This window comes from Desulfurispirillum indicum S5 (assembly GCF_000177635.2).
Classification (GTDB): Bacteria; Chrysiogenota; Chrysiogenetes; order Chrysiogenales; family Chrysiogenaceae; genus Desulfurispirillum; species Desulfurispirillum indicum.
Window position 1 is genome coordinate 1,651,372 of record NC_014836.1, and the last position, 57,671, is coordinate 1,709,042.

53 protein-coding genes and 1 riboswitch (2 of these 54 only partly in view) are annotated in these 57,671 nt (G+C 55.5%); of the genes, 14 read left to right on the forward strand and 39 right to left on the reverse strand.

Annotation, left to right across the window (positions count from 1 at the left end; all coding sequences use genetic code 11):
* Together SELIN_RS07815 and sppA are read right to left on the reverse strand one after the other, a co-directional pair.
* A protein-coding gene (locus SELIN_RS07815; protein WP_013506125.1) for an Rne/Rng family ribonuclease crosses the window boundary here: on the reverse strand, positions 1 to 1,237 show its 5' portion. Its footprint begins 269 nt before the window's first position; only the first 1,237 of its 1,506 coding nucleotides appear in the window; it begins with the start codon at positions 1,235 to 1,237; its stop codon lies beyond the left edge, outside the window.
* Positions 1,238 to 1,259: 22 nt separating this feature from the next.
* Positions 1,260 to 2,240 (reverse strand): signal peptide peptidase SppA, encoded by a 981-nt coding sequence (gene sppA / locus SELIN_RS07820; RefSeq protein ID WP_013506126.1) that lies wholly within the window; start codon positions 2,238 to 2,240, stop codon positions 1,260 to 1,262.
* A gap of 945 nt (positions 2,241 to 3,185) precedes the next feature.
* A riboswitch (TPP riboswitch) is annotated at positions 3,186 to 3,280 on the forward strand.
* Positions 3,281 to 3,342: 62 nt separating this feature from the next.
* Here sppA and thiC point away from each other — a divergent pair.
* The 5 genes from thiC (at position 3,343) to SELIN_RS13980 (ending at position 7,827) form a co-directional block, all read left to right on the forward strand.
* Entirely contained in the window at positions 3,343 to 4,656 is a 1,314-nt protein-coding gene (gene thiC / locus SELIN_RS07830) for a phosphomethylpyrimidine synthase ThiC (RefSeq protein ID WP_049871114.1), read from the forward strand.
* 11 nt (positions 4,657 to 4,667) lie between these two features.
* Entirely contained in the window at positions 4,668 to 4,865 is a 198-nt protein-coding gene (thiS, locus tag SELIN_RS07835) for a sulfur carrier protein ThiS (RefSeq protein WP_013506129.1), read from the forward strand.
* Positions 4,866 to 5,345: 480 nt separating this feature from the next.
* Positions 5,346 to 6,122, forward strand: a complete 777-nt coding sequence (locus SELIN_RS07840; protein ID WP_013506130.1) for a thiazole synthase — start codon at positions 5,346 to 5,348, stop codon at positions 6,120 to 6,122.
* 2 nt (positions 6,123 to 6,124) lie between these two features.
* Positions 6,125 to 7,231: a 2-iminoacetate synthase ThiH gene (gene thiH, locus SELIN_RS07845; protein ID WP_013506131.1), complete on the forward strand. Its 1,107-nt coding sequence runs from the start codon at positions 6,125 to 6,127 to the stop codon at positions 7,229 to 7,231.
* Between the two features lie 125 nt (positions 7,232 to 7,356).
* Positions 7,357 to 7,827: a MarR family winged helix-turn-helix transcriptional regulator gene (locus SELIN_RS13980; RefSeq protein WP_013506132.1), complete on the forward strand. Its 471-nt coding sequence runs from the start codon at positions 7,357 to 7,359 to the stop codon at positions 7,825 to 7,827.
* Positions 7,828 to 7,847: 20 nt separating this feature from the next.
* Here the strand turns inward: SELIN_RS13980 and SELIN_RS07855 are convergent, their stop codons facing one another.
* The 17 genes from SELIN_RS07855 to SELIN_RS07935 all read right to left on the reverse strand — a co-directional run bounded on the left by SELIN_RS07855 (position 7,848) and on the right by SELIN_RS07935 (position 24,988).
* The gene (locus tag SELIN_RS07855) at positions 7,848 to 8,399 is read right to left on the reverse strand and encodes an epoxyqueuosine reductase QueH (protein ID WP_013506133.1); all 552 of its coding nucleotides are present in this window, start codon (positions 8,397 to 8,399) and stop codon (positions 7,848 to 7,850) included.
* The gene (locus tag SELIN_RS07860) at positions 8,392 to 9,651 is read right to left on the reverse strand and encodes an alpha/beta hydrolase (protein WP_013506134.1); all 1,260 of its coding nucleotides are present in this window, start codon (positions 9,649 to 9,651) and stop codon (positions 8,392 to 8,394) included. The genes SELIN_RS07855 and SELIN_RS07860 overlap by 8 nt, the downstream gene beginning before the upstream one ends.
* Positions 9,648 to 10,046, reverse strand: a complete 399-nt coding sequence (msrB, locus tag SELIN_RS07865; protein WP_013506135.1) for a peptide-methionine (R)-S-oxide reductase MsrB — start codon at positions 10,044 to 10,046, stop codon at positions 9,648 to 9,650. The genes SELIN_RS07860 and msrB overlap by 4 nt, the downstream gene beginning before the upstream one ends.
* Positions 10,047 to 10,103: 57 nt before the next feature.
* Positions 10,104 to 11,237 (reverse strand): carboxynorspermidine decarboxylase, encoded by a 1,134-nt coding sequence (gene nspC / locus SELIN_RS07870; protein ID WP_013506136.1) that lies wholly within the window; start codon positions 11,235 to 11,237, stop codon positions 10,104 to 10,106.
* Positions 11,237 to 12,415 (reverse strand): saccharopine dehydrogenase family protein, encoded by a 1,179-nt coding sequence (locus tag SELIN_RS07875; RefSeq protein ID WP_013506137.1) that lies wholly within the window; start codon positions 12,413 to 12,415, stop codon positions 11,237 to 11,239. Before SELIN_RS07875 ends, nspC begins: the two co-directional genes overlap by 1 nt.
* Positions 12,412 to 12,912, reverse strand: coding sequence for a signal peptidase II (gene lspA / locus SELIN_RS07880; protein ID WP_013506138.1), 501 nt, complete (start codon positions 12,910 to 12,912; stop codon positions 12,412 to 12,414). The genes SELIN_RS07875 and lspA overlap by 4 nt, the downstream gene beginning before the upstream one ends.
* Entirely contained in the window at positions 12,909 to 15,686 is a 2,778-nt protein-coding gene (gene ileS, locus SELIN_RS07885) for an isoleucine--tRNA ligase (protein WP_013506139.1), read from the reverse strand. Before ileS ends, lspA begins: the two co-directional genes overlap by 4 nt.
* An 81-nt stretch (positions 15,687 to 15,767) precedes the next feature.
* Positions 15,768 to 16,346, reverse strand: a complete 579-nt coding sequence (locus tag SELIN_RS07890) for a DUF445 domain-containing protein (protein WP_226509079.1) — start codon at positions 16,344 to 16,346, stop codon at positions 15,768 to 15,770.
* Positions 16,347 to 16,494: 148 nt separating this feature from the next.
* On the reverse strand, positions 16,495 to 17,082 hold the full coding sequence (gene pyrE, locus SELIN_RS07895; protein WP_013506141.1) for an orotate phosphoribosyltransferase: 588 nt from the start codon (positions 17,080 to 17,082) through the stop codon (positions 16,495 to 16,497).
* Complete coding sequence (locus tag SELIN_RS07900) at positions 17,069 to 17,371, reverse strand: FtsB family cell division protein (RefSeq protein ID WP_013506142.1); 303 nt, start codon at positions 17,369 to 17,371, stop codon at positions 17,069 to 17,071. The genes pyrE and SELIN_RS07900 overlap by 14 nt, the downstream gene beginning before the upstream one ends.
* Before the next feature lie 4 nt (positions 17,372 to 17,375).
* Positions 17,376 to 18,761, reverse strand: a complete 1,386-nt coding sequence (locus SELIN_RS07905; protein WP_013506143.1) for a phosphohexomutase domain-containing protein — start codon at positions 18,759 to 18,761, stop codon at positions 17,376 to 17,378.
* Positions 18,758 to 19,657 (reverse strand): dihydroorotate dehydrogenase, encoded by a 900-nt coding sequence (locus tag SELIN_RS07910; RefSeq protein WP_013506144.1) that lies wholly within the window; start codon positions 19,655 to 19,657, stop codon positions 18,758 to 18,760. The genes SELIN_RS07905 and SELIN_RS07910 overlap by 4 nt, the downstream gene beginning before the upstream one ends.
* Positions 19,654 to 20,403 carry a pseudouridine synthase gene (locus SELIN_RS07915; RefSeq protein WP_041726759.1) on the reverse strand — a complete coding sequence of 250 codons (750 nt, stop codon included), beginning with the start codon at positions 20,401 to 20,403 and terminating at the stop codon, positions 19,654 to 19,656. Before SELIN_RS07915 ends, SELIN_RS07910 begins: the two co-directional genes overlap by 4 nt.
* 49 nt (positions 20,404 to 20,452) lie before the next feature.
* A complete protein-coding gene (locus SELIN_RS07920) occupies positions 20,453 to 21,202 on the reverse strand; it encodes an energy transducer TonB (protein WP_013506146.1) in 750 nt (249 codons plus the stop codon).
* A 50-nt stretch (positions 21,203 to 21,252) separates the two neighbouring features.
* Positions 21,253 to 21,642 carry an ExbD/TolR family protein gene (locus SELIN_RS07925; protein ID WP_013506147.1) on the reverse strand — a complete coding sequence of 130 codons (390 nt, stop codon included), beginning with the start codon at positions 21,640 to 21,642 and terminating at the stop codon, positions 21,253 to 21,255.
* Entirely contained in the window at positions 21,639 to 22,238 is a 600-nt protein-coding gene (locus SELIN_RS07930) for a MotA/TolQ/ExbB proton channel family protein (protein ID WP_013506148.1), read from the reverse strand. Before SELIN_RS07930 ends, SELIN_RS07925 begins: the two co-directional genes overlap by 4 nt.
* Positions 22,235 to 24,988 (reverse strand): tetratricopeptide repeat protein, encoded by a 2,754-nt coding sequence (locus tag SELIN_RS07935; protein ID WP_013506149.1) that lies wholly within the window; start codon positions 24,986 to 24,988, stop codon positions 22,235 to 22,237. The genes SELIN_RS07930 and SELIN_RS07935 overlap by 4 nt, the downstream gene beginning before the upstream one ends.
* Positions 24,989 to 25,083: 95 nt before the next feature.
* Between SELIN_RS07935 and map the strand changes: the two genes are divergently transcribed.
* Positions 25,084 to 25,863 carry a type I methionyl aminopeptidase gene (gene map, locus SELIN_RS07940; RefSeq protein WP_013506150.1) on the forward strand — a complete coding sequence of 260 codons (780 nt, stop codon included), beginning with the start codon at positions 25,084 to 25,086 and terminating at the stop codon, positions 25,861 to 25,863.
* 81 nt (positions 25,864 to 25,944) lie between these two features.
* Here map and SELIN_RS07945 read toward each other — a convergent pair whose 3' ends face one another.
* The 11 genes from SELIN_RS07945 to fumC all read right to left on the reverse strand — a co-directional run bounded on the left by SELIN_RS07945 (position 25,945) and on the right by fumC (position 38,185).
* The gene (locus tag SELIN_RS07945) at positions 25,945 to 26,403 is read right to left on the reverse strand and encodes an EVE domain-containing protein (protein ID WP_013506151.1); all 459 of its coding nucleotides are present in this window, start codon (positions 26,401 to 26,403) and stop codon (positions 25,945 to 25,947) included.
* Positions 26,403 to 26,858, reverse strand: coding sequence for an HIT domain-containing protein (locus SELIN_RS07950; protein WP_013506152.1), 456 nt, complete (start codon positions 26,856 to 26,858; stop codon positions 26,403 to 26,405). The genes SELIN_RS07945 and SELIN_RS07950 overlap by 1 nt, the downstream gene beginning before the upstream one ends.
* 78 nt (positions 26,859 to 26,936) lie before the next feature.
* Positions 26,937 to 28,709, reverse strand: a complete 1,773-nt coding sequence (locus SELIN_RS07955; protein ID WP_198007070.1) for a PAS domain-containing sensor histidine kinase — start codon at positions 28,707 to 28,709, stop codon at positions 26,937 to 26,939.
* 11 nt (positions 28,710 to 28,720) lie between these two features.
* A complete protein-coding gene (locus tag SELIN_RS07960) occupies positions 28,721 to 29,095 on the reverse strand; it encodes a response regulator transcription factor (protein WP_013506154.1) in 375 nt (124 codons plus the stop codon).
* A gap of 138 nt (positions 29,096 to 29,233) precedes the next feature.
* Entirely contained in the window at positions 29,234 to 32,227 is a 2,994-nt protein-coding gene (locus tag SELIN_RS13985) for a PAS domain S-box protein (protein WP_013506155.1), read from the reverse strand.
* Positions 32,228 to 32,345: 118 nt separating this feature from the next.
* Positions 32,346 to 32,768, reverse strand: coding sequence for a response regulator (locus SELIN_RS07970; RefSeq protein ID WP_226507628.1), 423 nt, complete (start codon positions 32,766 to 32,768; stop codon positions 32,346 to 32,348).
* A 119-nt stretch (positions 32,769 to 32,887) separates the two neighbouring features.
* The gene (locus tag SELIN_RS07975; RefSeq protein WP_013506157.1) at positions 32,888 to 34,636 is read right to left on the reverse strand and encodes a histidine kinase; all 1,749 of its coding nucleotides are present in this window, start codon (positions 34,634 to 34,636) and stop codon (positions 32,888 to 32,890) included.
* Positions 34,637 to 34,654: 18 nt separating this feature from the next.
* Entirely contained in the window at positions 34,655 to 35,617 is a 963-nt protein-coding gene (locus tag SELIN_RS07980; protein ID WP_013506158.1) for a glutathione S-transferase family protein, read from the reverse strand.
* Positions 35,618 to 35,630: 13 nt separating this feature from the next.
* Positions 35,631 to 35,894 (reverse strand): hypothetical protein, encoded by a 264-nt coding sequence (locus SELIN_RS07985; protein WP_013506159.1) that lies wholly within the window; start codon positions 35,892 to 35,894, stop codon positions 35,631 to 35,633.
* Positions 35,895 to 35,945: 51 nt separating this feature from the next.
* A complete protein-coding gene (locus SELIN_RS07990; RefSeq protein WP_013506160.1) occupies positions 35,946 to 36,797 on the reverse strand; it encodes a deoxyribonuclease IV in 852 nt (283 codons plus the stop codon).
* The gene (gene fumC / locus SELIN_RS07995) at positions 36,797 to 38,185 is read right to left on the reverse strand and encodes a class II fumarate hydratase (RefSeq protein WP_013506161.1); all 1,389 of its coding nucleotides are present in this window, start codon (positions 38,183 to 38,185) and stop codon (positions 36,797 to 36,799) included. Before fumC ends, SELIN_RS07990 begins: the two co-directional genes overlap by 1 nt.
* 80 nt (positions 38,186 to 38,265) lie before the next feature.
* Between fumC and radA the strand changes: the two genes are divergently transcribed.
* A complete protein-coding gene (radA, locus tag SELIN_RS08000) occupies positions 38,266 to 39,627 on the forward strand; it encodes a DNA repair protein RadA (protein WP_013506162.1) in 1,362 nt (453 codons plus the stop codon).
* On the opposite strand, the gene SELIN_RS08005 is transcribed toward radA, so the two are convergent.
* From SELIN_RS08005 to SELIN_RS08020, 4 genes are all read right to left on the reverse strand, one after another.
* Entirely contained in the window at positions 39,612 to 39,863 is a 252-nt protein-coding gene (locus SELIN_RS08005; protein WP_013506163.1) for a hypothetical protein, read from the reverse strand. The two genes, radA and SELIN_RS08005, sit on opposite strands and share 16 nt — an antisense overlap.
* Before the next feature lie 435 nt (positions 39,864 to 40,298).
* On the reverse strand, positions 40,299 to 40,952 hold the full coding sequence (locus tag SELIN_RS08010) for a formate dehydrogenase subunit gamma (RefSeq protein ID WP_013506164.1): 654 nt from the start codon (positions 40,950 to 40,952) through the stop codon (positions 40,299 to 40,301).
* Complete coding sequence (locus SELIN_RS08015) at positions 40,945 to 41,994, reverse strand: 4Fe-4S dicluster domain-containing protein (protein ID WP_013506165.1); 1,050 nt, start codon at positions 41,992 to 41,994, stop codon at positions 40,945 to 40,947. Before SELIN_RS08015 ends, SELIN_RS08010 begins: the two co-directional genes overlap by 8 nt.
* Positions 41,995 to 42,065: 71 nt before the next feature.
* On the reverse strand, positions 42,066 to 42,836 hold the full coding sequence (locus tag SELIN_RS08020; protein ID WP_013506166.1) for a hypothetical protein: 771 nt from the start codon (positions 42,834 to 42,836) through the stop codon (positions 42,066 to 42,068).
* A gap of 171 nt (positions 42,837 to 43,007) precedes the next feature.
* Here SELIN_RS08020 and SELIN_RS08025 point away from each other — a divergent pair, with 171 nt between their 5' ends.
* Positions 43,008 to 45,557, forward strand: a complete 2,550-nt coding sequence (locus SELIN_RS08025) for a flagellin N-terminal helical domain-containing protein (RefSeq protein WP_013506167.1) — start codon at positions 43,008 to 43,010, stop codon at positions 45,555 to 45,557.
* A 544-nt stretch (positions 45,558 to 46,101) separates the two neighbouring features.
* Here SELIN_RS08025 and SELIN_RS14695 read toward each other — a convergent pair.
* Both SELIN_RS14695 and SELIN_RS08040 read right to left on the reverse strand, forming a co-directional pair.
* Positions 46,102 to 46,937, reverse strand: a protein-coding gene (locus SELIN_RS14695; protein ID WP_156788048.1) for an IS5 family transposase whose coding sequence is annotated in 2 segments (ribosomal slippage) — positions 46,102 to 46,664 and positions 46,664 to 46,937 — 837 coding nt in all. Because the reading frame shifts where the segments join, the coding sequence is not laid out codon by codon here.
* Positions 46,938 to 47,960: 1,023 nt separating this feature from the next.
* Positions 47,961 to 49,586 carry a Na/Pi cotransporter family protein gene (locus SELIN_RS08040; protein WP_198007071.1) on the reverse strand — a complete coding sequence of 542 codons (1,626 nt, stop codon included), beginning with the start codon at positions 49,584 to 49,586 and terminating at the stop codon, positions 47,961 to 47,963.
* Between the two features lie 126 nt (positions 49,587 to 49,712).
* On the opposite strand from SELIN_RS08040, the gene SELIN_RS08045 reads away from it, so the two are divergent.
* Together SELIN_RS08045 and SELIN_RS13990 are read left to right on the forward strand one after the other, a co-directional pair.
* Positions 49,713 to 51,572, forward strand: coding sequence for an ATP-binding protein (locus SELIN_RS08045; RefSeq protein ID WP_013506169.1), 1,860 nt, complete (start codon positions 49,713 to 49,715; stop codon positions 51,570 to 51,572).
* A gap of 29 nt (positions 51,573 to 51,601) precedes the next feature.
* Positions 51,602 to 53,230, forward strand: coding sequence for an EAL domain-containing protein (locus SELIN_RS13990; protein WP_013506170.1), 1,629 nt, complete (start codon positions 51,602 to 51,604; stop codon positions 53,228 to 53,230).
* A gap of 4 nt (positions 53,231 to 53,234) precedes the next feature.
* On the opposite strand, the gene SELIN_RS08055 is transcribed toward SELIN_RS13990, so the two are convergent.
* Positions 53,235 to 53,447: a hypothetical protein gene (locus tag SELIN_RS08055; RefSeq protein ID WP_013506171.1), complete on the reverse strand. Its 213-nt coding sequence runs from the start codon at positions 53,445 to 53,447 to the stop codon at positions 53,235 to 53,237.
* 230 nt (positions 53,448 to 53,677) lie between these two features.
* Between SELIN_RS08055 and SELIN_RS15245 the strand changes: the two genes are divergently transcribed.
* The 3 genes from SELIN_RS15245 (at position 53,678) to SELIN_RS08070 (ending at position 55,946) form a co-directional block, all read left to right on the forward strand.
* Positions 53,678 to 54,133: a hypothetical protein gene (locus tag SELIN_RS15245; protein ID WP_198007072.1), complete on the forward strand. Its 456-nt coding sequence runs from the start codon at positions 53,678 to 53,680 to the stop codon at positions 54,131 to 54,133.
* A gap of 420 nt (positions 54,134 to 54,553) precedes the next feature.
* Positions 54,554 to 55,291 carry a class I SAM-dependent methyltransferase gene (locus tag SELIN_RS08065; RefSeq protein ID WP_013506173.1) on the forward strand — a complete coding sequence of 246 codons (738 nt, stop codon included), beginning with the start codon at positions 54,554 to 54,556 and terminating at the stop codon, positions 55,289 to 55,291.
* Between the two features lie 61 nt (positions 55,292 to 55,352).
* A complete protein-coding gene (locus SELIN_RS08070) occupies positions 55,353 to 55,946 on the forward strand; it encodes a hypothetical protein (RefSeq protein ID WP_049871116.1) in 594 nt (197 codons plus the stop codon).
* A gap of 114 nt (positions 55,947 to 56,060) precedes the next feature.
* Here the strand turns inward: SELIN_RS08070 and SELIN_RS14700 are convergent, their stop codons facing one another.
* Complete coding sequence (locus tag SELIN_RS14700) at positions 56,061 to 56,462, reverse strand: VOC family protein (RefSeq protein WP_013506174.1); 402 nt, start codon at positions 56,460 to 56,462, stop codon at positions 56,061 to 56,063.
* A gap of 353 nt (positions 56,463 to 56,815) precedes the next feature.
* Between SELIN_RS14700 and SELIN_RS08080 the strand changes: the two genes are divergently transcribed.
* Complete coding sequence (locus SELIN_RS08080) at positions 56,816 to 57,262, forward strand: universal stress protein (protein WP_013506175.1); 447 nt, start codon at positions 56,816 to 56,818, stop codon at positions 57,260 to 57,262.
* A 30-nt stretch (positions 57,263 to 57,292) separates the two neighbouring features.
* Here SELIN_RS08080 and SELIN_RS08085 read toward each other — a convergent pair whose 3' ends face one another.
* On the reverse strand, positions 57,293 to 57,671 hold the 3' portion of the coding sequence (locus tag SELIN_RS08085; protein WP_013506176.1) for a DUF502 domain-containing protein. Its footprint extends 266 nt past the window's final position; only the last 379 of its 645 coding nucleotides appear in the window; its start codon lies off the right edge, out of view — the gene reads right to left on this strand; its stop codon occupies positions 57,293 to 57,295.

The window sequence follows — 57,671 nt, forward strand, 5'->3', positions numbered from 1 at the left end:
GCACGCGCCCGATGCTGTCACGCACCCGCTTGCGGGTCATCTCCACCAGTCCCAGTTCGCTGACAGGTAATACGTTGGTTTTGGCCCGATCTTTCTTCAGGTTCACCTCGAGGGCCTGCAAAAGCTTCAGGCGGTTCTCCTCTTCCTCCATATCGATGAAGTCGATGATGATGATCCCACCGATATTGCGCAGTCTGAGCTGGTAGCAGATTTCGCGGGCGGCCTCCAGGTTGGTCTGCAAAATAGTGTCTTCCAGATTCTTCTTCCCCACATAGCGCCCGGTATTCACATCGATGGCCGTCAGGGCCTCAGCCTGGTCGATGACAATATAGCCACCCGACTTCAGCCAGACCTTCTTGTTACTGAGCTTGTTCAACTCCACTTCGATATTAAAGGCGTCGAAAAGAGGCTCTTTGCCATGGTACAGCTCAATGCGATCAAAGAGGTGGGGCAGCAGTCGCGATGCGAACTCGCGACAGCGCAGGTACTCCGCTTCATCATCAATGTAGAGCGTCGCGACTTCCCGCGTGAACAGGTCACGCATGGTCTTCAGGATCAGATCAAGATCCTGATAGAGGAGTGCCGGGGCCTTCACCTCCCCGGCCTTCTTCATGATCACATCCCACAGGTTGGTCAGAAAACTCTGGTCACTGGCAAAATCCTCTTTTTGACGGTTCTCGGCAACAGTGCGCGCAATCAGCCCCATGCCCGCCGGTTTGAGATCATTAAGGATGCTGCGCAGACGGTGCCGTTCCTGTTCCGAAGCAATGCGACGTGATATGCCGATATGGTCGATGGTGGGCATCAGCACCAGGTGTCTGCCGGGAAGGGTGATGTAGCTGGTGATACGCGCGCCCTTGGTGGAAATGGGCTCCTTGGAAACCTGCACTATCAGCTCATCGCCAAGGCGCAGGATTTCGTCAATGGGAGGATATTCCGCGCTGCGGGCTTTTTCGCCGTTGGCATCGCCATCTTCAAGATCCGGCAGTGCGGCATCAACACCCAGCTGCTCGCGTCCAAGATCAGCGACATAGAGAAAGGCTGCCTTTTCCAGACCGATATCCACAAAAGCCGCCTGCATTCCGGGCAGTACCTTTGAGACGACCCCCTTGTAAATATTCCCCACAATGCCGCCTTCGCGCTTGCGTTCGATGAGAATTTCACTCAATTCACCATTTTCCATATAGGCGACGCGGGATTCATAACTGCGATGATTGATAAAGATAGTTGTTGACATGTATGTGGCAGATCCTTCCTGATTATTCGTACTGGGGAGCCCAGAGATAGTAAAAACCGCTCTTCAGGGATGCCATGTGGCCCACAAAGCCAAAATCGACCAGAGCTGGGCCCGGAGCACTGTTCGTCATGGTGTTATAGACATTGTCATTTGCGTAGGCACTCCGGCGATAAACAACCACCCTGGCATCGGGGCTGGCACCGGAAATTTCTGCAGCCCGTGTGAGCACGCGGGGAAAGTGCAGAACCTCGTCTATCAGACCCACTTCAAGGGCCTGGCTGGCAGTATAGATTCTTGCGCTCGCGACATCGGCCATGTGTTCCGCCGAAAGCCTGCGGCGCTGCTGCACCAGTTCAAGAAAGAAGCCATTGACATCATCAACCATCTGCTGAATCAGCTCCTGCTCTGCAGGCAGCTCAGGGCGGAAGGGACTGCCCATATCCTTCAGGGAGCCAGACCTGGTAACCTGCGCCTCAAGCCCAAGTTTCTCCATGAGCCCATGCACCTTCGGACGGATGAAGATCGTGCCCACCGATCCCGTGATGGTTGCAGGGTGAGCCGTAATAAGATCTGAAGCCAGGCTGATGTAATAACCGCCTGAAGTTGCCATTCCCATCAGACTTACCACCACCGGAGTGCCCGTTTCAAGACGGAAACGCTCAATTTCATGATAGAGGATATCACTGTCAACGGTCGTCCCCCCAGGAGTGTCCACGGTCAGGATAACCGCCCGGATTAAAGGATCACGACGCGCCATATCCAGGTGGGCAACCACCTCCTGCACCAGACTGGGCTTGGTGGTCAACATTCCCTCCCGGGGAGTACTGGAAATAAAACCCTGGATGGGGATGACCAGAATCTTATCCTGGTGAGTCCCCTGCAGCACCTGCTCCTCCAGAGGATCGGAGTAGCGGGGGAAGAGGGTGATATTGGCAGGAGCACAGCCTGCAAGGAGAAGGGCGCAGGCCACATACAGTGAGAAAATCAAGTGTGATATCTTCATAGGTGTTCCTCTTGTTTCTGGCATAATATTTTCATAAGAATTCACTCAAGTTTCGCATCTTGTCGTCTTAGGCTAAGGCACTATTATTCTGACATTTATCGCGCGGAAACTGTATTGATTCTGAATGCTTGACTTATCTGGTCTTCCACTTTTCGCCTCTGGATATTGTCCTTTTTGACCGCGCAAAAAGGACACAAAACGCGCCCCCCGAACGCCCGTTTTTCCGGCTCGCCTGCTCGCCTGTTCTGGAGATCCGACAGACACTGCCTCCCTGCAGTGCTGCCGGACCACTCACCTCCTGTGAGTGTCCCTTCGGGTCTTGCCAGCCAGGCTTCACACTCACCGGACGGGCTCAGGGGGGAACGGCCTGCTTCTGTCTCTCCCCCGTGTGCTAGCCCAGCCAGGACGCGCCGACTGGAACGCTATGGACCCGCAGGGTTGACGCCACGAGGGCGGCAACCGCAAACCAAAAGCCACGGAGGGCGGTTGTTTGCGGTCCCCAGTTCCAGGCAAGCGGGCGGCTGAAAAGGACAGCACTGGGGGCCGCTTTTGCGCCACTTTGGGCGGGTCCAAAGTGGCAAAGAAACTCATAGACAAGGCGAGGGCAATGTCAAGAAACGCAGTCTGTGCAGAACCATTTTGGCCATCCCAGTATGGTATCCAGGTCGGCGCCGACAACCTGCCGCTTCGGGGTGCGAAACTTCAGTTTGAAGTTTTCGAATACAAGAAAGACAATTCCCTCTCGCAGATCCGCTGGGAACGCAGGGAAGACGACAGCCAGATACACTGTCCCCATGGTGTATTCGCCGCGTTCCCCGCGTCCCGTGTGAGCGCAGTGAACGGGCGAGAGACCGATTTCACTCTTCTTGATTTGTATTCATTCGCGTGTATTCGCGGTCAAATTTCCCCTTGAAATTATCGGAATTACTGCCATACTTGCAATACATTTTCCGTTGGGGGCGCTTCCGTAAGGAGGCTGAGAAGAACCCCATGAACCTGATCCAGGTAATGCTGGCGAAGGGAAACGGGTGCCGTGTTCACGACATACAACCGTTTCCCCTTCGTCGGGAAACGGTTTTTTATTTTCCACAAAGGAGCAAGCATGAATGTAACCCAGATGCACCGGGCCCGCAAAGGCGAAATCACCGAGGCCATGCAGACGGTAGCGGCCAGCGAACAGCTCGAACCGGAGTTCGTGCGCAGCGAAGTGGCCCGTGGCCGCATGGTCATCACCGCCAACATTAACCACAAGAACCTTGTCCCCATGGGCATCGGCATCAACGCCCGCTGTAAGGTCAACGCCAACATCGGCAACAGCAAGCTCTCCAGCGGCTGCCGTGAAGAGCTGGAAAAGCTGCACATGGCCATCAGGTATGGCGCCGACACGGTCATGGACCTTTCCACAGGCGAGGATATCAACCGCATCCGTACCGCCATCATTGAAAACTCTCCCGTGCCCATCGGCACCGTACCCATGTACCAGGCGGTGGAGGAAGTGGAGGATCCCCTTGATCTGAGTGCCCGCAAAATCCTCGATGTCATAGAAGAGCAGGCCCGCCAGGGCGTGGACTACATGACTGTGCACTGCGGCATTCTGCGCCGCCACATTCCCATGGCCATTGGCCGCACCACAGGCATTGTCAGCCGTGGTGGCAGCCTGATGGCTCAGTGGATGCAGAAGCACCAGAAGGAAAACCCCATCTTCGACCACTACGATGAGCTGCTGGAAATCTGCAAAGCCTACGACGTCACCCTCTCCCTGGGAGACAGCCTGCGCCCCGGCTGCCTGGCCGACGCCTCCGACGAAGCCCAGCTCAGCGAGCTGGAAGTCCTGGGTCAATTATGCAAACGAGCCTGGGAGCAGGATGTTCAGGTAATGATCGAAGGCCCCGGCCATGTACCCATCGACCAGATCGAGTTCAACGTGCGTAAGCAACAGGAGCTGTGCCACGAAGCCCCCTTCTATGTCCTCGGCCCCCTGGTCACTGACATAGCCCCCGGCTACGACCACATCACCGGCGCCATCGGTGGCGCCCTGGCAGCCTACTACGGCGTGTCCATGCTCTGCTACGTCACCCCCAAGGAACACCTGGGCCTGCCCAACGCTGAAGACGTGCGCAACGGCATCATCGCATTCAAGATTGCCGCTCACAGCGCCAACATCGCCCGCAAGTTTCCCGGCGTCCGCGATCGCGACGACGAGATGAGCCGCGCCCGCTTCGCCTTCGACTGGCAGAAGCAGTTCGCCCTCTCCCTCGACCCCGAACGCGCCCGTCAGTACCGCATGGAATCCATGCCCGAAGAACTCAGGAACGACTGCAGCACCGAACACTGCTCCATGTGCGGACCCAAGTTCTGCTCCATGAATATCAGCCACCAGATCATGAACGCCGACGCTGCCAATGCAGCCAAGTAAAGGAGGAAACCATGGCACAAGTCAACGGACGCACCGTACCCATCCCCGAAAGTATCTCCATTGAACAGCTGAAAGAACAGCTGGGCGTCAACGCCTGCCGCATGGCCGTGGAAGTCAACGGCGAGCTGATCGACCAGAACCGCTTCGGGGAAGCGATCATTAACGACCAGTGTACGGTGGAGATTATTACCCTGGCTGGAGGCGGTTGATACTGTTCCTTTTTGACCGGCCAAAAAGGAACCAAAAAGCCGCCCCCCGAACGCCCGTTTTTCCAGCTCGTTAGCTTGCCTGTCCTGGAGATCAGGCAGAAGCTGCATCCCTGCAGCTCTCCCGGACCACCTGCCTCCTGCAGGCGTCCCGTTCGGGTCTTGCCAACCAGGCTTCGCACTCACCGGACAGGCTCAGGGGGGGGGAGAGAGTGAGATGCTTTGCTCCCCGTGTGCTTGCTTCTGCCAGGCAGCACCGACTGGAACGCTGGCAGCCCGCAGGGTCGCCGCCACGAAGGCGGCGACCGCAAACACAGTCAGGGATGACGGTTGTTTGCGGCCCCAGTTCCAGACAAGCTGACGGCAGAAATCTGCAAGCACTGAGGGCCGCTTTTGCGCACCTTTTGGCGGGTCAAAAGGTGCAACTGACTCAATTAACCATTTAACCCGATCGCAGCATGGTGACTGCATAAGGAAACTCATATGTCAACAGACCAACTGATCATAGCCGACCGTTCATTCACTTCCCGCCTGCTCATGGGCACCGGGAAATTCGCCAACAATCAGCTTATGGCCGAGGCTATCCGCGCTTCCGAGACGGAAGTGGTGACGGTGGCCCTGCGCCGGGTTGATCTGGATGCGCCCCAGGACGATATGCTGGCGGCCATTGACACGGAGCGCATTCTGCTGCTGCCCAATACGGCGGGGGCACGGGATGCGGAGGAGGCGGTGCGTCTGGCCCGCTACGCCCGCATGGCGGGTTGCCCTTCCTGGGTGAAGCTGGAGGTGACGCCCGATCCGCGCTACCTGTTGCCTGACCCGCTGGAGACCTACAAGGCGGCCCAGATCCTCATCAAGGAGGGCTTTACGGTGCTGCCCTATATCAACGCCGATCCGGTGCTGTGCAAGCACCTGGAGGAGATCGGCTGCGCCACGGTCATGCCCCTGGGCAGCCCCATTGGCAGCAATAAGGGGATCAAGACCCGCGAAAACCTGCGTATAATCATAGAGCAATCCCATGTGCCGGTGGTGGTGGATGCGGGGCTGGGCGCTCCTTCCCACGCGGCTGAGGCCATGGAGATGGGGGCTGACGCGGTGCTGGTGAATACAGCCATTGCCATTGCCAGCGATCCAGCTGCCATGGCCCGCGCCTTTGCCAAGGCCGTTCAGGCGGGTCGTGAGGGGTATCTGGCGGGACTTGGCCCCCAATCCAGTTTGGCTTCAGCTTCCAGCCCCCTCAAGGGCCTGATGTGGGAGTGAATATGTACAGTCAGCACTTTGCCAGCATTGATCAGACGGAACTGCGGCGCATGGTGGAGGGGGTGGGTGAGCAGGATGTGCGCATCGCCCTGGAGAAGGAGCACCTTGGCATCAAGGATTTTGCCGCCCTTATCAGTTCTTCCGCCGACCCGTACCTGGAACAGATTGCCAACAAGGCCCGCCAGCTCACCATCCAGCGTTTCGGACGCACCATCCTGATGTATGCTCCGCTCTATGTCAGCAACTACTGCACCAATGGCTGTCTCTACTGTGGTTTCAACCACGACAACCAGGTTGATCGGTTGCTGCTGACACCAGAACAGGTCATGCAGGATGCCCATATCATCGCCAGCGAGGGTTTTCGCCATCTGCTGCTGGTCTCCGGTGAGGACCGACGCTATGCTGACACGCCCTACCTGTGCCAGATCGCTCGCCAGCTCAAGGGCCAGTTCAGTTCCATTGGCGTCGAAGTACAACCCCTGGAAGAGGCTGAATACGCGCAGCTCAATACCTGCGGAGTGGACAGCCTGACCATCTACCAGGAGACCTATGACCGCGAGCTCTATGCCCACGTACACCCCAAGGGGCGCAAGCACGACTTTAACTACCGCATAGACACCCCTGATCGGGGTGCGCGGGGTGGCATGCGCAAGGTGGGGCTTGGAGTTCTGCTGGGCCTGGGCAACTGGGCCATGGATGCCTGCAACCTGGCCCTGCACGTGCAATACATGATGAAGACCTACTGGCGTACCCAGGTTTCCGTCTCCTTTCCCCGCCTGCGCGTGGCAGCTGGTGGTTTCCAGCCATCTGACCCAGTCAGCGACAAGCACCTGTTCAAGCTGATCTGCGCCTTTCGCCTCTTCACCCAGGATGGGGTACTGGTGCTTTCGACCCGCGAGTCGGCGCAGTTTCGCGACCTGGTTTTCCCTTATGGGGTTACCCAGATGTCGGCGGGTTCCAAAACAAACCCGGGTGGCTATACAGATCATGACGCCTCTGAGGAACAGTTTCATGTGGAAGACCCCCGCTCAGCAGGGGAAGTAGCCAGGGCAATAAAAGAACATGGTTATGAAGCAGTATGGAAAGATTGGGACGTGCAGCTGGTGTAAGGAGCATCATGAGAAAAGTTTCACACGTAAAATATTCCATATAAAGGTGTTGACAGCTCAAGTATATTACCGTATCCTCCAGCTCAATTAAAACGTTGTTCTGATTAACGCAGCGGAGGTGCACTTTGGAACCTGATTTCCCCATGCAGTTTTACTGGGACCTGTGTGCAGCATTGCGTGAAATCAAACACGCTGATCTGGAATTCCTGAAGAAATACGATGTAGGACCAGCACAGTTCCGCATCATGCGCTATACCCACGGCAAGCGCGGCGGCGTTAACCTTAAGGATATAGCAACCCTGATGGAGGTTTCTCCCAGCAATGCCAGTCGCCTGGTGGATAAACTGGTTCAGAAAGGGTGGATAGACAGGTCCATATCTCCCATCAGCAAGCGGGAAATACTGCTTCAGTTAACACCTGATGGCAAGAAAATGCTGAAAAGGATTGCGCCGGAACAGCGAAAAAATATTGGAAAGCTTCTGAACGCCAAGCTTTCCCAACACGACCTCGAACAGCTTCACGAACTGCTTCAAAAACTCCTGGGCGGCCAGCAGAGCCAGGAAGAGTACGCCGAAGAGTGTGACAGGGCCATATAGCAGATGAACTGAAGGAGCGATCAGCAGCGTTCCATGGAATACAGGCATCCACAGTAGTGTTGACGGTAAAAACCCATTTCGCGTGATATCTGGAGGCTTCGCTGGAAGCCTCCTTTTTTTTTGAAGTTCGCCTGCAGAAATCTGACACCAGAGCGGGAAGCGGCATCTTCTCCCAGCGCATTGATGCGCTCAGCGTCTTTGTGGGGAGATATACTCAGCGTCGTGGTGAAGATGTCATAGCCATGGGCAGCGGCATACTGTGCGCTCTTTTCCAGGCGCATACCATAGCATATGGTACAGCGCAGACCTTTTTCCGGCTCCTGCTCGTACCCTCGAATTATTTCAAACCACGTTCTACTGTCATCATCGGCAATGACTATATCGACTTCCGGATTGCGGTGTGCCCAGCGAACAAGTTCGTTTCGACGCTGGATATACTCGTCCCGCGGGTGAATATTCGGGTTATAGAAGTAGAGAGTCACCTGATATTCTTGCACCAGCTGCTCTATAACCGGACCGGAGCAGGGCGCACAGCATGCGTGCAGCAGCATGCGCAGACGAGCATCACTCATGGATCACCATCTGCTCCAGCCACAGGTCAAGGATATCCATCATCTCCCCGAAGCGGGGATTGTAGGTCAGCCGACGCATATACCCGCCCTCCTGACTGAAAGGCACGAACACTTCGCCAGACCAGACCTGCAGCGCCCTGCGGCACTGTTCTTCCTCTTCGGCAGCGCGGTAGTGGAGGCAGTTCACGTAACGGCCATCAACACCATAGTGTCTGTCATCGGGTTGGTAGGGCAGGCTGACGTGGGAGAAGTGATAGATGTTCCGCTGCGGCAGGTAACTGTTCAGAATATGCGTTCTCTGCTGAGCGAGAAACTGATCGCCACTGGACTTCTGAAACAGCAGCAGACGACTCCCATCGTGGACGGCCTGCTCCTGAAAAAACCTGATCGCGGCAGGCGCGCTCACAGTGGCATCATCCATGGAGATGGCCAGGAAAACCGGCACATGACCCAAACTGCCGGAACTGCGCATGAGCCGGTCATTGTGCTGAATCAGTCGAAATACCTGCAATGCGCCATTCAGAGCAAAGGATTCATACTTTACCGCGTCAAGGTCTGCAGAAGTGCGCAGCCAGGGGCGAAACTGTACCGCCAGTGGCAGCAGATGAGAAAACGGACTGTCTATGGCTATGGCCGGTGCCAGCAGCACAATGCCCTGCAGGTCATGTCCGCCCTCCAGGGCCATGCGCACACTGAGGGTACCTCCGGTGGAAAAGCCCCCCATATACAGGGAGTGCACAGCGCGGGACAGATGGTGCAGGCCATACTCTACGGCTCTGACCCACTCATCGTGATGCACCGTGAGCAGATCACCCGGAATGGTTCCGTGGCCGGGCATAAGGAGAGTGCGCACCAGAAAACAGCGTTGTGAGAGGTGCTCGGTCAGCGCGCGCATGCTGTAAGGAGAATCCGTCAGTCCATGCACCAGCAGTATGCCCTGCCGGTGCATTCCGTCGTCATCCGCCTCCGGGCAGTGGGAAGCTGGCTGAAGTTCGTAGGGCGTATTGGCGTCAATGGAAAACTCCAGAATATCGGGAGCTATGTGTTCCTGCTGCTCGCGCACGGCACGCACCATCGCTTCTGTCAGCTGCAGGTATGCGGAGAACGGCGTCTCCAGAGCCACCGGGAATGTACGGTTCATGGAAGAAGGCTGAAGGCGCTGCTCATGGGAAACAGGTATCAGCAACAGCAGAAGCAGGCTGACGAGAATCACCGCCGCTGCTGCCAGCAGGAAAAGGCGACCAGGCTTCATGGGCCCGTGCCGAGAAAGTTGAGAGACAGGGAGTTGGTACAATACCGCTTGTGGGTGGGCGCAGGCCCGTCTTCAAAGACATGGCCCAGGTGGCAGCTGCACACTGCACAGACGATCTCGACTCTTTGCATACCGTGACTTGTGTCGGCATGATACGCCAGCGCACCATCAATGGCTTCCCAAAAGCTTGGCCAGCCGGAGCCGGAATCGTATTTCCAGATGGAGTGAAACAGGGGAGCGCCACAACAGGCACAGGTATAGGTACCCTCTTCGTGATGGAGAAGATAGCGACCGCTCCCCGGTCGTTCTGTGCCCCTGCAGCGGCAGATATGATACTGCTCGGCAGTCAGGCGCTCGCGCCACTGTGCTTCTGTGAGTTCTTTCCACCGGGTCATGGTATGCCCCTCCACGGGAAAATATCCATCATTGTATGCATACACAGCATCTGGCCGTCAGGACAGACGCATCCGATAGTCTTCGTAGCCGAATTTTCTGACGACATCAAGCCTGCCCGACTTCCTCCAGATGGCAATGGAGGGGAGGGGGACACCATTGAAGGTATTGTTCTTCACCATGGTATAGTGGGTCATATCCTCAAAGACAATGCGGTCTCCCGGCTGCAGGGGGCTGGCAAAGGAATAATCCCCGATCACATCGCCCGCCAGGCAGGTATTCCCGCCAAGGCGATAGGTGAAGGGCAACTCACCTGGCTCTGCAGCTCCACGAATAGCCGGCCGATAGGGCATTTCCAGCACATCGGGCATATGGGCAGCAGCCGAGGCGTCGAGAATGGCGATATCCATGCCATTGTGCAGAATATCCACCACGCTGGCCACCAGCGGGCCCGTCTGCCAGCCCACGGCTTCGCCGGGCTCCAGGTAGATCTCCAGGTTATAGCGGTGCCGGAACTGCTGAATAATGCGGATCAGGCGGTCCACATCGTAATCGGCCCGGGTGATATGGTGACCTCCACCGAAGTTCACCCATTTCAGCTGTGGGAAAAACTGGCTGAATTTGGCTTCGACCACTTCAAGGGTACGCTCCAGGGCATCGGAGTTCTGTTCGCAGTGGGTGTGAAAGTGAATCCCGTCAAGGCCGTCAAGGAGATCGGGACGGAACTGATCACGGGTAACCCCAAAGCGGGAAAAGGCCACGCAGGGGTTGTAGATAGGAGGCTCCACTTCGGAGTATTCGGGGTTCACCCGAATACCGCAGGAGACACCTTCTTTTTCCCGGATCACATGCTGCAGGCGCTCCCACTGACTGAAGGAGTTGAAGACGATATGATCACTGTACCCCAGGATCTCCCGCAGAGACTCCTCGGTAAAGGCCGGCGAAAAGGTGTGCACCTCGCGTCCCATCTCCTCACAGCCAAGGCGCGCCTCATGCAGTCCGCTGGCAGCGGTGCCGTGGAGTACCTCGCGGATCATGGGAAAAGTGCTCCACATGGCAAAGCCCTTCAGTGCCAGGAGAATCTTGGCCCCCGACTCGCGCTGAACCCGGTCCAGAATATTCAGGTTATGCTGCAGTTTCTCCTCTTCCAGCACGTAGCAGGGCGTGGGGACCTGGGCTATATCCAGCGACATCAGTACTCCTTGATGTGCCAGGGCAGGCCCTGCTGGTTGAGAAGCTCCATGAAGGGCTTGGCGTCAAATTCTTCCATGTTGAACACACCGGCACGGTGCCAGATCTTCTGCACCATGAGCATGGCACCGATGACCGCCGGGACACCGGTGGTATAGGAGATGGCCTGGGAGCCCACTTCGCGGTAGGCATCCTGATGGTCGCACACGTTGTAGATGCGCACGCGCTTCACCTTGCCGTCCTTGATGCCCTCGATGTTGCAGCCAATGTTGGTCTTGCCTTTGGTCAGGGGCCCCAGGTCGCCGGGATCGGGCAGCACGGCCTTGAGAAACTGCAGGGGAACAATCTGCTGTCCCTGAAATTCGATGGGCTCAATACTGGTCATCCCCACATTCTGCAGAACACGCAGGTGGGTGAGATACTGCTCACCGAAGCTCATGTAGAAGCGGATGCGTTTTAGTCCCTTGATGTTGCGGCACAGGGATTCCAGCTCTTCGTGGTAGAGCAGGTACATGCGCTTGGGGCCGACCTCTTCAAAGTCATATTCAAAGGATTCAGAGAGGGGCGGGGTGATCTTCCACTCGCCATCCTCCCAGTAGCGGCCATTGGCCGTAATCTCGCGGATATTGATTTCTGGATTGAAGTTGGTGGCAAAGGGCAGACCGTGGTCGCCACCGTTGCAGTCCAGGATGTCCACATAGTGGATTTCATCAAAGAGATACTGCTGGGCGTAGGCACAGAACACGTTGGTCACGCCGGGGTCAAAACCGGAACCCAGGAGCGCCATAATGCCTCGCTTCTCGTAGCGTTCCCGATAGGCCCACTGATACTTGTACTCAAAGACCGGGTTGTCCTTGGGTTCGTAGTTGGCGGTGTCCAGATAGTCCACACCCGTCTCCAGGCAGGCATCCATGATGGTCAGATCCTGATAGGGCAGGGCCACATTGAGCACCAGATCCGGCTGAACCTTGCGGATCAGGGCCACGAGCTCGGGAACATTGTCGGCATCCACTTGGGCGACTTCAAGTTTCTCCGTGCCAACGGCACGCTGTATTTCCTCACACTTGGAGAGGGTGCGACTGGCCAGTACCACCCGCGTGAATACCTGAGGATTCATGACACACTTGCGGGCAACCACATTTCCAACGCCACCGGCGCCAATAATCAAGACCGTGCTCATAGACTCTCCTTTGCTTTTGAGGATTTCCTTTGCTGCTCAGCGCGAAATTCCATGGTGAGGGCTACAGCATAACACGCTGCCCCGACCGTAATACATATGTCAGCCACGTTAAAGGCCGGCCAGTGATATGAACCAAGAAAAACGTCAAAAAAGTCGATGACATACCCCAGGCGTACGCGATCTATCATATTGCCAATGGCTCCGGCCGCGATGAGCAAGGCGCCCTGGCGATGAAACCAGGTACTGCCGTGGCGGTAGAGGTACACACAGACAGCCAGGGCCACACACCCTACCACCACAAAAAAACCAATGCGCAGGCTGGCGTCCAGACCACCAAGTAACCCGAAAGCCGCACCTGGGTTATATACCAGTGTCCACTGAAAAAAACCTGGTATTACCGGCACGCTCTGACCCAGGAAAAGCCATGTATCCATAAAAACCTTGCTCGCCTGATCCGCGACGACAAGCAGGGTAACCAGTACGGCGAACTTCCTCATCGATCGCGAATCACTGCGGCACAGCGCGGGCACAGACCAGTTTCCTGCTTCCCGGTATCCACATCACTGATCCAGCAGCGCTCACACTTGGCGCCAAGTGCCTTGGACACTTCCACCAGCAGGCCGTTCTCCAGTTCCTCCAGGCCGCTGAGTGGTTCCACACTGAGCTGACTGACAATGCAGGAGTCGCGCAGCTCTGCGTTTGTGAAGCTTTCCAGGAAAGCAACGGTCTCGCGGTCGTTGGAGTACACCCTGACCCTGGCATCCAGGGAGTGACCGATGACTTTCTCATTGCGGGCCAGCTCAAGGGCCTTACTCACATCGGAGCGCAACTTCATCAGTCGATCCCAGCGAGCCATGAGAGCTTCATTGAAAAACTCGCCACGGGGCTCAGGGAAGTCCAGCAGGTGCACGCTGGCCAGTTTTTCCGGCTCATTGAGGTGCTGATAGACCTCTTCCATGGTGAAGCTGAGCACGGGAGCCAGCAGGCGCATCATGCCCGAAAGGATGAGGTGCAGCGCCGACTGGGCACTGCGCCGCTTAAATCCATCGGCATCCTCTGCGTAGAGGCGATCCTTGATGATATCCAGATACTGGGCCGACATATCCACACTGCAGAAGTTGTTGCAGGCATGGTAGATCACGTGGAACTCATAGTTTTCGTAGGCATCCAGTACCCTCTTCTCGAAGGCGTGGTACCTGGCCAGGGCGTAACGGTCAAACTCCAGCATATCCCCGTAGAGAATCGCGTCGGTCAACGGATTAAAGTCATACAGGTTTCCCAGCATGTAGCGCGCCGTATTGCGGATGCGGCGGTAGGATTCAGCCAGGCGATTGATGATCTCATCGGAGATGCGCAGGTCATCACGGTAGTCCTCGGCAGCCACCCACAGGCGCAGGATATCGGCACCGTATTTCTTGATAATCGCATCAGGGGCCACCACGTTGCCCATGGATTTGCTCATCTTGCGCCCCTTGCCATCCAGCACAAAGCCGTGGGTCAGCACGGTCTTATAGGGAGCCTGACCACGGGTAGCCACGGCAGTCAGCAGGGAAGAGTGGAACCAGCCCCGGTGCTGGTCACTGCCCTCCAGGTACATATCAGCCGGCCAGGGCAGGCCGCGTTTGCGCAGCACTGCCGCATGGGTCACGCCGGAGTCGAACCAGACGTCCAGAATGTCCTTTTCCTTGTAAAACTCACCATGGCCGCAGTGGGTGCAGGTCGTCCCCGGCTGGAGAAAATCACTTACCGGCCGCTCATACCAGGCGTCCACGCCCTCGGACTCAATCAGGTTCGCGGCTTTCTCAAACACGGCGATATCCTGCAGGGGTTCTTCACACTGTGAGCAGTACAGAACCGTTATGGGCACTCCCCACAGGCGCTGACGGGAGACACACCAGTCGGGACGATTCTCTATCATGTTGTAAATGCGGTCACGTCCCCAGGCAGGCACCCAGGTGACCTCTTCCTTGATCTGCTGAAGGGACTTTTCGCGCAGGTCATTGTGTTCCATGGAGATAAACCACTGGGGCGTGGCGCGGTAGATAACCGGCTTCTTGCAGCGCCAGCAGTGGGGGTAGGAGTGTTCAATGCGACTGCCCGCCAGCAAGGAACCGCTCTGCTTCATGTGCTCGATAATGGCCGGGTTGGCCTTGTTGATATGCATGCCACCGAAGTGAGGCACCTCCGCACGGAAAACACCATGGTTATCCACGGGGTTATAGGGCTCAAGACCATATTTCAGGCCGACAATATAGTCCTCCATCCCGTGGCCTGGCGCAGTGTGCACCGCGCCGGTTCCGGCTTCGGTGGTCACGTGGTCACCCATGATCACCATGGAGTCGCGTTCGATAAAAGGATGACCACAGACGCTGTTTTCCAGCACAGCACCGGGGAAAGTGGCCAGAATGGAGAACTCATCAAAGCCAAAGATCTGCATCAGAGAACCCAGCAACTGACTGGCAACAATCAGGATGCCGCGGCTTGTCTCCACAGCGCTGTACTCCAGCTCAGGGTTCAGGCAGACAGCCAGGTTGGCGGGCAGGGTCCAGGGCGTGGTCGTCCAGATGACAATGGACACATCCGTCTTCCCCTGCAGTTCCGGTATAATGCCACCAAGGGCGGAGACAACGGGGAAGGCGACATAGACCGAATCTGAAGTGTGGTCATGGTACTCCACTTCGGCCTCAGCCAGGGCGGTAACACAGTCGCAGCACCAGTAAATGGGCTTCAGTCCGCGATAGAGGGAGCCCTTGGCCATAAAACTGCCCAGCTCGCGCACGATATCCGCCTCATAGGCGAAGTCCATGGTCAGATACGGCTCATCCCAGGCGCCGAAGACACCAAAGCGCTGGAATTCCTCGCGCTGGATCTCAATGTACCTGGCGGCGTGTTCACGGCACAGCTGACGTTTGTCAACGGCCGTGGTCGTATGCTTGTCCTTGCCCAGGGCCTTGTCAACACCCAATTCAATGGGTAGTCCATGGCAGTCCCAACCGGGCACATAGGGTGCCTGGAAACCCTGCATGGACTTCTGCTTGATGATAATGTCCTTGAGTATCTTGTTGAGTGCGTGACCTATGTGCAGATGCCCGTTCGCGTAGGGGGGGCCATCATGGAGTACGAAGAGGGACTTGCCCTGACGTGACTGCTGAATCGCGGAATAAATGTCCTCCTGTTTCCACTTTTCCAGAAACTGGGGTTCGCGCTGGGGCAGGTTGCCGCGCATGGGAAAGTCAGTGACAGGTAGATTCAGGGTATCTTTCAACTCCATAGGTATAGCTCCTTGTAAAATTCAGACGAACAGTCATCACGCAAAAGAGCGCACTGATACAGCAGGCCCACACGGAAAATCTTAAAGATAAATGATTATCACAGACTGAATCAAGCCAATAATAAAACCGAGCACGGCCCCCAGCAGCTCAATGTGACGCAGCTCTTTTTTTGCCAGGCGAAGGATCATCGCCTCGAACTCATCGAGGTCAAACTGATCCAGTTTCTCCTCGACGATTTTGCCGATGTCCACTTCCCGGTGAATCTTATCCACCATATCCTGTTTCAGTTTCATGGCCTGGGCGTAAAAGTCCTCTACCACCACGGGGCGGATCTTGGGTATCAGGCTGTCGATAACCGATGCCATCATGGGTATCTTCTCGGTTATCTTGTTGCGCAGTTTCTCGCGAATCAGCTCATCGACAGCGGCCTCAATCTGTGTGCGGATATCGAAACCGTGAAAGATGCGAGTGATCTCCTCTACGCTCAGGAGCTCGTCCTGCACGGTTCCGGCGATTTTGCGGGCGATCTCGCCGCGCCGCTTCGGAAGGATACCCTGAAAATTCAGGCCCAGAAAATACACCGGACGGTGAGGGCGAAAGAGCATTCTGATCGCCAGCATATTGGTACCCCAGCCAATGAATAGGCCTATAAACGGCATAAGAATGATCTTTATATCCACAAGAGGTCCTCACGGTATGGAATGGGCGCCAAGGATAACAAAAAAATCGTTTTCTGTCACGGGACAGAAAACGATCAGTATATCTCCAGAAAACGGGATCACCATCAAAGGTACCCCTGCTGCCCGGTCAGACCTGTTTAATCAGGTCACGGCTGCCAGGCTTCACCAGGTCGATCTTTCCTTCACGGCACATGGGGCATTCCTCGGGGGCATAGGCGGGAACACTCATGACCAGCAGACTGGTATAGGGCACGCCCAGCTGCGCCGTGCCGTTGCTGCGGTCAACCAGCGACGCAGCCCGCACCACTTCGGCCCCATGGGCCTGAGCCAGCTTGATGACTTCCTTGACACTGCCGCCAGTCGTAATGACATCTTCCACGATCAGGACGCGCTCGCCGGGCTGCAGCACAAAACCGCGACGCAGGGTAAACTTGCCGTGCTCGCGCTCAGCATAGATCGACCGCGCTCCCAGGGCCCGAGCCACTTCATGTCCGGCACGAATACCTCCCAGTGCCGGAGCCAGCACCACATCGATCGCGTCTTCTATCTTGGATGCCAGTTCAGAGCACAGCAGCTCGCCCTTTTTCGGATACTGCATCACCCGCGCGCACTGCAGATAGCTGTCGGAGTGCTTGCCACTGGTGAGCAGAAAGTGTCCTTTCAAGAGGGCTCCGGTCTCCCTGAAAACATCCAAAACCTGTTCATTGCTCATCATAACTCATCTCTCCATCCAGTAATTTTATCACCCGCTCACCTGGCATCATCATACCCAGCTCACGGCGGGCAAGACGAATGAGGTGCTCTTTGTCATCGGTCAGGCGGCTGATCTGATCTTCCACCAGGCTGATCTCATAGGCCAGGTCGCGCAGGCGCGTATCCAGCTCTGTTTTATTCTTCACAATCTCTTGGTAACGCAGGAACCCCATGTCACTGAAGAGAAATGACAGAAAGAAACCGATGGCAAAACACAGGAGGGTTACGGGTACAAACAGGTTTTTTCCCATGTTTCTACTGGCCAAGTAAATAGTTTTTTCCAGCTTCCAACAGCTGTTCTACTTCGACGGCATCACCAGATTCCGCGTAAACCCTTGCCACAGGCTCGGTTCCAGACAGTCGAACCAGAATCCAACGGTCGTCTCCAAAAAGGAATTTTATTCCATCAGCCCGATTCACTTCCTGCACAGAAAATGAACCAACACGCTCAGTGTCATGGCTGAGGCGAGCTTTCAGCTGCGCCATATCAACACCTTCCAGAGCCACATTGATGCGCTTGCAGGTAAGTGAACCCACGGTTTCGTGTATATCCGCCAGAACGCGAAAAAAATCCTTTTCGTAAAAGGCCAGCGCCTCAGCCACGAGCAGCACGGCAATAATCCCATCCTTTTCCGGAACATGGCCAAAGACGGAGAGCCCCGCGCTCTCCTCGGCACCGAGGGCGATCTTGTCCTGGGTAATCAGTTCCCCCAGCCACTTGAAACCAACCGGAGTTTCGAAATACTCCCGTCCGTTATGAGCCGCGACCCGATCCAGCATATGGGTGGTGGCCACGCTGCGACCCGTGCCACCGGGGAACTGCTTTTCCCGGATCAGGTACCACGCCAGAACGGTGGCAACATCATTGGGGTTAAGCACGGTGCCATCATTGGTCAGGATGCCGAAACGGTCGCCATCGCCATCGCACATCAGGCCAAGGGTGTGTTCCGGCTGGATAAAATCGATGAAATCCTGAATATACTCCGGTGCCGGCTCAGGCGGATAGCCACCAAAAGCAGCATCCCGATAGTCGTTAATAATGTCGTAGTCCACCCCATTGCGCTCCAGCAGGGCATCCAGAACCCCCCCCGCCGTTCCGTAGAGCGGATTGACCGCGTACTTGTGGTTGCGCAGCAGGCTGAAGTCTATGATGCGCTCGATAGAGTCGAAGTAGGCCTCCAAGGGGTCCATGGTACGATAGTCTTCACTGAACCGGGGCTTCCAGCCAGAGTTCAGCAGCTGATTGGCCAGGTCGGCTATTTCTCTGGTGACATGGGGCAGCGCCGGACCTCCGGTGGACATGCTGAATTTAATCCCGCCATAATCACTGGGGTTGTGGCTGGCCGTAAAATTGATGGCGCCAGCCAGTTCGTTATGAATAACCGCATGGGCCAGTACCGGGGTGGGAACATCACGCTCGACCAGGTACGCCGTCACGCCTTCAGCGGCGAGGATGCGGGCCGTATCCCGGGCGAATTTGTCGCCCAGAAAGCGGGGGTCGCGCCCGATGATGACACCATTGGCGCCCCTGGGGTCTTTCTTCACCACCTCCGCGATAGCCTTCACCACACAGGATACACCTTCAAAGGTAAAGTCATAGGCCAGATGTCCCCTCCAGCCACTGGTGCCAAATGCGATCATACCACCATCCCTCCGATGTACGAGTCAAGGTCAATGGAGTTTTCGGAAAAGTACCGCTCAAGATCTTCGAGAATTTTCAGGGAAGCACAGGGATCGGTGAAGTTCACCGTTCCGACCTGTACCGCGCTGGCTCCGGCCAGGAAATACTCCAGCGCGTCCCGGTAGTTCATGATGCCGCCCATGCCAATCACCGGAACATCGGTAACACCGCAGACCTGATAGACCATGCGCACTCCCACCGGCTTGATGGCGGGGCCACTGAGCCCGCCAGTCAGATTGCCGATGCGCGGCTTGCGAGTCTCCACGTCAATGGCCATGCCGATCAGGGTATTGATGAGGCTCAGGGAGTCGGCTCCGGCCGCCACAGCGGTCTCGGCAAAAGGGCGGATATCGGCCACATTCGGACTGAGCTTCACGATCAGGGGTTTTTCGGTGGCGGCACGCACGGCCTGCACCACCGCTGCCGTCATGCTCACGTCGGAGCCAAAGGCAATGCCACCGCTTTTGACATTGGGGCAGGAGATATTCATCTCCAGTGCCTGGATACCTTCTACAGAGAGGGCTTTGGCACATTCCACGTATTCTTCCACGGTATTCCCATAGAAATTGGCGATCACGCTGGCACCGATTTCGCGCAGACGGGGCAGCTTCTCTTCCACAAAGCTGCGCACGCCGATATTCTGCAGCCCGATGGCATTGAGCATGCCGCCATAGGTCTCCGCGATACGCGGCATTCTATTCCCCTGGCTGCCCGCGAGGCTCAGGCCCTTGACGCTGATACCGCCCAGGCGCGCCACGGGGAAATACTCATTGAACTCAAGGCCATAACCAAAGGTTCCGCTGGCCACCATGACACGATTGGGAAAAGTCGCGTTGCCGATCTTCAGTGGTTTCATTTTCGCTTCCTGGTAAGTTTTTCTCGTTTCAGCTTCTCGAAGTACTCAATCTCCCAGGCTTCAGCCCTGCGATACTTGCCGACGCCGACTCCCCCCAGCAGAATTTCACCCAGACTGACCCGCTTGAGCTTGCGCACATCATACTTCAGGGCTTCAAACATCTTGCGGATTTGCCGGTTACGACCTTCGGTGATGGTCACTTCGTACCAGAGGTTGGGCGTGGCCGTCTGCTTGCCGGTGTTCACGCGACGTACCCGGGCGGGTTTGGTCTTGCCATCTTCAAGGAGAATGCCCTTCTCAAAAACCTGCATATGCTCAGCCGTCATGGGCTTGTCAAGGCGCACCAGATAGGTTTTCGCGACGTGAAAGGCGGGGTGCGTCAGCACATAGGCCAGGTCGCCGTCATTGGTGAGCAGCAGCAGTCCCGAGGTATCCCAGTCAAGGCGCCCCACCGGAATCAGTGGCTCCCGGATATTGGGAAGCAGATCCATGACCACAGGACGTTCCTTGTCATCAGAGCGGGAAGTGATATAGCCCGTCGGCTTATGGAGAATGATATAGGCGTGGTTGTGGAATATCTGAATCCGTTTGCCGTCAACGGCCACAAAGTCTTCATCGGGATCGGCCTGGGTTCCAAGTTCTGTCACCACCTTGCCGTTGACCATGACCCGACCCTGCCGTATGTACTCTTCCGCTTTACGGCGTGAAGCGACACCGGCCTGGGCCAGAATTTTCTGTAAACGCATATGCATGTATACTTCCTGTCTGTAGTCTCTTACCAGTGCCGCACACGTATCAAGGCGACTGTGATGAAAATTCTATCATAAGCGTCCCCCGTTGCACATGACTAACTGGCAGCCACTCAAAACGGATACGCTGCGCGTAGCCCATGCCCTGGCGATCCAGCTCCTCGTTACCGGTACGGCGCAATACATTCACCTGGGATACGGTACCCGAGGGCTCCACAAAGAGCATCATCTCCATGGTTACGGCATAGGCGACACTGATGCGGGGAAAGGCCGGCATAAAAGTAATCTTGCGTTGGGAAAGGTCACCAGTAATCTGAACGCGCTCGTCCAGCTGTTCGCCACTGACCTCTGGCACCACGCGCTGGACCTGGGCCTCGCGGCGCTGGGCGAAAAGTTCCTGGATATGCTCATCCACATAGCCAAGCTCCGCTGGCGGGGTGGGGCGAGACATGCGTCGATTGCGTTCCAGGGAGGAGTCGCGCATCTCCCGCTGCCCGAAGACACCCGATGCCAGCGGTATCGAAAATTCGCGCACCTGCCCATCGGGTTGCTCCGTTCGGGGGAGAGCCACCGTGCGCCCGGAAATCTGATCGATATTTTCGCCAGCCAGCTCAAGGCGACGCGGAAGTTCCCGCGCGACGGGAACCGGCGCAACGGGCTGACGCATGCGTCGCTCGAATTCCACCGCCACCAGTTGGGGCACGTCTAATTCCTGGGGCTGATAACGGGGAAAGAGCGCGAAGAATATCCCGTGAATCAGCAGCGAAAGGCAGACCAGCAAAGGCAGTCGTAACATATATCATCCATCAGGACAGAGTGCGCGGTCGAAGACGCTTGCTCGCCCGCTCAGTTTCCATCCACTACCGTGGCAATGGATATTTTTTCGATACCATGGGTCTTTGCCGCATCCATCACCGCTACGACCCTGCCGTGCTGGACATGCTCATCGGCCATGATAACGATTGAGGGGTACTGGTTGCCCCGCAGCACTTCCACAACTTCCTGCAGGGTCTTGCGCTGACCGCCATGGAAGTATTCCCCCTCGGCGGTAATGGTGATCTCCAGAGGTGTCGTGACCGTGGATGTCGCTTCACCGCGGGGCAGGCTCACCTCAACTCCACCCGTGGGGTTAAAGGTCGTCGTCACCATGAAGAATATCAGCAGCAGGAACACCACATCAATCATGGGCGTTAGATTGATAATCAGCTGGGACGGTCGTTTGGGAATGAAATTCATAGCATCCCCGCGATATCCGATGCGTGTTTTTCCATATGGGTGACCAGGTTCTGGGCTTTGGCTTCAAAGTAGTTGTGGGCAGCCAGGGCGGGAATCGCCACGATGAGTCCGAATGCCGTGGTCATAAGCGCCTCGGAGATACCACCGGCCATGGCCTGTGAGTGGCCAAGCCCCTGCTGCTGTATGGTGAAAAAAACCTTGATCATGCCACTGACCGTACCCAGCAGGCCAAAGAGCGGCGAAATATTGGCTATGGTTCCAAGCGTTGTCAGGTAACGTTCCAGGCGCAGAGCTTCCAGTTTCCCCGCGTCAAGAATGCGATTGCGGGCCTGCTCGCCACCGGACTCAAGGCCCGCCAGAATGATGCGTGTCATGGGAGTGTTATGCTCAGCACAGAACTTCGCAGCATCATCAATATTGCCAGAGGCCAGTGAGCGTTTAACCTTTGCCACCAGCTGCGGATTGATCACCACGCTGGCGCGCAGGGTGATGGCCTTCTCCAGAATGATGGCAACGGAGAGGACGCTGAACAGAAATATGGGGGTCATGATGTAGTAACCACCGAGGGAGAAGTAGTGCAAAAGCGTGTCGATCATCGATTCACTCCTTGGTTCATTCGCTCTTCAAGTGCTTGAGCCCTTTCAGGCTGATTGGTCAATATATAGAGTTCATGGAGCCTTTGGAAGGCTTTCTGCACATAGGGGGAGCTTTCGTGCAGATAGGTCACCTTGAGGTATTCCACAATGGCTCGCTGCGGGTCGGTTTTTTCAAAGGACCACGCAAAAGCGTAGCCCGCCAGATCCCGGTGTGCCGTATAGGTGAACAGCAGGGCACGGCTGATGGACTGCGCGCCCTGGGCGTTGCCCTGCTCCATGAGAATCGGCAGCGCTTCCGCCAGGTTGCGGGTACTGCCGGTGGACTCCGCCTGCTGCAGCAGCAGGGTGACATCGGGGGTGCCCAGGGCCATGGACGCCTCGATGGCGTGATGGCGGGCCTGTTCGCGATAGTTGGGGTTCTCAAGCATCTGCTGCAGAAAGAGGTAGGCATCACGGTAGTTACCCTGGCGCAGATATGCCATACCCAGGTAGTAGCGCAGCTGTGGGTGCTGCTCACGATGCTGAGCGGCAAAACGCACCACAAAGTCATATTCACCGCGCTCCAGCAGCACACGGGCAAAACCCACAAAGGCGTCCCGGTCACCAATACGCTCCACATGACTCTGGGCCCGCTGATAGTCACCCAGCTCCACATACTTGCGGCTGAGATACGCATAGGCGCTGCTGAGTGTGGCGCGATCCATGGAAGCCTGGTGTTCGCTGACATAGGTTTCCACCTCGCGGAAGCGATCCTGCATGATCAGACTGTTGAAATACCCGCTGTGGAAGCTGTCGCTGGACACCCTGGCGTAGTACCGCTGCGCCCGATCATAGCGCCCGGCGTTATAGTGAGCGTCCCCCATGAGGCGCAGGGCACGCTCTCGGTAGTAGGCGTCGGCTTCAAAGCGCTCCTGAAAGCGCTCCAGCACCATGAGCGTCCGGTCATAATCCTGGGCATGGAACATGGACAGTGCCTGAAAGAAGGTGCACTCCAGATAGTCGGCCGACGACTCGTCAAAACGCTGGCGGCACAGGAAGTAGGAGCGGGTGGCCTCCTGGTAGTGCCCAAGCTTCAGGAAGGCATGTCCGCGCTGGCGAACGGCGGCACCACTGCTCTCTGTCACGGTATCAAGGACCTGCTGATAGCGGCCCCAGTTGTTATAGAGGATCGCCAGCGAAATGCGCACGTCATCTTCACGATACTGGCGGCGCAGAAGGTCACGATAGATTCTCTCGGCCTCTTCATAACGCTCACGCTGGGTATGGAGGTTTGCCAGGTGAAAGCGGGCACTGGTGTAGTAGGCCGACGAAGAGGGGATCTCGGCATAGAGCTGGGCAGCCCGCTCAAGATTTCCAATCAACAGCGAGGCCTTGGCACTTTCAAAGAGCCACAGGTCATAGTAATCCACCCCTGGCCGAAAGTGCTGATGCCCTGCCGTTATAACCCGCTGAGATTCGGCAAAGTGTTCCATCTGCGTACGGTTGATCAGGGAGAACAGGAAGAAGGCGCGTTTGTTTTCGCTGCTCAGGGCGTCCACGACAATCTGCTCGAGGGAGTCGAACATGGACTGGGCAAAGCGCCCGGTATTGATAAAGTGTTCCGCCTGGAGGAGGTACGCCTCATTGCGCACATCAAAGGGCGAATACTCGACCAGAACACGGGCAAAGTAATCGCGCATGCGGATATCCGGCTGGACCATATAGGCTTCGTAGGCGGCGCTGGATTTCATGGTGGAAGAGCCGATACGCTCAAGCCAGAAGCGCGCTGCCTCCATATCACCAAGCCGCGCAGCGCTGACCACCGCCCGGCGGGCTACTCCATCATCAGCCAGGTCAAGGCGATCCGCGGCCATGCCCAGCACACGACGATCATCTTCCTGGCTGGCGTAGTGCTCAAGCACCCGCGTAAATGCCAGGGACATTCCCTGTTCAAAGGCTTTTTCAAAGGATTCAACGGCCTTCTCGTGCTCGCGCAGCTGCTCGTAGGCATGGCCCCTGAAGTAGAGGGAGTGGGCCGAGAAGGGCGTCCCTTCGAGATTGCGGGCAACCCGCACGGATTCTTCAAACTCCCCTGCATCGAAGAGGGCTATCTGCTGCAACAGCCAGGGTGCTGGCTGGATATTCTGCGTTGGCGTGCGCTCGTGATAACGCCTGACAAAGGAAGCGTACTCCATGTCGCCACGATTGTAGAGCAGCGTCGCCAGGGCCAGGGAGGATTCCGCCGCCACTTCCGGTGAGGCGGAGCGTGCTGCGCGGCGGAAGAACTCGATACTCTGCTGCTCATCCCCGATCCCTTTCCAGGACAGGGCGCGTAAATAGAGGGAAATAGGGTAATGGGGCGAGGACTCCCCGATCCCTTCAAGGGTGGCAAGGGCCTGTTGATAGTCCTGGGCTGCATAGTGAAAGCGGGCCGCTCGCACTTTGCCATCGTCACTCATGGCCGCTGCGACGGAAGCGCCAAAGCGCGAAGTGAACAGACAGCCGCCGGGTTTTCCCACCAGAACCTGATACTCCAGGGGGCGACGCAACATCTCAGGACTTTCCGTATACTCCTCCACCTGCAGACGCATCAGAGCCGTCTGGGGTGCCTCGCCACCGGGCTTGAACAAAGGTGCGGTTATCGTATCTGGTTTAATAAGGACGTTCACCTGAAGGGGATCCAGTTGAACCGGCGGCAAATCGGTGACAGCCTGGGCATCCCAGACACCTATTCCCAATACCATGAACAGGAGAATCGCGCTTTTTCTCATTTTTGCCCCGCCATGTAGTCCCAAAAGGTTTTCATAGTGCTCATGGTATGATAATTTAGCCGCCGTTGCAACTTCCCCAAGAAGGACTGTTTCCCATGAGCACACGATCAGCCACCGGCCTGAAACTCTACACACTGGAAGAGATCGAAAGCATCTCCCAGGCCGCCCGCATAGCCGCCACCGTCCTACGCGACATTGAACAGCAGATCAAACCCGGCATTGACACTGAGACCATAGACGCGCTGTGCGCGCAGATGATTGCCGACCATGGAGCTACAGCGGCACCCCTGAACTACAAGGGTTTTCCAAAAAGCGTCTGCACCTCCATCAACAACGTCATCTGTCACGGCATCCCCTCAACGGGTGAGGTTCTCAAGGATGGTGATATCATCAACGTCGACATCACCGCCATCTACCGCGGCTACTACGGCGACACCTCACGCACCTTCTGCGTCGGCGAAGTACCAAATCCGGTACGCCTCTTTGTGGAGCGCGTCGAGAAGGCCATGGACAAAGGTATAGAGGCTGTAATGGCCGGCAAGCCTTTTACGGTGATTGGTGATGCCATCGAGAAATATGTTCGTCGCTTCGGCTATTCGGTAGTCCGCGACTACTGTGGACACGGAATTGGCGAATCCTTCCATGAAGAACCGGCCGTGCTGCACTACAGCAGCAACAGCCCCTCCCATATCCTGCAGAATGGCATGGTCTTCACCATCGAGCCCATGGTCAATCAGAGTAAAAACTGGCGCAGCGTGCTCGACAAAAATGATGGCTGGACCGCCAGAACAGCCGATGGCGCACTGTCTGCACAGTTTGAACACACCATCGCCGTCGTCGATGGACGGGCAAAGGTTCTCAGTCACGCCCATTAACCGCTTGCTGAAACACCTCAGCACAGACAGGTAATTGAAAAACACGCGAAGCGCCGCTAATGAGACTTTTTCAGCAGCCTGTCAACCCAAACCCCTGATAATCCGAAATTCCTCACCGGTAACCGGCTGGACAGAAAGCCGTTGCCCCGCTTTGCTCAACAGCACCATGGAAGCCAGTTCCGGTACCGTCTTCAGGAAACCCAGCTCAAGCACCCGGGGAAAGATCTCCACCAGCTGCAGGTCCACCTGGTACCAGCGGGGATTCGCACGGTCACTGCGCGGATCAAAAGAGGCAGAGCCAGGGTCAAGGGCCGTTTCATCGGGATAGGCTTCGCGCACTACCGTTGCCAGACCGACAATGCCGCGCTCCTTTACATTGGAGTGATAGAGAAAAACCTCATCCCCCAGCGACATGGCCCGCAGGTTATTGCGGGCCTGATAGTTGCGTACACCATCCCATCCACTGACCCTGTCCGGCATCCGCAGAAAATCTTGAATTGCAAATACGTGAGGCTCTGTTTTTACTAACCAGAAAGCCATTATCGCTCCCATGGCCGGGCAAAGGTAAAAAACGCAGGCATATGGGCGTGCAACCTCTCAACGAGCTGCTCCAGCGCCGCCTCATCATAGGCTGCAGCGGGAAGATTTCCCCATACCGGGCCAGGCCAGGCGGGATCGCTCTCATAACGGGCGATATGGTGAAGGTGAAGCTGAGGAACCATATTCCCCAGGGCGGCAATATTGAGTTTCGACGGTGAATGAAGTTGCTGCATGAGCATGGCAAGCTGTGAGGATTCATCTACGAGCTGGTGCTGATGAGCGCGGCTCAAGTCGTGAATTTCCCGCAATCCGGGCAGCATGGGCACCAGAATGTACCAGGGCAGGGTGGCATTCTTCAGAAGCAACAGCTGGCACAGGGGAAAATCCCCAAGATGAATGGTATCTTCATGCAATTGGGGGTGCAGCCTGAAGGCTGTTGATGGTACGCTACTCATAGCCACTGCCCCTGCCTGCAGAAGCTGCGAATCCCAATATCCATAGGGAATGACAGCTGGTCAAATCTCCTGTACCTTTCATGGACAAGACTCCCCCTCCCGTGAAATATGGTCATAGAGCCGGACGATAAAACAGGCCCCCTGGCCACGATTTTCCGCTTCAAGCGACCCGCAGTAACTATCCTCCACCATGCGCCTGAGGTAGTACAGGCCCATGCCCTTGTCACGCTTTCTGAACTGGCTGGTGGTATAGGGAACAAAGAGCATGGGCAGGATCTCCTGGTCAATACCGCCGGCATTATCACGACAGACGATCTGGACAGCACCGTCATCAGTGGTAACCACTGTCATTGCCACCGCCACCTGACTGCGTTTGCGAGCACGGGCAATGGAGATGGCATTGGCAAGCAGCTCGACAAATATCTCAACCACATCGCTCTGCACCGCCTGCAGGGTGATGTGCGGGCAGATATCCTGTTCCAGGCACAGCATACCACGCTGTTCCTGGGTCAGGTACCCCAGACTCTGACGGAATATCGCGGCAAGATGTACCGCAACCACCTCGCCCTGGGTTTCGTAGAGATGCGTCAGGCTGGAGATGGTGCCTGAAAGGTCAACAAGCTGCTCCATGGCCTGAGCAATCGACTGGCGTATGTGTTTATGGTCAACATCCTCAGCCAGGAAGCACTCCTCAATCTCCTGAATCAGCAAACCGGCCACATTCAAAGGCTGGCGCCACTGATGGGCCAGATTCAACAGTAGACGGGACATCGACTGACGGCGGCTCTGCTCATAAATTATGCGATCCTGCTGTCGCGAGCGGGTAACGGCATCGTCGATCTGCTGCTGCAGGCTGGCCAGGGTTGCCTGAAGCTCCTGCTGCGCCTGTTTACGTTCGGTGATATCAATGAGGCTGAACTGCAGCATTCTCCTGCCCGCATGCTCAAAACGCATCAAGTGGACATCGGCAAGCCACTGGTTGCCATCGGCACGCTGATGCCACCATTCAAATCGAGCATTCCCTTCTTTCAGAGCATGTTGAATTTTTTCCACCGCCAGCGTTGCTGAGTCACTTCCATCCTCCTGGGTTGCCGCCGAGACATCGGCTGGCGTGGAACCAAGCAACTCCTGGCGATTTGACATTCCATAGATCGCAACCGCTGCGTCATTACAATCGGTATAATGAAAGTCTTCCGCATCCATGACAATCAGCGGAATGCGCGAGTGGCGGAAGAGCACCCGATTATATTCCTGACTCTGGCGCAGCTCTTCCATTAACTTTTTGCGGCTCACGATGACTTTGAGCAGGGCAAAGATGATGATGAACTGCACCAGCAAGGCACCGGAAAGAGCGGTCACAAACCAGCCAGTGCGCGTGCGCAGCTCAGAGGTCCGCTGTTCAACGGTCTGTTCCAGATGCTGCTGATACATATGCAGCTCCTCACGGGCCTGCAACTCTTCGGTGATATCCTGTATTATAGAAAAAAGTACTATCCGGCCACTGTGTTCAACGGGCCAGGAGTAAACCTCAACAGTGCGGACTTCGCCGCTGGCGAGGCGGTGGGGAAAGACAAAGAAATTTCGCTCTTCTGCGGCAGCGGCTTGCCGTTCCGACTCCACTTCGACAGAACTGAGCATATTGAGATCCTGAATGTGAAAGCTGCGCAGCTCTTCTGAAGTGTAGCCATAGAAATCTTCCGCCGCCTGATTGGCGTCGAGAATCGCTCCGCTCACCGGATCAATGAGCAGCATAATGGCCCCGTGGCGCTGAAACATCTCATAACCGAAGGTAGGCGTCTCCTCAGTCTCAGTGGCCTGTGCGGGGAACCAGAGCGCAACTATGAAAAACACAATGAGAAGCTTCATGGTCTTGTGGCAGCAGACTGCAGAGCATCAATAAGCTGTGTTTTCAGCAGAGGCTTCACGAGAAAGAAGTCGGCCTCAGGAACCAGGTGATCTTCGTCGGCAAAAGCCGTGACCACGATAACCGGCAGATCAGGGTGCAGCTGCTTCAGGTGTGACACCATCTCCATACCACTCATGACAGGCATCTCCAGATCAGTCAGGACGATATCCGGCCCCAACTGCTCGCACACATCAAGGCCATCCTGACCATGAACGGCCTCATAGACCTTTTTCACGCGGTACTTTATCAGGCGCGCGAGACTGCTGCGAGTCATGGGGTCGTCTTCTACGATCAATACGGTTTTGGTTTTCAGCTGTTCTTCAGGCGTCATCCTTTTCTCCTGGGTATTCTCACAGGCGCACCCTGAAACAGGTGCCTTGCGCTGTATTAACTGCATCGGATGAATTTGCCATTCTGGCTCTGCCTCGAATAGTATCACAATGCCCCGGAAACTGCCCAGCAGCAAAGTTCATCCATGCTCCGTTTCCTGGAAGCCTTCAGTAACCACGCCACCCTCTTCTGGAAATTCTATCCGAAAACAGGCCCCCGGCGCATTGCTGGTGACACGAAGCGTTCCACCCATCTTTTTCATGATCAGACGACTCAGGGAAAGACCAATCCCGGTGCCATGCTCACCCCTGGTGGAAGTAAAGGGCTGGAAAAGTTTTTCCGGCAAAAGATCAGGGTGAATACCTCCGGCATTATCGCTGAAAAGGAGGACGGGCTTCCCCCGTGACCATTCCAGCTGAATGTTCACATAGGGGTCATTGGTTCCATGGACACCATGGGCATCACGGGCATTTGACAGAAGGTTGAGAATGACCTGTTTAAATTCGCTGGCATATCCCATGACCTTCACGCCCCTGTCACCACCGATCTCAACACGCAGCCCTTGCTTTTGCAGCTGTGGTTTCATGAGATCCACCACCTCTTCGACACACTGCACAATGGAAAAGGACTCCACTTGCCTTGATGGCTTGAAGAAATTACGAAAATCATCCAGCGTGCGGCTCATGAACTGGAACTGTTTCAGAATTCTCTCCACTGTTTCATCCAGGATATCGGCATCAAGTTCGTCACTGTGATAGCGATCCTGCATATCCTGAATCAGCAGTGATACGTTGTTGAGGGGCTGATGCCACTGGTGGACAATGGCACCCATCATACTGCCCAGTTCAGCCATCTTGGCCTGCTGGACAACAATGGCCTGCTGCAGGTCTCGCTCCTGCTGCAGCTGTTTGAGTTCAGTAATATCGCGCCAGATGCAGAGCAGCTGTGGCTTTCCATCGTAATGAAAAGGAACCATCTGCACGTCCACGAGCACTTCCCGGCCACTGCGGGCGACCAGCAGCCATTCAAACCGGGCGGGTTCGGCAGCATGTACAGGCCGCGCCAAGCCAGCAGCCTGGAGAGGGCTCAATGGAGCACGTACACTTTGCAAGGACCAGATAAGCGTTCCGATCATTTCGTCGGGTTCATACTCCAGCATCCGCGCAGCCGCTGGATTACACTTCACGAAGGCACCGTCGTCATTGAGAATCAGAATGCCTTCAGGGTTCTGCTCAAACAGAACCTGAAACTGCTTCTGACTCTCCAGATTGCGCGCCACTTCCACCTCAACCTGGAGAGCCAGCTCCTGACGGAAATTCTGCTGCATCTGCTCGTGGGCCTTGCGAATGGTGATATCTTCCTTGATCCCCACATAATGCGTAATGGCACCTTTACCATCGCGGATGGAGGATATGGTCGCCTGTTCCCAGTACAGCTCTCCGTTTTTGCGCCGGTTGCGGATTTCACCACTCCACTGACTGCCACTGGCAATAGTCTGCCACATCTGACGATAGAACGTGTCGGGGTGTGACTGTGACTGGAGAATACGCGGATTCCTGCCGAGAACGTCACTGGCACTGAAGCCCGTCACCTCTTCAAATTTCGGATTCACATATTCAATCTGCCCGACAGCATTGGTAATGATAATGGAAACCGGCGCCTGTTCCACCGCCAGGGAGAGCTTACGCAGGTTGTCCTCAGTGCGTTTGCGTTGCGTTATGTCACGGGAAACCCCCAGAATGCCCACAGCCTTCGCGTTGGCATCGTACATGAGGTGGGCAAGCACTTCGGTCCAGACCGTGGAACCATCACGACACGGCTGTTCCACATACTCATAAACCGGGTGACGCTCCTGGCCACTGGCCGCCAGCTCATTGGCGAGCATCAGACCACGCAGCACCACTTCACGGGATCCCGCACAGACCACCTCGTCAAAACTCTGAGCCATGACCTCGTCTGGAGTATAACCGCGAAGCTGGAATACCGAAGGACTGATATAGGTGAACTTTCCCTGCATATCCATCACCCAGATCACGTCAGTGGCGTTTTCCGCCAGCAGGCGATACTGTTCTTCGCTCCTTTCCAGGCGCTGCGTGATCAGTTTCATTCGGCGCAGCAGCAGCACCAGCGCCGTCGCCAGCAACAGCAGCAACCCGATAATCCCCCACATGAGCGCGAACTGCTGACGGTAACGCTCCATGCGCTCTGCCAGGAGATTTGGCCCAGTAAAGAGAAAGCCATCCAGGTCAAACTCGCCATCGGAAAGGCCGGCTTCTACAAAGGTCTGAGCCATATACTGAATACGACCGGGATTGATGTGGCCTATGGGGATCAACTCCGGCATGATCAGCGCGCGCATGGCCTCGGCTTCAAATGCAAGGTGCTCCCGTGTCTTCTCCACACCATACACCTGCTGCAGCCAATCAATCACCTGATCAGGATTGGCCATGGCATACTTCCAGCCCCGCAGGGAAGCATTGCGAAAGCGCTCCACAGTATCGGGACGTTGCCGCAGCATCTCTTCGGAAGTGAAGAGAAAATCCGAGTAGAAATCCACTCCATAGGTGCGCGGGTTGAGCACATGATAGTCGACGCCCCGCTGCCCCAGAGAAAACGGCTCGTTGGTGAGATAGGCGTGATACGCGTCGACCTGGCCACTGACGAGGTCGCCAAGGTTGAACGAACTGGTGATGATCTCAACCTTTTCAAGGGGAACCCCCTCCCGGATTATCATGGCAAGGAGATCCGCTTCGGCAAGGGGATCGGTGATCATGACCTTTCTGCCGGCAAGCTGGTGAGGGGAAAGGATATGGCTCTGCGCCCTGGTAAGAAGTACTGAAGGGGAGTGCTGAAAGAGGGCCGCCAGCACCACGGTGGGCATGCCCTGCATGCGGGCGTACAGGACACCGCTGTTGTCGACACCGAAATCTGCCTTGCCCTCCAGAACCTGCCGTGTGGCATTCAGTCCGGGTGAAGCAGCGTGAATGCGCACATCAAGTCCGGCGTCAGTGTAATAGCCCATCTGCTCTGCCGCGTAGTATCCAGCAAACTGAAACTGATGATACCAACGCAGCTGAAGGTTAACAACTTCCAGGGAAAAGGCGTGCGTGACGAGCCCCAGGACAAGAAGCATTGCGATGAGTTGCCGTGTGCAGTGGCGCAGGCGTTGACATCTCGAGACTAAACGGACAGACAGCGGCCCCCGCTGCACTGGGGATGGACAGGCACGGCTCATGACTGAACTGCTGACATCAGAGTTTTTGAGCAACGGCGGCCAGCACGCCGAGCAACTCTTTTTTGAAAATAGGCTTTACCAGGACACAATCAGCCTCGCACGCGAGATGCTCATCATCGTCAAAGGCCGTTATCACCACAATCGGCTTATCAGGGCTCACCTGCCTGATGGCCCGGATCATATCGGCCCCATTCATCACCGGCATTTCCAGATCAGAGAGAATAATATCGGGATTGCGGGAATGAAACAGCTCAAGTCCTTCCTTGCCGTTGGCTGCCACGATCACTTCACCCACGCGAAAACTCAGGATTCGAGCCAGCATCTGTCGGGTCAGGGGCTCGTCTTCGACAATCAGAACTGATTTGTTTTTGAGTATTTCTTCAACTTCCAACGAAAAAATCCTTGCCCACCACGCCCCTGGAGGGACAAATGATGCCATTCATAATACAGCTTTTGTATTGCAGCAAATATTACCATTACAGGACCATGTTGTATGCACTTTTTTCTGCCACGCAGCGGAGATCACCGGAGCAAGACTGCGCAAAGTGGCGCGAAAGCTCAGTGGTCACCAAAGACACCAGCCTGGTTGCGGCTCTCCTTTTCCTGGGCATCGGTGATCACAATGGTGATCGTGAATCCTTTCCCGGTATCGGAGTCAACAGCAAACGCCAGGCGTGAACCATAGAGGTTGCGCAGCCGCTCATACACATTACTGAGCCCCACACCGGAGCCCTTCCCCACACCCATCTGCATGATATTCCTCAGCTGTTCACGGGCTACGCCATGACCATTGTCGCAGATCTTCAGGGAAAATCTCCCCTCCTCATAGTGCGCCTTGATATCGATAAGCCATTTGCCGGTACGACCCTTGAAACCATGGGCGAAGCTGTTTTCCACCAGTGGCTGCACAATCAGCTGGGGGAGATGGTACTTCATGGCCGGAGGGCTGATGTCCAGCTGCACACTGATATTGTCGCCAAAGCGGGCTTTTTCCAGCTCCAGGTACCCCTGAACAATCTCCAGTTCCGTGCTCAGCGGCACCGTTTCTGCCGTGCTCTTGAAAGTGACCCGGAATATCTCACTCATCTTCAGCAGCAAGCGGCGAGCCTTGGGCGGATCGATGCGAATAAGGCTCATAATGGTATTGAGGGAGTTAAAGAAAAAATGCGGATTGATCTGCCGCTGCAAAGCCAGCAGCTCCGCCTGAATAGAGAGTTCCTTATGCTTCTGCAGTTTGGCGAACTCAATCTGCACGCCAATCAGCTGTTGCAGCCCTGAGATGAGTTCCATGACATAGGGGGAGAAACTGCGACTGCCCCAGTTGCGTAGCACGAGCAGGCCTGTCACCTCATCGGAGGCCTTGAGGGGGACATAGAGCCCATGATACGGCAACCGGTTGCCCTTGCGACGGCGTTCACGCTTGCTGTACACAATTTCCCCCGTACGGATTGCCTTGCGGGCATCGCGGTCGAAGAGCCGCGCTCCGTCTCCGTGAACCTCGTCATCAATGGTCCCATAAGCGGAGAGCACCTGTTCATGGTCAGTAATCGCCACCACATCCACGGGAATACTGCGGTGGATGATACTGCACACCTGGCGCGCGCCATCGGCAGTAAATCCGCCCTTGAAGAAAACGATGGTCTTGCTGGCAATCTGCAGCGCGTTTGAGGTGGCAAAACTGTGCTCTTTTTCCTGTTCCGAGTTCATGAAATTCAGCATGAACAGCAGCAGCAGCCCACCGAAAAAATCACTGGCAAAGGTGGCCACACCGCTCTTGATCAGCAGAAAGAGCGCCACCGGGTAGTCGGAAAGCATCACATAAAAGATGAGAACCTTCAGAAATGCCAGGAAGAAGACAATGGGAATCAGCTTCAGATTGAAGCGAAAGGCGTTACGGCCGAAGTAGCCCGCGAGAAAACCGATGATGGCCGACGCGGTGAACTGGGCCGCCCCGGCCCAGTCTCCAAGGATGAAGTGGTAGAGCCCGGCGATAGCCCCCAGGACGAGCCCCCAGAACATGCTGCCCAGAAGGTAACCGGCGGCAATGACCACCGCCGAAGTGGAATAAAGACGCGTTCCATGGTAGGCGGTGGCCAGAAATTCCCCCACCGTGATAATCAGCAGAAAAAAGACAAGCAGCCGGGCCTGGCATTTGATATCGGTGCGATCATAGAAGCAGTGGCGCACCCAGGTGTGTTTTCCCAGCAGCAGAATAATAATGCCATACACACCGATCTGCTGAAAAAGCTGGATGAACAGATGGAAGTTGGACTTGATATCGACATCAAGCACAAGGGAGAAAAACACCGGCTGACTCCTCGCAGATCAGATATGACGCCCATGGGGGGAGTCGAGATCCAGAACCGGCCCCAGGGGCACAATGCGTGCCGGATTCATATGACCGTGGCTGAAAAAGTAGTGCTGCTTGATGTGCTCGAAATTCACCGTCTCCCGCACTCCCGGATACTGATAGAGCTCCTTGAGATATCCCTGGAGGTGGGCATAGGATGAGATCATCCGCTGGTTTGTCTTGAAATGACAGAAATAGACTGCGTCAAAACGCACCAGGGTAGTGAAAAGACGCCAATCCGCTTCGGTCAGGCGATCTCCCACCAGGTAGCGACTCTTCCCCAGCAGCAGTTCCAGTTCATCCAGGGCCCCAAACAGCTCATGAAAAGCCTCTTCGTAGGCATCCTGCGTAGTAGCGAACCCACAGCGATAGACGCCGTTATTCACACGGTGATAGACAAACTCGTTGATGCGGTCTATCTCCGGCAGAAGCCCTATGGGGCAGAAGTCTTCAGTATTTGCAGTGAGATGATCAAAGGCACCGTTGAACATGCGAATGATTTCAGCAGACTCATTGCTCACAATGGTCTGCTGCTTCTTGTCCCACAGTACCGGCACCGTAACCCTTCCCGTGTAGGTGTCATCTGCACGGGTATAGAGTTCGTGCAGGAAACGGCTGCCATGGAGGGGTTCCGGATCAGGGGCGAACTCCCAGCCGCTGGCGAGCATATGGGGGTGCACCACGCTGACCGGTATCAGTTCCTGCAGGCCCTTCAGAGCACGAAAAATCAGGGTACGATGGGCCCAGGGGCAGGCCAGGCTAACGTACAGGTGATAGCGATCCGCTTCAGCGGTAAACCCAGCTGAGCCACCTGGCCCGGCACTGCCATCAGCAGTGATCCAGTTGCGGAAGCGGGCATCTTCGCGCACAAATCGTCCACCGTGCTTGGCAGTGTCATACCACTTGTCATGCCATTTTCCATCGACGAGTAAACCCACGGAGACCTCGACCTTACTTGTTTTGCAGGGAATAAAGGTACTGGGCTACAGATTCCATCTGCGCGTTGTCCAGTGCGGCTCCATTTACAACCATCATCAAAACCGTCTCACGCCACTGATCCAGGGACTTTGGCGGAGCATTGTAGATGCGTTCAGAGGTATGGCACATGGTACAGCGCTGGTCGATGAGTGCCTTCATGTTGTCGGAGGCCAGAGCTGAAGTACTGAGGGCAAACAGGATTCCCAGACCAAAGAGCACGAGTGCTGATTTTTTCATGGTATCACCTCCAGAAAGTTTCAGGGCAGTATAGCGAAACGGGAAGCAAAATCATAGGGGCACGCGCAGCAGGTCAATTTCCCTGGCCCAGCCTTCCATTCCCGCCGGAGTTTCCAGAATCATGGGCAGATTGCGCAATCGCGGATGGTGCACCACCTGCCGCATGGCCACAAGGCCGATTTCCCCCTCGCCGATGCGGGCGTGCCGATCGCGACGTGAAGCCAAGACAGCCTGGGAATCATTGAGATGGAGCATGCTCAGCCGAGAAAAGCCAACGGCATCCTGAACCTCGGCCAGTAACCCCTCCAGACCATCAGCGTGGCGAAAATCATAGCCAGCGGCAAAGGCGTGGGCCGTGTCAATGCATATTCCAAGCTCGGCACCGTGGACACACCGCTCAAGAATCATGCCCAGTTCAGCCACGGTCGAGCCTATGGTGGTACCCTGGCCGGCCACGTTCTCCAGCACCAGTCGGGGGCCAATATTGTGGTCAACCTGCTCCAGTACCGCATCCAGGGTCTGGGCAATGTGCCCGACCCCCACCTCCAACCCCGATTGCAGATGCGCCCCCGGATGCAGCACCAGTTGTTCGATTCCCAGCAGGGTACAGCGCTCGTATTCAGCCACCAGCGCATCCACGCAGAGCTGTCGCTTCCCGGAGTCGGGATTGGCCAGATTCAGCAGGTAAGAAGCATGGGAGATGACCTGCGCCATTCCCACCCTCTCCCGGGTGCGCCGGAAAAGGGTGACTTCTTCCGCAGTAACCGGTCGGGCCTTCCACTGTCGCTGGTTGCGGGTGAATATCTGCACTGCCGTGGCGCCGATCTCCTGGGCACGCTCGAAACAGAGGTGCAGCCCTTTCGCGGTGCTGGTATGGGCGCCCAGCAGAAGCGGTGTCGCCATTATCTGGGCCGCACCATATCAGCGGGAACCACATAGCGATCGAACTCTTCAGCGCTGAGAATACCCAGTTTGACGGCCGTCTCTTTCAGGGTGGCACCTTCCTTATGCGCTGTCTTGGCGATTCTGGCGGCATTATCATAGCCAATATGGGGGTTCAAAGCTGTCACCAGCATCAGGGAGTTGTGCAGGTTGCGCTCAATCACTTCGCGATCCGGCTCGATTCCCACGGCACAATGGTCGTTGAAAGAGTGCATGGCATCGCTGAGCAGCTGAACACTCTGCAGAAAATTATAAATGATCAGGGGTTTGAATACATTGAGCTCAAAGTTTCCCTGACTGGCGCCAAAGGCGATGGCGCTGTCATTGCCGAACACCTGGCAGGCCACCATGGTCAGCGCCTCTGATTGGGTGGGGTTGACCTTGCCCGGCATGATAGAACTGCCCGGCTCATTCTCGGGAATGGCGATCTCGCCAATACCACAGCGCGGACCACTGGCAAGCCAGCGGATATCATTGGCGATTTTCATGAGATTGGCCGCCAGCCCCTTGGTGGCCCCACTGGCAAAGACCAGGGCATCGTGAGAGGTCAACGCGTGAAATTTGTTGGGAGCGCTGTGGAAGGCGGTGCCCGTCAGCGCCGTCAGTTTGCCCGCCACCTTCTCACTCAGCTGGGGATGAGCGTTCAGTCCGGTTCCCACGGCGGTACCTCCGATGGCCAGCTCCCGCAGGCTCTCGACACTCTGCACAATATGCTGACGGCTTTGCTCCAACATGGCCACATAGCCGCTGAACTCCTGCCCCAGGGTCAGAGGAGTGGCGTCCTGCAGATGGGTGCGACCGATTTTCACAATCCCGGCAAAAGCCTCTGACTTGGCTTTCAGGGTGGCGTGCAGAGCATCCAGGGCGGGAAGCAACTGCTTCTCCACAGCGATGACCGCCGCGATATGCATGGCCGAAGGGAAAGTGTCATTGGAGCTTTGGGACATGTTCACATGATCGTTGGGATGAATGGGTTTTTCCGTACGGAAGTCGGCGCCCAGCATCTCACTGGCACGGTTGGCGATGACTTCATTGAGGTTCATGTTTGTCTGGGTGCCGCTGCCCGTCTGCCACACCGAGAGGGGAAACTGCGCATCCAGGCTGCCGGCCAGGATCTCATCACAGGCTGCCGTAATGGCATCGCACTTTTTGCGGTCCAGCTTTTCCAGGTCATGGTTCACCAGAGCCACCGCTTTTTTCAGCAGCGCAAAGCCCTCAATAAGGCCATGGGGCATCTTCTCCCAGCCGATGGCAAAATTCTGCAGACTGCGCTGGGTCTGAGCGCCCCAGTACTTCTCGGCGGGTACTTCAATTTCACCCATGGTGTCCTTTTCAATGCGGTATGACATGTTGCCCTCCTTCGAAGCAGATAGGCTTGTTGTAGCAAGTATGCTAGTATTTTTCATCCAATTTTCCCATGGAGTGTCACATGGCCAAAGTCAGAAGTGTCTACCAGTGCAATCAGTGCGGCAGCAGTTTCCCCCGCTGGAACGGCAAGTGCCCCGACTGCGGAACCTGGGGTTCCATCAGCGAGGAAAAGGTTCCCCTGGTACAGAAGACCTCCGGCGCCCCGGCCGCGACACCTCAGCAGACCATCAGCCTGGAGCAGGTAACTTCCTGCGCCACCTCCCGCATTCCCACCTCCATGGAGGAGCTTGAGCCCGTTCTGGGAGGAGGCCTGGTTCCCGGCAGCATGGTCCTGCTGGGCGGCGATCCCGGTATCGGGAAATCCACCCTGACCATGCAGCTGGCCGGCAACCTCTGCAAGGATGGCCTGAGCATTCTCTATATCTCCGGCGAAGAATCGCTGCAGCAACTCAAGATGCGCGCGGATCGCCTTGGCACTGCCCAGGGGAAAATCTTTGTCTGCACCTCCACCTCCCTGGAAGAGGTGCTGGCCCTGCTGCAGCAAACCACACCCCAGCTGCTGATCATCGATTCCATTCAGACCCTCAGCTCCCAGGAGCTGGATTCAGCCGCCGGCACCGTCTCCCAGATACGCCACTGCACCGCTGCGCTCATGGAACAGGCCAAAGCTAACAGCACGGCCACCATCCTGGTGGGCCATGTCACCAAGGAAGGCGTGCTGGCGGGGCCACGGGTGCTGGAGCACCTGGTGGACGTGGTACTCTACTTCGAAGGGGACCGCTTCCAGAATTTCCGCATCCTGCGCAGTGTCAAGAACCGCTTCGGTTCCACCAACGAAGTGGGGATTTTTGAGATGACCGCCCAGGGGCTGGTTTCCGTCGACAATCCCAGCCAGATGCTGCTGGCAGAGAAGCCGGAGATGGCTTCGGGATCGGTGGCCACCGCCACCATGGAGGGAACGCGCCCGCTGATTGTGGAGATTCAGTCCCTCGTCAGCAGCTCGTTCTTCGGCAACCCGGTGCGCAGCACCATCGGCATAGACCACTCGCGGGTGAACATGATCCTCGCCGTACTGGAAAAGAAACTTGGAATGAATATCAGCAACAATGACGTCTACACCAATATCATCGGCGGCATCAAAATCAATGAAACTTCCGGCGACCTCGCCGTTGCGGCTGCCCTGGTCAGCAGTTTCCGCAATATCCCCCTGGACAAACAGCTGCTGATCTTCGGCGAAATCGGCCTGTGCGGTGAAGTGCGCAGCGTCTCCCAGGCACAGCTCCGTATACAGGAAGGACGCAAGCTGGGATTCCATCACTTCATCGTCCCCGAACAAAGCGCAAAAAAAATTCCCCTCCGTGAACGGAAGGGAATAACCGGGGTCAGTTCAGTCGAAGAGGTAATGGATCACCTTTTTCGATAACGCAAGTAATAGCGCAACGCGTCATCCCAGTTGTAATCCTGGGCCTGGCGCAGCAGACTGTAGCGCCGGTTCAGCTGACGCCGATACTCCAGCTCCCACTTGATACGCTCTTCAGACCAGTGATCCGGGGGAGAGTTGGCGGTCTGCGCTTCCCGTTCGATGTCTTCTTCGATGGAATTCTGAATTGACTGGCAAAAACGATAGGCATGTTGAAGCATAACTTCCTTGTTATCCACGAGCGCACCTCCCTGTGCAAAAGCTTCGTCTGCTCTTTTTTCGGATTTCCCCGACACTTTCTTGAGGGGAAAAACCGCGTCAGACTGAGAAATCTGACACAAAATTCACAACTGCTGAAATTTTGAAGTTTTCACCACCACCCTGCGGCGCAACAGGTGCTGCGGACAGTACACGGGGAAGAGACAGAGGTAGGCCGCCCCCCTGAGCCCGTCCGGTGAGTGCGACGCCTGGCTGGCAAGACCCGAATGGGACACTCGCAGGAAGTGAGTGGTCCGGCAGCACTGCAGGGAAGTAGTGTCTGCCGGATCTCCAGAACAGGCGAGCCGGAAGAACGGGCGTTCGGGGGCGCGTTTTTGTGCCCTTTTTGCGCGGTCAAAAAGGGCAATATCTATAAGTGAAAACATTGACCATGACGGCAGAATGCAAAACATCCATTACTGGCTCTCAATATCCCATTTCCCGTGCCTCCGCCGGGCATACTCGCGGGAAACTCGTCCGCTGAACATGGAGGGGAAGAGAGGCCAGTTGGCCTTGACCAGAAACGCTGCCAGGTGAGCCAGCAGCAGCAGGACAAAGGGGATGGCGGCGATGGTATGCACGTAGGTCACCACCTGCAGAAACATGGGGTCGAGGATGATATTACCCATGTTCTTATAGGTTTTGATCAGGCCCGTGAGTACCAGAATCAGCGAAACTGACCCCATGGCGGCGTAGGCCAGGCGCTGCTCCGCCAGGAACTTTCCGTGCTGCGGCTCTTCCTTGCCCCGTATCATGGCCCAGATGATATGCACACTCTCGGTGACATCGCCTCTCCTGGGCAGCGCCGCAAACTCACGGCGCATGGCATGGTAGATCATATGGAAGACCACTGCTGCGGTGAAAAAGAACGCGGCAATGTAATGCAGAATCAGGTTGATCTCGTAGTTCCCACTCCAGCGGAATCCCGGCACCTGGGTCAGTCCGTAACGGGCATACATGGGCATTTCACCAAAGCCGGAGAAAATCAACAGCAGCGCGCTCAGGGCGATGGTCCAGTGGGTGGCGCGCACCACCCGGTTATGGCGGACAACCAGAGCAGACTTACTCATGGGTGGACTCTCCTTGGGAAGGGGTAGTGCCGGTGGCAGGTGGCTTCTGCTGTTTGGCGTCAGGTTTTCTGCCAGCCGCCATGGCACCAGCGAAAGCACCAACGGCACCGATTACCGGGGCGGTCAGGGTCATGCCCGCCCAGCCCGATGTGCGATCCAGCATATTGGTGGGGCGATGCAGCTGGGTGACCTGACGAGGATCTTTGGCCTCGGCCATCAGAGCCTGCTGCATCTTTTCAAAAGATACCCGGGAAACATACACCGTCGAGGTTCCGCCGTTCTCGGCCTGGCCATAGATATACCCGGAGTATTCCTGTGCCAGTTTTTCTGCCAAAGCGTCAATTTCACTGCGGGCGCCGAAGGTCATGGCATCTTTTGGGCAGGCAGGTAAACAGGCAGGCTGTTCGCCACGATCCAGACGATCCTTGCACAGATCACACTTGAACATGACTCCACCTCCGGCAGGAAGGGGATCCAGATGCGTGTAAATCCCCACTCCGGCCTGCCGCTGAGGGATATGCCACGGGCACACACTCTTGCACTTGGAGCCGCCAAAGCAGAGGAAGGGGTCGATGGTCACCATACCTTCAGGATGCTTGTGTTTGACGCCAAAAGGGCACAGCTTGGCACAGGGAGGGTTATCACAGTGCATGCAGCGGCGAGGCACGTGCACCACTTCGGTATGGCCATTCTCGGTGACAGCAATGTGCTGGACGAAGAGCCAGTTATAGGGAGTCAGGCGATCATGAACATCCCTCCTGTCGCTCCAGTCATCATAAAAGTTCTGGGGCCAGTAGGGCTTGAGCATTGCCGGGTCGGGTTCGGGAAACTTATGAACATTGGCAGTGCGACAGGCGCTGACACAAGCTGCCATGTCTTTGCCGGGACAGCCGTCGCACTTGGTGAGATCAATCAGGGTGGCGTAGGAATCTGGTGATATGTCGCCGGAATAGCGCCGCGCCGCCTTGGCCTTGGTCGGCACAGCGGTGGCCGTGGCCGCGGCAGCCATCCCCGCCAGAAATGAGCGTCGAGAAAACTGCATAGGTAAACTCCCCGGTAATTATTAACTACATGGCTATATAGTGAACAATTATGGCGGGGTCAAGGAAAAACTCAGGGTTCCACTCCCAGCAATTTCCCCACCTGGGCACCGGAAATATGCTGATGCAGCCGCTGCGCAAATCCGGAATCCCCTTCACGCTCCTGCACCTGTCGCGCAATCAACTCAAGAACTTCACGGGCCTCAAACAGATGACGCAGTGGAGGTTCCGACTGAGGGAGGGGGGAGAGCGAAAGCTCGCGCAGATCGCCTTCGATTCTGGCTCCCAGACGATCCATTTCCCCCAGCCCTGCGACACGGGCCTCAGCCGCCAATACCCTGGAGTCGGTAGCGGCTTGCGGAGCTTCAGGCGCAGGGGTAACTTCAGCGTCCCGTTCTGGCGGAAGCGGCTCCCGATCTCCCGCATCGGTACTTTCCGTTGAAGCCTGAGGTGTCTGCGCCTCAACGCTCACCGCTGCACCTTCGGAATACCATTCCCCTGCTTCGTGTCTTTGGACAGTTTCCCGGGTCTGCTGCTCCACAAGCCGCACCTGCTGCTGGCTCGCCTCTTCCGCCTGGCGCTGTTCATGACGTTGCCGGACGGTGTATTCATGTTCCTGTCGCTGTACCTGCAGACGGGTCATGATCTCCTGTTCCTGCTGCACCTGCTGCCACAGTTCCGTTCGGATCTGCGGATGAAAGTGACGGGTATAGTCATCGGCCGGCGGCTGTACCGACCTGGCGCCAGGGGATGAAGGCAGCGCATGTACTGGCTCGCCGTGAAGGGGAGAGATGGGATAGTGTGTCTGTGGGTGAGCTTCTGACAGGGAGATGGCTTCGCTCATAAATGGCTCCGGATAAAAGTGGTCAGTTTATTGCAAGAGTTCCGGGAAAGCCCGCATATTCGTCGACCTTACCTGTGAAGGAATAGTGTCATGGGCAGAAAAAGTAAACGAAAATTTTCCGATATTCTGCAGGAGCACCTGCGCAACACATCATCTTCCGGAGGCACTTTCATGGGATTGCAGACCTATAGTAACGCAACCGCATTGGGTTCAATGAACGCGCTGAACATGCATGGCTCACCCCTGAAAAACGCACTGGAAAGAATTTCCTCAGGCATACGTATCAACCAGGCATCCGATGATGCCTCAGGTATGGCTATATCAGAAAAGATGCGCAACCAGATCCAGGGGATCAACCGGGCCATTCGCAACTCCCAGGATGGCATATCTCTGATTCAGACCGCTGAAGGAGCTCTGCAGGAGACCACCGCCATCCTGCAGCGCATGCGGGAGCTCTCGGTCCAGGCCGCCACCAGCAGTATTAACGCCAGCGATCGTCAGGAGATCCAGCGGGAAGTGGATCAGCTCATCGCTGAAGTGGATCGCATATCCTCCTCAACTGAATTCAACACAAAAAAACTCCTCAGCGGTGAAGGCACTGCCACATGGCGCAGCACAGATCCCGACCGTATCTCCGCCATCATCCGCGATCGGGTTGTCTCCGGAAATTATCGCATTGATGTCGAAGCCAAAGTCGGCAAGAATCAGGTGCTCAAATCCAACATCATGGTTCTGCAGCCTGGCGCCTATGCCGGGGATATCATCACATCGGGAACCCTTCTGGGTGATGTGGCCAACAACTCGGGTGTGGTCGGCATCTATGAAGCCGATAACCTGCGTACTGGCACTGCTGATCAGCGAATTTACAAGGTGAACGTCGCAGCGGCCAGCGCTGGTGCACCACTGATCCAGGGCATGCCACCGGAAATATTTTCCACCGTCGGCGATCTGGGCAGTATTATGGGAACCTATCAGCAGCCCGGTTCGCAGTTTATGATCACGGGAACCGAGTTTTCCGATACCGCCGTTCTGAGCAGTGGTGAAATGGTTTTCAGTTCCGGCATCAACCTCCAGGCAGGCGTCCATGGCTACCTGGAAATTGAGTTCATGGCCGGCGTTACCATAGAAAGTGGCGCCACCGATGTTGACCCCCAGGGTGTGCGCATACGCTTTATCGATGTCAAAACCGGCAATATGGGTGACTGGGCCATGGGGACTCTGGATCGCAGTGGTTTCATTGATCTGGACACCAATAATGTCAATGGATGGCGGACACTGACCTCGGGTGGGCAGGTACCTCTTGCCAACATCTTCGACAACACCGACCCACTGGACAACCGCCTCTACTTCGGCGATGGCAGCACCATAAAGACAGGAGACAAGATCCTGCTTTCCATAGACGCGGCGGAACACCTGGATGGCACCCTCACCGTGGGAGGTGGTGCCATCAAAATCGACGAACGGTTCATGGACAATGGTGTGGAGCGGGAAATCCGCGGCGCCTACTATGTTTCCTATACCGCCAATGGGCTGCAGCACACCGCCCTTTCCAGCGGCAACAAGCAGATTCTCTACCATCTGCCCCAGCTGGACGAATCCACTGGTGCCATATCCATCGGCTCCATCACCCTGGACATGCGTCCAAGCTCCACCGGCACCATGACTGACTCGAACCTGGCCATCGAACTGCGCGGTGAAGGCGGTATCGCATCCACTTACACCAGGCTCAAGGATATTCAGGCCTTCCAGACTGCCGAAGGTATTAACACCTTTGAACTGCCACAGCGCATCATGCTCTACGGAAATTCCAAGCGCACAGAGCTTGTCCTCAACGGCAACGACACAATTGCCATGATGGTGGATAAATTCGCCCGCGCCATCACCCACAAGACCGAAGGACTGGGCATCAACCTGGAAAGCGTGACCATAAACAAACACGTAGCCGATTTTATCTCACGAGGTGAAGCGATCAGCGAAAGTCAGGCCTCTATAGAAGGGACATTTTTCCTGCGCTCACTCTTCAATGGCCTTCAGGGCGAGATCTCCATGGTTGCCGATCAACGCGTCATCGACGCCTTTAATTTCCATGAACTGCAGCAGTCCCAGGAGAACGAATATACCGTTGAGGTCTTTGACGCTCACCGGGGCACTCTGATTGGGAGCGCCCTGGTGGCCAATGGCATCATGGAGGGAGTCCTGCAGGGAGCTGATATCCTGATCGAAGGCAATATCGGCGTCACCGCCAGCTGGAACTCCCGCCAGCAGTTACTGGAGTTTGAAGCGAACCAGGAAAAGAGCACCACCTATCTCAACCTGGTGGATACCGCGCTGGTCTTCCAGGTTGGTCCCAATGAAGAACAGGATATTGTCGCCAACATTTCTCAACTCGACGCCCGGGCACTGGGTATTGCCAATCTGGTCCTGGTCACTGAAGAGAGCGCCGCCAAGGCCATCACTCAGGTTGATCGGGCCATTGAGCTGGTGAATACCGAGCGTTCGCGGCTGGGAGCTATTGGCAACCGTCTCGACCACACCGTAAACAACCTCAGTGTCGCGGAACAGAGTCTGCAGCACTCTGAATCGCGCATACGGGATACGGACATGGCCAACGAAATATCCACCCTGACCTCCAAGCAAGTGCTCAGCGAAGCTGCCAGGGCCATGCTGGCCCAGGCCAATCAGATGCCGCGCGGACTGATACAGCTGCTCAACAACCAGTAGCACCATCGACAATCAGCCCCATAACACCAGCGAAGCGGTGACGGATACCACGATCCCCTTCAGACCTTCGGGGAGCAGCCGCTCCCACGAAGTTGGTCATTGCGCTTCAGTCGAACACAACTTGCAAGCAGACTTGATAACGATTTAAGTCAACCGAATGAGTTATTCGCGTTTTGGAACCTACACAAGTCAGCGCGCCTTGAAACTTTTCCATACACCGCGACTTCCCTGTCAGGTTTTTATCCGAACCAGTTTCGATATCAAACATGCAATTTGCAAAACCGTCCTCCTGAAGCGAATCCTTGTCGCGCCAGTCGATTCAGTCTGCATGATACCACAGTAAATGTTACAGAGGTACCGTTAACCTTCTTGAAAATGACAGATGTGTGACTTTGATCCTGAAACGGCTCATGGAGATGCTCTGCATTCAGATCGGTTTAACGGCTATTGAAACCCTATCTGCCGTGTTGCCACTGTTGCTTCCGCCTCATGTTCTTTCCCATTCGCGTGTATTCGCGTTCATTCGGTGCGCCAGGCTAAGAACTTATCCATAAATTACGCCGATTTTCCTGTATGTGATTATGGCTGCCGCAAGACACGTCAACCCGTAGTGAGTGACCTCAAGCTTCTCAAAGCGCACATGAATCTTCCTGAAACGGTTGAACCAGGAAATAGATGCTTCCACTATCCAGCGCCTCGCCTTCTTTGATGGGTCACGCTTCTTGTCCTCGATCTCTTCTTTTCGCTGCTTTACATGGGGTATGTATCCGCGCTGAAGAATGCTGCTGAGCGCCTGCTTTCCCTTGTAGCCACAATCTGCGCAAAGATGCTGCTCCTGCTCTGCAGGCTTCTCGAAGACTACGCCATCAAGAACAGCTTCAAGCTGGCTCACATCATGCCGGTTCGCTCCGGTTACGACGATGGACAACGGGACGCCACGACCGTCCACCAGGACATGACGCTTGCTCCCGTTTTTTCCCCGATCCGTCGGGTTCTTCCCTACGGTTTCAAGAGCCATTGGTGCTTTGTACATTCCGCCATCTATGCTTTGCCACTCCCAGGCAATTCCCTCCATCTCGTCATACTCAGCCAGCCCTTGACGCCAAAAGCTTCGAATACACCGGCCTTACTCCACTCAATGAAGTACTTGTGCACGGCACTGGCGCAACCAAACTGCTCCTTGGGTATGGCTTTCCACTGGCAACCGGTGCGCAGCACATAGACAATGCCGGAAAACGCCTTCCTGGGGTTAAGTCGCTTGCGCCCACCACCAGGCTTGCGCTTGTAGACCTTGTCAAGATCTCTTTGATGGATTGGCAGCAAAGGCTCAACTCTTTGCCAGAAAGCATCTGAGACTTCCCATGATTGCACTTTAGACATAAATCACCGCCATGAATGATCTCTCACTGAATCATTCTATAGCAAACTATCATAATGGTCAATAATTATTTATGGACAAGCTCTAAGTCTGGCCAATCTCGTAAGCTGAAAGGAGCTTACCATAGTAATTGTCTGTTTGACTATGTAGCAGCCGGGCGTGCATCGGAGTAATCTTCTGTACGAAGCCCCGTAACTGCGAAGGTGCGAGCCGCAACGCAAGTGAACTCGATTCGGCCTCGTTAACGCTAATTGAGAGTGGCCATCCTGCCGAATGAGGTGAAGCCTATAATCGTTGCAGAAGCAACAGACAAGTGCATGCATCGGACTCTCCGGGGTGGTTGGAGGCAGCGCGTACCGACAGATTGGTCAGGAACCTGGGAGGCCCATATTGCTGTGGCTTCGAGCCAAAAGGGTGCATGGGAATGCATAACCATGTTTTCCTGTAATGTGGGAGTCGGAGAGGCCCATAGTAGTGCTGAAACCGGGTAATGCTGGTGGAGCGAAGGGGCCTTACTGTTGTCATGCTGAGTTATTGGCAAATGGGATGTTTGCTTGAGTGGACTCACTCGATAACAAACCCTGCAGAGTCGTGAGTACCCGTAATGGAAAAGCCATGCTGCCGGAAGAATCCCTGGTCTGATGAAGCAGCTGTACCTGCAGGCGAAGCAGATAATTCTGCGTGTTCCTTCAGGTGAAGGCAGCAGGAAAGCCGGATGCGGGAAATCCGCATGTCCGGTTTGAGGAGGGGGAGCAGGGTGAAACCTGCTCTCTACTCTACCGGTAAAATCCCCTGCCTTTCCATTGCGAGCTTGGCAGCTTGGCGAGAGGTGTGCCTTTCCCTCTTTTTCCGTGGGCTCCGTGCTTTCCGTGGTTCAATCTCTTCCTGCCTTTTCACCACGCCCCTGCGTACTCAGGGAGAGACCTGTATTCATTTCCCACTGCATTTATCTGCGTTAGTCGGTATTCATCTGCGGATAATATCTTTTGTTTTGCAGTTTCCCATTCGCGGTTCACTCCCTCGGCTTACGCTTCCTCTGCGGCTTTATCGTCAACCATGGTCAGCGGTTCAAAGCGGCACAGGTGGGAATTGATGCGTTCCAGGTTGGCCACCAGGTCGGTGTGCACGGTGGTGGTGGCGACGGAGGCCTGCAGGCCCTGCTGCAGGCGCTGAATATGGGATTGCATCAGCTGGTTTTCTTTTTTGCGCACCTTCTGGTGGTTATCCTGCAGCTGCACATGGAGGGAGCGCTGACTGGTCAGGTAGAGCTGGTGGCACAGGTCGAAGTTTTCCAGGGTCATGGCTTCCAGTTCCTGCAGTTCCCGGTAGCCTTCTTCGCTGAGGCGGATTTTTTCGCGATTCAATTTGCGGGAAAGCTTGATGACGTTCTTCACCAGGACATCGCCCACATATTCCAGGGTGGTGGCGTAGTTGATGGTGTCAAAGAGCAGGTTGGATTCTGCCGGGTTCATTTCGCGGTGGGAGAGGCTGGTGAGGTAGAGGCGGATGTCCAGGTTCATGGCGTCCAGGCGGTCGTCCATGTTCTGGATTTTCCAGGAGCGGTCGATTTCGTAGCGATCTATCAGGGCAAAGCTGCTGGTGAGCATTTCACGGCACATGCCCGTCATGTTGATGGTGAGTTTGCGGGCTTCCTGGATCGCCAGGTCTGGCGAGGACTGGAGGGAACGGTCAAGGAAATATTCGGCGGGAGCGGTGGTCACTTTGCGTGGCTTGATCAGGCGGTCAATCATGGCGGCTACCAGTCCGATCAGCGGAAAAAAAACGATGGTCAGGGCGATATTGAACAGGGTGTGGAAGTTGGCGATATTGCGGGCAATATCCCCTTCCGTAAAGAAGTTGGCGTGAATGTAGGGCAGGAAGGGGATGATGGCCAGGGCGCCGAGGGTATTGAATATGATATTGGCCAGGGCTGTCTTGCGGGCCTGGAGGTTGGAGCCGAAGCTGGCCAGCAGAGCGGTGACCCCGGTGCCGATATTGGAGCCGACGACGATATACATGGCGGAGTGAAAGTCGATCAGGCCGCTGGCGGCGAAGGAGAGGGTCAGGGCGATGGTGGCTGCCGATGCCTGCACCATGGCGGTAAAGAGAAAGGCGCCCAGTACCAGGAAGATTTTCGGCACGCCCCCTTCAACGAAATAGGAGAGGAACTGGGCGTTGTGGCGCAGGGGATCAACACTGGCGCCCATGAATTTCATACCCAGGAATATAAGTCCAAAACCCAGGATCAGGCGGCCGAAATAGATGGTGCGGTCTTTCTTGCCGAAAAAACGGATGCCGGCACCGACCCCCGTCATGAACAGGGCATAATCCTGGAGGCTGAAGGAGATGAGCTGTACGGTGAGGGTGGTGCCGATATTGGCACCCAGCAGCACTCCCAGCGAAGCGGTAAAGGATATCAGACCGCTGCCGACAAGGGTTACGGTGATCACGGTCGTGGCCGATGAACTCTGCAGCAGAGCTGTGGCAAAGGTGCCGGTGATAATGCCTGTCAGGCGGTTGCGGGTGAGGGTGGAAAGATAGGTGCGCAACCTGGCACCGGCTATGATCTGCATATTGGCACTGACCTGGGAGATGCCGTAGAGCAGGAGCATCAGGCCGCTGAGGAGGTTGATGTAGTCAAGTGGTTGCAAGGGTACCATCCGCTGGAGTATTTGTGACTTCTGTGAGAAAATGCTATCAGAGACTGAGGGTTTTCATTACCGTTTGTCTGGACAGTTCGTCAACAAAAAGATGCTTGAGAAAAGAACGGGAGTTCCATGCAGAAAAGAAAATCTCTTGCTCGTCACATCTTCCTGCCGGTTCTGGCTCTCAGCGCACTCTCCATCATCGCGGTAAATGTCCTGATGTATGCCTCTTTGTTTTCCGCTGTGGAGAAAAATTTGCGCGATGGCATGGCATCGGTGATCAACAGCCACCTCCATGTCCATTTTGATTATTATATTGACCAGATAGTCACGGATATGCGCTTTACCACTCAGCGGTTCTTTCTGGATGAGCAGTGGCGTGACAGTGATGCCTTCTCTGAGCATATCGAACAATTAAAAGACAGATACCATGCCGCAGAGGTTTTTATGTACTGCCCTGCCAGTGGAACCTCTTATGTGAACCCGCAAGGGCTTTCCCGTTCTTCATGGGAGCTTTCTTCGCCAGCGCGCCCAGTATTTTCCATTCACTCCGATCAGCGTAAGGCGCGGTTGTCGGTTCCTGCTGAAAATGGAAGCAATGATTGCGGTTTTATGGGTATGGATTTTTCTCTGGAGACGGTGTTGGAACAGGTTGATTTTGATGTCCTGGGCCAGGTCTCCCGCTACGTGATTTTTGACCAGGGGCAGGCGTGGTTCAGTGGGGAGCACTCCGACAACCGGCGCTGGCTGGAACTGGTTCGGCAAAAAAGGGTTGCCGGAACGCATTTTTTTCCATCGCTCAACGGACGCGACAAAGCCTTTACCTTCATAACTCCCCTGCAGGATATCGGCTGGTACCTGGCGGTGGAAATCCCCCGCTCCCAGTTTACCCGCAATTACTATCTGACCTTTCAGTGGATTTCCCTCATCATCGTCCTGTTTATTGTGCTGTTGGTCATCGCCATTCTGGCGATCCTCTACCTGCGCGTCAAAAAACCCCTCAGTTCCATTATTGAAGCACTGCGGAGTTATGATCCCGCTGCCCCCTTTGACTTCAAGGCTCTTTCCAGCTTCAGCCGTGAGTATCACGATATCGCCTTTGCCTTTTCGTTCATGGATGGGCGCCTGAAAAACACCTATGCCCAGCTCCAGCGTTCGCAGCAGCATCTGCAGCAAGTCAACCAGAGTCTTGAACAGCTGGTGGCCAGTAAGACCTGGGAGCTTGAAGAGAAGATCCGCGAGATCCAGGTTATCAACCAGGATCTCAGCCAGGCCAAGGAAGACGCTATTCAGAGCCTGAATATCCGCTCGGAGTTCATGGCCAATGTCTCCCATGAGCTGAAGACACCGCTGAACTCCATCATCAACTTTACGGATCAGATCCTTGAAGACTTTGATGAGATGCTCAGCGACGACGAACTGCAGGCGGAGTACCATGGCTACCTGGAGCGCGTCCTCTCCAACGCCAGGCATCTGCTGGCCCTGATCAATGATCTCCTGCTCTATTCGAAAGCCGACTCCAGCAAGCTGGACTACGAGATGGAGTGGCAGAATGTGGTGCCTCTCCTGGGGGACTGCCTGGAGGATTTCCACCCCATGGCCCAGCAGAAGCATATTCAGCTGCACCTTGAAGTGCCGAAAAAGCTGTACGTCTGTATTGATGAACTGCGTTTTCTGCAGGTACTGCAGAACCTGATTTCCAACGCCATCAAGTTCACCGACAGTGGTAGCGTCAACGTGCGTGCCAGCGACGAAACGGGCCGCGTCGTGGTGGAGGTCGCCGATACCGGACGTGGTATTCCCACCGAGAAAATGCCGGTGATTTTCGACCCGTTCTCCCAGCTCAACCGCTTCGATCAGGGCACCGGGCTGGGGCTTGGCCTGGTGAAGAAAATGTGCGAGGGAATGGATATCCGTATCGAAATAGACTCAGAAGTAGGGCGTGGAACCACATTCCGACTTCTCTTTGACAGAACGCCTCCAGCACAGTAGCATAGGTTAACCAGAGAAGGATGGGAACCATGGGGCAGGAGTCGTATCGCATATTGATCGTCGATGATATAGAAGATAACCGGCTTGCCATCAAAGCCGCTCTGCGCAAGCAGGAGTACACCTTTCTGGATGCCCACAACGGCCAGGAGGGCTTTGACCAGGCAGTTGCGCATATGCCCGATCTCATCATCACCGACGCCATGATGCCCCAGGTGGACGGCTTCGAGATGACCCGCCAGCTGCGCGAACAGGAAAAGACCCGCCGCATTCCCGTCCTCATGATCTCGGCCCTGGACGAAAAACGGGACAAGCTGCGGGCGCTGGAAACCGGCGTGGACGATTTCATCTCCAAGCCCTTTGATAAAACGGAGCTGCGCGTACGCTGCCGGGCCTTTATCAAGAGCTCCCTGCTGAATCGCCAGTACGTCCTGGCAACCAAGAATCCCCTCTCAGGATTTGCCAACCGCACCGCCTTGCTGGAAGACCTGCGCAGTCAGCGGCACACCGCCCTTTTTATCCTGGCCATAGACAGTTACGAAGAGTTCCATGAAATACATGCCAGGGAAATGGTGGACTCCATTGAACTGGAGTTCGCCCAGCGGCTTTACAGTGCGGTACCGCACTCCTTTGACATGCCCCTGAACCTCTACCATTTTGGCGACGGAGAGTTTGCCCTGCTGCTGAAAAATGGTACCAGCGAAGTGGGGCCTGAAAGGGCTTCGGGCATCTGTCAGCAGCTGCACGACCTGGTGCAGCGCGGCTCCATCACCATCAATCAGAATGACTTTGAAATCAGCGTCACCATCGGTTACTCCATCAGCTCGCGCAACACCTATGAAAATGCCCGTATGGCACTGCGCTACGCCCAGAAAACACGGAGACCCCATGTCCTGGCCGAAGAAATACAGGAGCAGGTGCACCAAAGCGTGCAGCACAACTTCAACTGGCTGCGTAAACTCAAGGAAGCCATCCAGGACGACAACATTGTCGCCTACTACCAGCCCCTGCTCAATAACGCCACCAATACCATTGAGCGCTATGAGTCGCTGGTGCGCCTGATCGACGAAGATGGCACCGTGCACTCACCCTTCCACTTCCTGCCCGTGGCCAAATCGTCGCGCTACTACTTTTTCCTCACCCAGAGTGTCGTGGAACAGTCATTTGATATCTTTGCAGACAGCGAGGCCGGCTTTTCCATCAACCTCACCAAAGATGACATCGAACAGGATTTTATCCGCGGCTTCCTGCTCAAAAAAATCATGGAAAACCCCGAAACCGCAAAGAGACTGACCTTCGAATTCGTCGAAGATGAGTCCCTGCAGAATTTCGGACAAGTGAAGAAGTTTATCGATCAGATTAAACAGTACGGCGTGAAAATCGCCATAGACGACTTCGGCAGCGGCTACTCAAACTTTGAACGCCTGCTGGAGCTGCAGGCCGACGTACTGAAAATCGACGGCAGCCTGGTCAAGGACATCGACCACAACCCCGTCAAGCGACATATCGTCGAAACCATCAAGACCTTCGCTGACAAGACAAACATGCAGACCGTCGCCGAGTTTGTCTCCAGCGAGGAGATCTTCCGCATCGTCCGGGAAATCGGCATCGACTATTCCCAGGGCTACTACGTCTCTCCCCCCCAGCCACGCATCAAGTGAGACCTCAGGGAATATCCTGGAAATCCTCCAGGGCGCTGACCTCCTCAATCTCCTGGTAGTCACTGAGCTCCACCTTGTCAAACTGCTCGCCGCAGAAATTGCATACCCAGTGGTAAATCAGCCAGTAATCGCTATCGACCTCAAGCATAGAGCTTTCAATCTCGTTCAGTTCGCCCTGGGTTCCGCAGAAAGGGCAGAAATCCGGTTCAGCTTTCATACAACTCCGTCCTGTGTTGAATACCCGCTTGCTGAAACACCGCAAATCAGACAAGAGAAAAAACTCATGGTGCAGAGCGCCCCGCTGTGAGAGAAGAAGCGAACGCGAGAGAACGGTTTTCAGCAGCCAGGCTATGGTAGCTGAAAGGTGAGGGCATTTCCAGTGCTGAAAGGCGGGGAGATTTTACCGCAAATGAACACAAATTGACGCGAATAGGGAATGGAACCTTAGTGAATTATCCGCAGATTACGCAGATAAAGGCAGGGAGCAGGAAGGCAATACGCTCACTTGAGGCGCTGGCCCGCCAAGGAAAGGAAAAAATCTTGGTATGCTCATCAGGAAAAGATTTATACGCAGCAGGTGGAGTAATCATTTTGGTTTGCCAGAGAAACTTTGCTAAACTGAACCCATTAAACATAATGCAGGTTTCCTGTCCGGTCAGCAAATTGGATTTGCACCCAACATTGGAGATCCTAGGCATGCCAAATGTAAAAGAGAAAATGACAGAAGTGATTCAATCCCATTCAAATGATGCAAGTTATGAGGAAATCATTCGCAAGCTTGCCTTTGATCTTATGATTGAGCGCGGTTTGCAGGACTCTCGCAGTGGACGTGTTATTTCTGATGAGGACATGAGACAGCAGATTTTGTCATGGCGGGAGTCCCAAAGTCCCACGCCTTGTTGAGATGGACGGCGAAGAAGAGTGCAGATTTCAAAATCCGTCCGCTCGGAGCAAAACCATGCAAAATATACCCTCTGAAGATATAACTTCTATCTCGCCCTTAAAAATAGACCTGGACACGATCGTCTGCCAGGCAATTGGGATACACCAAGAAGCTTTAGTGACCAGCCGGGCATGAGGGTAGCGCTTGTGCAAGGTTCTCGCAGTCACGAGAAAGTCACAGAAGAACTGCGATTTATGAAAAGTATCGCTCGTGGAATATTAGATATCTGTGATGGCAATGTGCTGACCATGGCGGAAACAAAAATACTGCTGAGTGTGGAGTCGCTAAAAGTTGTCGTCACTCGCTCATCTCCTAGTGATACCCCTATAGAGTAAATTGTTGCTTATGCATTGATGAATATAGCCAAGCAAGGAGGAGCCATGAGCACCAGTCGCCTCTACTCTGATCTTGCCTGGCTGTGGCCCTTATGGGGCGATGCCACGGTGGAGTATGCCGATTACTGTCAGCATGTGGCGGGATTGATCCGCCAGTACGCCCGGCGTCCGGTGGTGTCACTGCTGGATTTGGGATGCGGGGGTGGGAAGAATGTTCTGAATCTGAAGCAGGAGTTTGATGTCACGGGACTGGATCTGAGTCCGGCAATGCTGGCCCAGGCGCGGGAGCTGAACCCGGAATGCACCTTTGTGCAGGGTGATATGCGTACAAGCCGCTTGGGGCGGACGTTTGACGCGGTGCTGATGGACGACGCCATTTCCCACATGACCTGTCGGCAGGATTTTGAGGCGGCTTTTCGCACGGCCTCTGCCCACCTGCACCCTGGCGGTGTACTGATCGCTACGCCCGATGTGGCGACGGAAAATTTCTGCCAGAACCGCACCACAACTACGACGGCCTCCCGTGACGGTCAGGATGTGGTTTTTGTCGAAAATGTCTACGACCCCGACCCCAGCGATGAGCAGTATGAAACCACCATTCTGTACCTGATTCGTGAGCAGGGGAAGCTGCGCGTGGAATCAGACCACTGGACCATGGGGATATTTCCACTGGATACGTGGCGGGAGGTTCTGGGCGCATCGGGTTTTGAGGTGCATGAGGTGCGATATGTGCTGGATGGTGATGAATACTGGGTGTTTGCCGGGGTGAAGCAAGGATTATGATTGGGGCAAAAACGGTGCCCGGTTCTGTCCATGGATACTTCATAATAATCGTGGATACATTATGAATCCGGTAATTTGCACGTGGAATATAAATCTGGCGAAGGGGCATCTGGGAGTCTGGCCTGATGGCTGCCGGGATGTGATCGCGATTTTCCCGAAAGGTGAAACGCCAAAAGTGATTTGCAGCGGGCTTGATGCTGCGCCACGATTGGTCGTCTGTGATGGCGATACGCAGTATTTCGGTATCCGCTTTGCTCCTTGGGTTGCCTTTCCCTGGGACAAGGCTGAGGTTGGTTCAAAGTGTATTGATGTGAACGTGTCGCAATATTTTCCTACAGTGGGGCAGTCTCTGGATTTTTTCGCTGAAGGTGAAAGTGTTTTCGCTGAGCTCTTCTGCTATGAGGATTTATGGAGTTTTCCAGCCCCGCAGTGGCTCATGGAATACTTTGAAGCCTTGCGGGCCGGTATGCCTGAGCGCTGTTCTTCGTTGAGTGAGCGCAGTGTCAGGAGGAAGATGGTCCAGATGACCGGAGCTGCGCCGCGCTACTGGCAAGGTCTGGTTCGCGCGCGGAAGGCTGGTCTAGAAATTTGCGAATCAGATATTCCACAGCGTCACTTGCCGCTGATCACGGTTTTTCCGATCAGGCGCATATGAGTCGCGAGATTCAGCGCTGGTTTGGCTGCACGCCCATGAGTCTCCGCGTGCATCGAGAGCAGGCTCTGAGGCAGCTGGCTGCTCCCGATGTACTGCAGAGGGGCTGAAAGGTGTTCAGGGGTTGATTATGAAGTATTTCTGAAACTCTGCGGCTGGAGCAATCGACTGGTAGCAGTAGACGATGAGACCAGCTGGGTCAAGGACGCCAAAACCGCGGTCTCCCCACGGATGGTCCTCTAAGGGGACAACTGGCGACAGTCCTGCGGCACTCAACCTGGCGTGTAATTGGTCAACATCCTTTACCTGAAGATTCAAAAAAGCTCCCCCGGCGAATACATTCATGCCTGATTGTGGCTCTATCAGACAAATTTCCTGTCCAGAAGAGGATTTGAAGCGGAGCACAACATACCAGGCGCAATCAAAAACCGAGTATGCCCCAAAGTGGGCTTCATAGAAAAGGCGGGTTTGTGGAAGATGGTTCGTGACTACGGTCAGACTCGCAGACTCAATGCTCATTGTGTCCTCCATGGATTGGCTTGCTATTCAAGGATTATGCGCCAATGTAGTAGTCGTGGGGGCACATGTCTTGAAGAATTCGGTCACGGGAAATATATTCAACCTATTGCAGAGTTCCTGAAAGTCCCAGTTGCAGTTTCGATATGACCAGTGAAATCCACAGCTCTTGCGGGATTTGCGGGGGACTTTGCCTCTGGTCAGCCTTTCCGTAAGCTGGGGGACGTATGGCGATTGTCACCCCTGTTGTTGAACACTTTGTTTTTTTTTTACCCGCAAATGGTGGTGTGTGGTTTAGCATGATAAAGTTTCCAGAACGCAACCCCATACGACATTATTTGCCAAAGGAGTACACCATGTTAGAGTTCAAAAAAATCCTTGTTCCGGTGGACATGAGCGATTTTTCCCTGAAAGCTTTGGAGGAGGCGATTTCCCTGGCCAAGAAATGTGATGCCAGTATTACCATCCTGAATGTGCTGGGGGATTCTTTCTACACCAGCAATTACATCCGCATTCTTGAGCTGGAGGATATTACGGCTTCGGTGACTCGCCAGATGGATGAGCAGCTGCAGCAGCTGGCTCAGAAGTACGCTTCTTCTGGTGTCGCCATTGACGCGGTGCTCAAGCAGGGCAATGCTTCCCAGGTTATCTGTGATTTTGCCAGGGATGGAAATTACGATCTGATTGTGATTGCCACTCACGGTTACTCTGGCTTGAACAGCATTCTGATTGGCAGTGTGACGGAAAAGGTGGTTCGCATGGCCACCTGTCCGGTGCTGACCCTGCGCATAGAGAACAACTGATAACACACAGTCGCGTCCCGCCTGAATCCTTCAGGCGGGCTTTTTTTTGTCTGTATTGCCGGGAGTGACAATGCCCGCGCTGACCACCAGTTTTATTCCCTCTTCCACACTCATGTCCAGGTGCATGACGTTCTGCCGGGGAACGGCGATGAGCAGTCCGCTGGTGGGGTTGGGGGTGGTGGGAATGAAGACGTAGACCATCTCTGTTCCGGCAATTTTCTCTGCCAGTTGATTTTCCACATTGGTGCTCAGGAATCCAATGGAATAGATGCCCTCTTTGGGGTACTCCACGCAGACGACCTGCTTGAAGGCGCGTCCGTTGGCGGTGCCAAAGGCGTTCAGCAGCTGTCGCATGGCGCTGTGAATGGAGCCGGCAAAGGGAAGGCGGCCCATAAGGTCTTCGGTGTAG

What these genes read in the sequence shown, in the direction of transcription:
- sppA (WP_013506126.1), bottom strand. Translation starts at nt 2,240, where the DNA reads ATGAAGATATCACACTTGATTTTCTCACTGTATGTGGCCTGCGCCCTT.
- thiC (WP_049871114.1), top strand. Translation starts at nt 3,343, where the DNA reads ATGAATGTAACCCAGATGCACCGGGCCCGCAAAGGCGAAATCACCGAG.
- thiS (WP_013506129.1), top strand. Translation starts at nt 4,668, where the DNA reads ATGGCACAAGTCAACGGACGCACCGTACCCATCCCCGAAAGTATCTCC.
- SELIN_RS07840 (WP_013506130.1), top strand. Translation starts at nt 5,346, where the DNA reads ATGTCAACAGACCAACTGATCATAGCCGACCGTTCATTCACTTCCCGC.
- thiH (WP_013506131.1), top strand. Translation starts at nt 6,125, where the DNA reads ATGTACAGTCAGCACTTTGCCAGCATTGATCAGACGGAACTGCGGCGC.
- SELIN_RS07855 (WP_013506133.1), bottom strand. Translation starts at nt 8,399, where the DNA reads ATGAGTGATGCTCGTCTGCGCATGCTGCTGCACGCATGCTGTGCGCCC.
- SELIN_RS07860 (WP_013506134.1), bottom strand. Translation starts at nt 9,651, where the DNA reads ATGAAGCCTGGTCGCCTTTTCCTGCTGGCAGCAGCGGCGGTGATTCTC.
- msrB (WP_013506135.1), bottom strand. Translation starts at nt 10,046, where the DNA reads ATGACCCGGTGGAAAGAACTCACAGAAGCACAGTGGCGCGAGCGCCTG.
- nspC (WP_013506136.1), bottom strand. Translation starts at nt 11,237, where the DNA reads ATGTCGCTGGATATAGCCCAGGTCCCCACGCCCTGCTACGTGCTGGAA.
- SELIN_RS07875 (WP_013506137.1), bottom strand. Translation starts at nt 12,415, where the DNA reads ATGAGCACGGTCTTGATTATTGGCGCCGGTGGCGTTGGAAATGTGGTT.
- lspA (WP_013506138.1), bottom strand. Translation starts at nt 12,912, where the DNA reads ATGAGGAAGTTCGCCGTACTGGTTACCCTGCTTGTCGTCGCGGATCAG.
- ileS (WP_013506139.1), bottom strand. Translation starts at nt 15,686, where the DNA reads ATGGAGTTGAAAGATACCCTGAATCTACCTGTCACTGACTTTCCCATG.
- SELIN_RS07890 (WP_226509079.1), bottom strand. Translation starts at nt 16,346, where the DNA reads ATGCCGTTTATAGGCCTATTCATTGGCTGGGGTACCAATATGCTGGCG.
- pyrE (WP_013506141.1), bottom strand. Translation starts at nt 17,082, where the DNA reads ATGATGAGCAATGAACAGGTTTTGGATGTTTTCAGGGAGACCGGAGCC.
- SELIN_RS07900 (WP_013506142.1), bottom strand. Translation starts at nt 17,371, where the DNA reads ATGGGAAAAAACCTGTTTGTACCCGTAACCCTCCTGTGTTTTGCCATC.
- SELIN_RS07905 (WP_013506143.1), bottom strand. Translation starts at nt 18,761, where the DNA reads ATGATCGCATTTGGCACCAGTGGCTGGAGGGGACATCTGGCCTATGAC.
- SELIN_RS07910 (WP_013506144.1), bottom strand. Translation starts at nt 19,657, where the DNA reads ATGAAACCACTGAAGATCGGCAACGCGACTTTTCCCAATCGTGTCATG.
- SELIN_RS07915 (WP_041726759.1), bottom strand. Translation starts at nt 20,403, where the DNA reads ATGCGTTTACAGAAAATTCTGGCCCAGGCCGGTGTCGCTTCACGCCGT.
- SELIN_RS07920 (WP_013506146.1), bottom strand. Translation starts at nt 21,202, where the DNA reads ATGTTACGACTGCCTTTGCTGGTCTGCCTTTCGCTGCTGATTCACGGG.
- SELIN_RS07925 (WP_013506147.1), bottom strand. Translation starts at nt 21,642, where the DNA reads ATGAATTTCATTCCCAAACGACCGTCCCAGCTGATTATCAATCTAACG.
- SELIN_RS07930 (WP_013506148.1), bottom strand. Translation starts at nt 22,238, where the DNA reads ATGATCGACACGCTTTTGCACTACTTCTCCCTCGGTGGTTACTACATC.
- SELIN_RS07935 (WP_013506149.1), bottom strand. Translation starts at nt 24,988, where the DNA reads ATGAGAAAAAGCGCGATTCTCCTGTTCATGGTATTGGGAATAGGTGTC.
- map (WP_013506150.1), top strand. Translation starts at nt 25,084, where the DNA reads ATGAGCACACGATCAGCCACCGGCCTGAAACTCTACACACTGGAAGAG.
- SELIN_RS07945 (WP_013506151.1), bottom strand. Translation starts at nt 26,403, where the DNA reads ATGGCTTTCTGGTTAGTAAAAACAGAGCCTCACGTATTTGCAATTCAA.
- SELIN_RS07950 (WP_013506152.1), bottom strand. Translation starts at nt 26,858, where the DNA reads ATGAGTAGCGTACCATCAACAGCCTTCAGGCTGCACCCCCAATTGCAT.
- SELIN_RS07960 (WP_013506154.1), bottom strand. Translation starts at nt 29,095, where the DNA reads ATGACGCCTGAAGAACAGCTGAAAACCAAAACCGTATTGATCGTAGAA.
- SELIN_RS13985 (WP_013506155.1), bottom strand. Translation starts at nt 32,227, where the DNA reads ATGCTTCTTGTCCTGGGGCTCGTCACGCACGCCTTTTCCCTGGAAGTT.
- SELIN_RS07970 (WP_226507628.1), bottom strand. Translation starts at nt 32,768, where the DNA reads ATGGCATCATTTGTCCCTCCAGGGGCGTGGTGGGCAAGGATTTTTTCG.
- SELIN_RS07985 (WP_013506159.1), bottom strand. Translation starts at nt 35,894, where the DNA reads ATGAAAAAATCAGCACTCGTGCTCTTTGGTCTGGGAATCCTGTTTGCC.
- SELIN_RS07990 (WP_013506160.1), bottom strand. Translation starts at nt 36,797, where the DNA reads ATGGCGACACCGCTTCTGCTGGGCGCCCATACCAGCACCGCGAAAGGG.
- fumC (WP_013506161.1), bottom strand. Translation starts at nt 38,185, where the DNA reads ATGTCATACCGCATTGAAAAGGACACCATGGGTGAAATTGAAGTACCC.
- radA (WP_013506162.1), top strand. Translation starts at nt 38,266, where the DNA reads ATGGCCAAAGTCAGAAGTGTCTACCAGTGCAATCAGTGCGGCAGCAGT.
- SELIN_RS08010 (WP_013506164.1), bottom strand. Translation starts at nt 40,952, where the DNA reads ATGAGTAAGTCTGCTCTGGTTGTCCGCCATAACCGGGTGGTGCGCGCC.
- SELIN_RS08015 (WP_013506165.1), bottom strand. Translation starts at nt 41,994, where the DNA reads ATGCAGTTTTCTCGACGCTCATTTCTGGCGGGGATGGCTGCCGCGGCC.
- SELIN_RS08020 (WP_013506166.1), bottom strand. Translation starts at nt 42,836, where the DNA reads ATGAGCGAAGCCATCTCCCTGTCAGAAGCTCACCCACAGACACACTAT.
- SELIN_RS08025 (WP_013506167.1), top strand. Translation starts at nt 43,008, where the DNA reads ATGGGATTGCAGACCTATAGTAACGCAACCGCATTGGGTTCAATGAAC.
- SELIN_RS08045 (WP_013506169.1), top strand. Translation starts at nt 49,713, where the DNA reads ATGCAGAAAAGAAAATCTCTTGCTCGTCACATCTTCCTGCCGGTTCTG.
- SELIN_RS13990 (WP_013506170.1), top strand. Translation starts at nt 51,602, where the DNA reads ATGGGGCAGGAGTCGTATCGCATATTGATCGTCGATGATATAGAAGAT.
- SELIN_RS08055 (WP_013506171.1), bottom strand. Translation starts at nt 53,447, where the DNA reads ATGAAAGCTGAACCGGATTTCTGCCCTTTCTGCGGAACCCAGGGCGAA.
- SELIN_RS08065 (WP_013506173.1), top strand. Translation starts at nt 54,554, where the DNA reads ATGAGCACCAGTCGCCTCTACTCTGATCTTGCCTGGCTGTGGCCCTTA.
- SELIN_RS08070 (WP_049871116.1), top strand. Translation starts at nt 55,353, where the DNA reads ATGAATCCGGTAATTTGCACGTGGAATATAAATCTGGCGAAGGGGCAT.
- SELIN_RS14700 (WP_013506174.1), bottom strand. Translation starts at nt 56,462, where the DNA reads ATGAGCATTGAGTCTGCGAGTCTGACCGTAGTCACGAACCATCTTCCA.
- SELIN_RS08080 (WP_013506175.1), top strand. Translation starts at nt 56,816, where the DNA reads ATGTTAGAGTTCAAAAAAATCCTTGTTCCGGTGGACATGAGCGATTTT.